The following is a 47,802-nucleotide window of genomic DNA, read 5'->3' on the forward strand; positions in this document are numbered from 1 at the left end:
GCCCTCGGATCGATGCGGGCGGCCTCCATGCCGCGGGGTCGCCGCAGCGCGGACGCCGTCGGCATGCCGATGTCCACCGGGCCCGCACGCGGGCCCGGACGGGTCAGTCTTCCTCGACGACCTTGACCTTCGGCTGGATCACCTGCTTGCCGCGGTAGTAGCCGTCGGCGGTGATGTGGTGGCGCAGGTGGGTCTCGCCCGAGGTCGGGTCGGTGGCGAGCTGCTTCGCCGTCAGCGCGTCGTGGGAACGACGCATGCCACGACGGGACGGGGTGACGCGGGATTTCTGCACAGCCATGGGATTGCTCCAGGAACGATTCGGTTGTTGCGACTGCTCGGGTCCGCCATGACGGCGCGGAACGCTTCGATTGTGTGGTTCAACTCTGCTTCTTTAGCGCCGCCAGCCCCGCGAAGGGATTGGCACGCACCTCTTCTTCCGCGGACACCGGCCAGTCGCGCTCCACCGCTTCGGAGCCCGGTTTCACCGGCACCACCGGGATGGCGAGGATCAACTCGTCCTCCACCAGTTCCAGCGGCCGCAGCACGCCGTCCTGCGGCACCAGCAGCGGCTCGTAGCCGGCCGGCAGCCCGGCCTCGTCCGCCTCGTCGCGGATCAGGCCCAGCCGCTGCACCGACCGCACCGGGAACAGGAACGGCTGCAGGGTGCGCTGGCATTGCAGCGGCAACTCCGCATCGATCCTCAGTTCCAGGTACGGGACCTGCATGGTGTCGCGATCGAACCCGAGCGCGAAGACCACCTCGCCCCCGGTGCCGGACAGCGCGTCGCGCAGCCTCGCCAGCGCGGACAACGCGACCCGGCCTTCGAATTCCCGCCGCGAGGCAACCATTCGCCAGGCGTCCAGGGTCTCGGGCATTTCCGCGGACATAAGCCGCTGAATTTTAAGGATGCCGGCTGGCCCTGTCAAACAGGCCCCGGATCGGCAACTCCCTGAAGCGGCAGGGAATTTGCCGCCGCTGCCGGCCCGGGGCAGACTGCACCCCCGCCCCGGGAGCGTCATTGTGACCCTGTTTGCCCTTTCCCTGCTGCTGGTCGCGGCCATGCTCGCGCTGTCGTTCTGGCTGCGCCGCCGGGGTGGGCGCCGCAACCGGGCGATGGCGCAGCTGCTGGATTCGGCCGATGCGCTGGAGGACCGGCTGCGGGCCGCGCGCTCGGAGATCGAGGCGATCGCCGGCGACGAGCAGAACCCGGTGCGCGAGGCGATGCAGGAAATGCTGCGGCAGCGGCTGTGGCTGCAGTTGCACGGCCGGGAGGCGTCGCTGGAGCAGCTCGATACGGTGCGCGCCTCGATCGATGCGGCCCGCGACAACATCGAGACGCAGCTGCTGCAGATCGAACGCGCACGCGCGTCGTTGCACTGAACGGCGACCCGGACCGGCATGCCAGGGCTCGTCCTCGCCTCCACGTCGCGCTATCGGGCGGAACTGCTGGCGCGCCTGCGCCTGCCGTTCGACACCGCGCGACCCGACGTCGACGAGCGCCCCCTGCCCGGCGAAGCGCCCGGCTCGCTGGCGCTGCGCCTGGCGGGCGCCAAGGCCGAGGCGGTCTCGGCGCGGCGGCCGGATGCGGTGGTGATCGGTTCCGACCAGGTCGCGAGCTGCGACGGCCAGGTGCTCGGCAAGCCCGGGACGCACGAGGCGGCGATCGCGCAACTGCAGGCGATGTCCGGGCGCGAGGCGGTGTTCCTGACCGCGGTGGCGGTCGCGGGCCCCGACGGCGCGACCGGCCATGCGCTGGACACCACCACGGTCCGCTTCCGCCCGCTGGGAGACGACGACATCGCCCGCTACGTCGAATTCGAGCAGCCGCTCGATTGCGCGGGCAGCTTCAAATGCGAGGGGCTCGGGATCGCGCTGTTCGACGCGATCGACACCCGGGACCCGACCGCTCTCGTCGGCCTGCCGCTGATCGCCACCGCGCGGTTGCTGCGCGCCCGCGGTTTCGCCATTCCCTGAGTTCCCCCGAAGCCTCAGTCCGCGGCGTCGACCCGGATCGGGACTTCGCTCCAGTCCTCCACGCTGCCGTCGGCGCCATGCAGGCGCAGCCCCAGCCAGCGGCGTCCCGTCGGGATCGTCCCAGCTTCGAGCTTCGCGCGGAAGCCCACGGCGGGGTGCCGCGGATCGGTGGAAATCTTCCAGTACGTCGCCGTCCCCGGGCTGGCCAGGCCGTACTCGGCCACGGCCGCCGGACGCCCGTCGACCAGCACCTCGACCTTCGCCAGACCGACGCCATCCTTGAACGCCCAGCCGGCCACCTCGAAGTCGCCGGATACGGCGCCGCCGGAGGGCGGGGTGTCGATCCACGCCATCGCCGGGGTGACGCACGCGCGCTCCTCTTCGCCCGCCTTCGGCGCGTGCGGCAACCCCTCCGGCCACGCCAGCAGCAGGAAGCGCTGGCGGCCGTGGTCGACGTTGAGCACGCGTGGCGCAGGCAGCGGGCCGAGCAGCCGGCACAGTGCGTGGTAACGCGCCAGCAGGTCGCGGTAGGGCACGTCGCTCGTGCCGACGACCAGCAGTAACGGCTTCCCGGCCAGCGCTTCGCGCGAAGTGACCTCGAGCCCCCACAACTGCAACTGGGGTGCGCGGCCGTGTGCGCGGTTGAGCGGATGGTCGAGCACCGGAATGTCGGTTTCGCCGAGCGCGAACCCCAGTTCGGCGCCGATCTTGAAGTTGTCGGCCAGCAGCCGGGTGTCGGCGGGCAGCCCGGCGCGGGCGCGACGCACCTCGTCGGCCAGCACGTCCCAGCCCGCGAAATTGGACGGATACCACTTCAGCGCGGCCGCGCGCGCGCGCAGCTCCGGCGTCGACACCGCGACGTGGTAGCCCAGCACCGCCACCAGCCCGACCGCCGCCAGCGACCAAGTCGCGACGCGCACCGCCCTCGGCCAGCCGGCGATCGCCGCCGGCAGCAGCGGCAGCAGCGCGACATAGCCCGGCAGCGGCCAGTGGAAGCTGACCCGCTCGGTGTCGGCGAAGAAGCCGAGCCCGAAGAAGCCGACGATGACGATCGCACCGCTGAGCGCCAGCAACCGCAGCGCCGGATCGTCCGCGCGATGGAACTTCCACGCGGCCCACAGCAATGCCACGAACAGCAGCGGCGTCACCAGCGCGGCCTGGATGCCGAGAAACGCGACGCCATCCGGATGCAGGGCCCAGGGATGGCGGTCCACGAGCTGGAAGCGCAGTCCGGCCTCCGCGTTCTCGATGTTCCAGGCCAGCAGCGGCATCCATGCCGCCGCGCCGAAGGCGATCGCGATGATCAGACGCGGATCGCGCAGCAGCTCGCGTCCCCGCGCGATCAGCAGCAGCGCGACGAAGCCCGCGCCGATCGCGGCGATGAAGCGATAGTGGCTCAGCGCGCCGATCGCCAGGGCGAACGCGAGCTGCACGGCGTTGGCGTGGGTCACGCCGCGGAACATCCTCGTCAGCGCGTCCAGGGCAAGCAGTGTCGCCAGCGCCATCAGCACGTCCGGCAGCGCCATCACTCCGATCATGCCGAACAGCGGCAGCACCAGCGCGGCGCAGCCGGCGGTCCAGGCCTGGCGCTCATCGAACTGGCGTCGGGTGATCGCCACCACCAGCCAGGGCAGCAGCGCCGACACCAGCAGGAACAGCGATCGCGCCGCGAGCACTCCGTCGCCGAACAACGTGCCGCCCAGGCGGATCGTCCAGGCGGTGAGGCCCGGCAGGTCCGAGTAGGCCCACGCCAGGTGGCGACCTTCCTGCCAGTAGAACGCCTCGTCGACGAACAGCGGCAGGCGCGCGGCCACCACCAGCTTGACCAGCACGACCGCCGACCAGAGCGTGATGAACGCCGCACGCATGCCTTCCCGTTCCCGCATTGCTACGCAACCCCGCTACACTCGAATCCGTATCGAAAGGAGTGCGCCGTGCCCGCCGCCATCCACGAACCGGCCATGCTAACCGACCGCGATCAAGACGCGTTGACGGCGGCGCAGGCCCAGGTGAACGGATTCGTGCTCGGCAAGGCGCACGAAGTGCGGCTGGCGTTCGTCGCCCTGCTGTCGGACGGACACCTGCTGATCGAGGACCTGCCGGGACTGGGCAAGACCACGCTCGCGCATGCGCTCGCCGCGACCCTGGGCCTGGGCTTCCAGCGCGTGCAGTTCACCTCGGACCTGCTGCCCTCGGACATCGTCGGCGTGTCGATCTTCGACGCGCAGGCGCGGCGGTTCGAGTTCCACCCCGGCCCGGTGTTCGCCAACGTGCTGCTGGCCGACGAGATCAACCGCGCGCCACCGCGCACCCAGAGCGCGCTGCTCGAGGCGATGGCCGAGCACCAGGTGACGGTCGACGGCACCACCCACCGCCTGCCCGAGCCGTTCTTCGTCATCGCCACCCAGAACCCGGTGGACCTGTCGGGCACCTATCCGTTGCCGGATTCGCAACTCGACCGGTTCCTGCTGCGGCTCACGCTGGGCTATCCCCACGAGGATGCCGAGCGCGCGCTGCTCTCGGGCGAGGACCGGCGCGAGCTGATCGCGCAGGCCATGCCGACGCTCGGCGCCGAGGACGTGCTGCGCCTGCGTCGCGCGGTCGCCGGCGTGCACGCCGGCGAAGCGCTGGTCGCCTATGTGCAGGCGCTGCTGGGCCGCAGTCGCCACGCGGCGGGCGTCCGCGTCGGTCTTTCGCCGCGCGCCGGCATCGCACTGCTGCGGGCGGCGCGCGCGTACGCGATGCTGCAGGGGCGCAACCATGTGCTGCCCGAGGACGTGCAGGCGCTTTTCGCCCCGGTCGCCGCGCATCGGCTGGTGCCCGGAAGCGAGGCCGGCGATGGCGCCGCGCTGGCCGAATCGATCCTGCGCGGCGTGCCGGTGGACTAGGCCGGGGCGATGCCACCGTTCCGAGTCCCTGTGGCCATGCGCGTCGGCCCGGCGCGGTCCGGACGCGAGTCGCGACGCCGTACGATCGTCGCATCGAACTCGCCGATCGCGCCACACGCCGGACGGACCGGCACGCGGCGCGCGACGGCCGCCGCCGTCTTCGGACGCTGATGCCGGCTGGCCTGCGGCAACGCCTGCGCGCGCGCTTCGACGCATGGGTGCGCAGGCGCACGCCGGAATCGCTGCCGGTGCGCTTCGACCGCCACCGGATCTACGTGCTGCCCACGCGATTCGGCGCGTTCTTCGCGATCCTGCTGCTCACGATGGGCGTCGGCGCGCTCAACTACAACAACAATCCTGCGTTGCTGCTGTGCCTGCTGCTCGCCGGGGCCGCCGTGGCCAGCCTGCTGCAGGCGCAGCTCCAGCTCGGCGGGCTGGAGATCCACGCCATCGGCGCCGAACCGGTCGCCGCGGGGACGCCCCTGCAGTTGCGGATCCATGCACGCGCGCCGGCCGGACGCGCGCGGCGCGGGCTGCGGGTCGACTGCGGCGCCCAGTCGGCCGTGCTGTCGCTGGACGACGGTGCAGGCGAAGCGGTGCTGTCGATCCCCACGTCGCGGCGCGGCTGGCTGGCGCCCGGGCGGCTGCGCATCTCCACCACGCGTCCCCTCGGGCTCGCCCGCGCCTGGGCCTACGCCTGGGCCGACAGGCCGCTGCTGGTCTACCCGGCGCCGGAAGCCGGCAGCCCCCCGCTGCCGTATGGGCTTGGGGAAAGCCAGCAGTCGCGCCTGCACCCGGCCGGCGACGACGTGCACCATCTGCGCGACTGGCGCCACGGCGACAGCCGCCGGGCGGTGGCGTGGAAGGCGTCGGCGCGTCGCGATGCGTTGCTCGTGCGCGAGTTCGAGCAGCCGCTGGGCGCCGACGTCGTGCTGGACTGGAACACGCTCTCCACGCTGGCCCGTGAAGACCGGATTCGCCGACTGGCGGGCTGGGTCGACGAGGCGGAACGCGAGATGCGGCGCTACAGCCTCTTGCTGCCCGGCCACACGGCGATCGGTCCGGGTACCGGGCCCGCGCATCGCCACGCCTGCCTGCGTGCGCTCGCGTTGATGCCCGGGGAGACGGATGCCGATGGCGCGCACTGAATCGCCTCCGCTCTCGACCACGGCGCGCGCGTGGGCGCTTGCCGCAGGCGCCGCGTGCCTGATGCCGCTGTTGCCGCAACTGCCCGCGCCGATCGCGATCGGCAGCGTCGCGCTGGGCCTCGCGATGGGTGCGCTGTCCTGGCGGCGACCGTTGCCGGGCTGGCTGCGCATGCTGCTGGCATTGGCGCTGGTGGGCGCCGTGCTGGGCATGTTCCGCTTCGCACTGGGCCGCGACGTCGCCTGCGCGCTGCTTGCGGTGATGCTGGCGCTCAAGCCCGGCGAGCTGGTCACGTTGCGCGACGCGCGCAGCCTGGTGGGGTTCGCGCTGTTCGCGCCGTTTTCCACGTTCCTGCTCGACCAGGGCCCGGTCTCGCTGCTGCTGGGCCTGGCGGGCGTGACGCTCGCGCTGGTCGCGCTGCTGCAGTTGTCCGAAGACGAGTCGGGCGATACTACACCGGTCCGGCCATGGCGGCGCGTCGTGGCGGTATTGCGCCTGGGAGCGATCGGGCTGCCGCTGGCACTGGCGACGTTCTGGTTGTTCCCCCGGATCGGGTCGCCGCTGTGGGGAATACCGGAACGCGCCCTGGCGCGGCCCGGCCTGTCGGAGGAGATGCGACCCGGAGAGTGGGTCGATTTCATGACCGACGATCGCCCGGCGCTGCGCGTGTCCTTTACCGGCCCGACGCCGGCCACCACGCAGATGTACTGGCGCGGCCCGGTGCTGATGGACTACGACGGACGGAGCTGGACGCGTTCGCGCTGGCTTCGCGGCATCCCCGTTCCCGCCACCACCCGCGCGCCTTTGGCCTGGGACTACGAGATGGAGGTCGAACCGACCGAGCGTCGCACGCTGGTCGCGCTGGAGTTGCCGGACGTGGTGCCCACGGGCACCCGCGTCGCGTGGGACCACGTGCTGCAGGTGGACGCGCCACTGTCCCGGGTGACCCGCTGGCGCATGCGCGCGGCGCCGCCGCGCACGTTCGAGCCGCAGTTGCCGGTCTTGATCCGGCAAAGCGCGCTGCGCCTGCCCGAAGGCTACAACCCGCGGACGGTGGCGCTCGCGCGCGAGTGGCGCCGCGAACTGGGTGTCGGCAACGACGCCGCACTGGTCGATCGCGCCATGGACATGATCCGGGCGGAATTCGGCTATACCCTCGACACACCACTCCCGGGCCGCCATGCCGCCGATGAATTCCTGTTCGACTGGAAGCAGGGCTTCTGCGAACACTTCAGTTCGGCGTTCGTGATCCTGATGCGCGCGGCGGGGATTCCCTCGCGGGTGGTGACCGGCTACGTCGGCGGCTACCGCAATCCGATCGGCGGCTACTGGATCGTGCGGCGCCAGGACGCACACGCCTGGGCGGAAGTCTGGCTCGAGGGCCGCGGCTGGGTGCGGGTCGATCCAACCGCAGCGGTCGCGCCCGAACGCATCTACGACACCATCGACGACCGCGCCGACGGCGGCGGTTTCGGCGGGCTGCCGGGCGTCACGCCCATGCTGGACCTGGGCGACTGGCTGCGCCGCGGCTGGAACGATCTCGTGCTCGGCTTCGACGCCACTCGCCAGTTGGCGATCCTGCGTCCGATCGGCCTGGACCGGGCCGGCGCGCGCGGCCTGGTGGGCCTGTTCGGCGCCTGTGCGGTTCTCGCACTGGGCTGGATGCTGTGGCTGACCGCACGCGCCGAGCGCAGCGGCGATCCGGTGCTGCGCTCCTGGCGTCGACTCGGCGCACGCTACGCCCGCCTCGGGTTGGGCCGCGAGGCCCACGAGCCGGCCCAGCAGTGGGCGCGGCGCGTGGCTGCGGCCCGGCCCGCCGACGCCGAGGCCCTGCTCGCACTCAGCGCGCGTTTCGCGAAATGGCGCTACGCTCCACGCATCGATGGGGACGATCCGCGCCCGCTGATCCGCGAGCTGCGCAGATACCGCCCCGCATGAACCGCCCCCCGGAGCCGCCGCCATGACCGTCCGCCTGCTCGTTCCCGCCGTGGCGACCCTGCTGCTGGCCGCCTGCGCCTCCCAGCCCAGGCCTTTGCAGGGCAGTTACAGGGAGGCCACGCCGCACGCACTGATGCAGTCCGACGGCAGCGGCACGCCGGTGCGCTGGGGCGGCCGCATCGTGCAGGTGGAGCCGCGCGCCGACGAAACCTGCTTCGAGATGATCTCCACGCGCCTGACCGCGACCGGGCGGCCGTACTGGGCCAGCGACGACACCAACGGCCGCTTCATCGCCTGCCGCACCGGCTTCTACGACCCGGCGGTGTTCGAGGTCAATCGCGAAGTCACCTTCACCGGCCGGATCAGCGGCTACGAGACCCGTCGCATCGGCGAGTACGACTACCGCTTCCCCAGGGTCGCCGCCGACGTCGTCTACCTGTGGCCCAAGCGCGATGCGGTCAACGTCATCACCCGGCCCGAGCCGTGGCCGTGGTGGGGCTGGTGGTGAGAGGAGCCGTGATCGGAGGATTGGTGATTCGTGATTCGTGAAAAGCGGTCCGCAGGTGCTGTCTCTTCGAATCACGAATCACCAATCACCGCCCTCACGCTCCGAACCGCCCCAGCGGCGCACCCGCCAGCAGGTGCAGGTGGATCTGGAACACGGTCTGGCCGCCGTCGCCATTGCAGTTCATGACGATACGGTAGCCCTCTTGGTCGAAACCCTGGGCCTTGGCATAGCGCGCCGCCGCCAGCGCGAGCCGGCCGACCACCTCGGGCCTGTCCGCCGGAACCTCGTTGAGGGTCGCGAACGTTTCCTTCGGCACGAACAGCACGTGCACCGGCGCCTGCGGCGCGATGTCGCGGAAGGCGATGACGTGCTCGTCCTCGAACACGATATCGGCGGGAATCTCGCGGCGGATGATCTTGTGGAAGAGGGTGGGCATGGCTGGCCGGGAATCGGGAATCGGGAATCGGGAATCGGGAATCGGGAATCGGGAATCGGGAATCGGGAATCGGGAATCGGGAAGAGCATACCCCGCACCTGTATTGTCCAGCCGAAGACCCGTCCGGTTCGATTCGCCTCCGTAGCGGATCCGGAGAATCGCTTTTCCGAATCCCCGATCCCTGATCCCCAATCCCGGCTCTAAACCATCTCGCTGCGCGAGCCGAACGCGTGCGACAGGGTGCCCCGGTCGACGTACTCGAGTTCACCGCCCAGCGGCACGCCATGCGCCAGCCGGCTCGGACGCGCGCCGTGCTGGCGCGAGAGCTGGGCGAGGTAATGCGCGGTGGCCTCGCCTTCCACGGTAGGGTTGGTGGCGATGATCAGTTCCTGCACCTGCCCCTCCTGAAGCCGGTCCGACAGGCGGTCGAGGCCGATCTCGCGCGGGCCGATGCCGTCGAGCGGGCTCAGCCGCCCCTGCAGCACGAAGTAGAGGCCGCGGTACCCCGTGGCCTGCTCGATCGCGAGCCGGTCGGCCGCCGATTCGACCACGCACAGCTGGTGCGCGTCGCGCACGGCACTGGCGCAGGTGGCGCAGACCTCGGTTTCGCTGAAGTCGCGGCAGCGCGCGCAGTGGCCCACGCGTTCAACCGCCTCCGACAGGACCGAGGCCAGCCGCCGCCCGCCCTCGCGCTCGCGCTCGAGCACGTGGTAGGCCATGCGCTGCGCGGTCTTCTGGCCCACGCCGGGCAGGATCCGGAAGGCTTCGATCAGCTGTTCGAGGAGGGAGGACATCGGCAGGCCGTGACTGGTCGATTGGCGATTGGTGATTGGTAACCGCGACGTCGCTTGGCTGATCTTCGAATCACCAATCACCAATCACCAATCGCCGCTCCTCTCAGAACGGCAGTTTCATTCCCGGCGGCAGCGACATGCCGGCGGTCGCGCCGGCCATCTTCTCCTTCGAGGCGGCGTCGATCTTGTTCGAGGCGTCGTTGAAGGCCGCCGCCACCAGGTCTTCGGCCATTTCCGGGTCGGACAGCACGCTCGGGTCGATCCGCACCTTGCGGCACTCCTTGGCGCCGGACAGGGTCACGGTGACCATGCCGCCGCCGGCGCTGCCGGCGACTTCGAGCTCGGCGATCTCCTGCTGCACGCGCTGCATGTTCTCCTGCATCTTCTGCGCCTGCTGCATCAACTGGGCGATGTTTCCACGCATGCTGGTTCTCTAGCCTTCGTCGTAGGGTCGGATGGAATCGGGGACGAGCTTCGCACCCTGCTGCTGCATCAGCCGCTGCACGTTCGGGTCGGACAGGAACGCGCTTTCGGCGGCGGCCTGGCGCGCATCACGCTGGCGCACGTTGCGGGCGTGCAGGGTCTCGCCGGTGGCGGGCGCATCGTCGTCGAAGCGGATCTGCGGCGTCGCTCCGAGCGCGGGAGTCAACGCATTCGCCAGTTGCGAGACCAGGAACGGCGTCTTCAGGTGGTCGTCGCTGGCGGGCAGCGACAGGCGCAGGGTCCCGCCGTCCCAGCCGACGAACGCAGCGTGCGCGGCGAGCTCGCGGACCGGACCGCGCAGGCCAAGGCCGGCGACGAGGTCGAGCCAGCCCGGGGCGTCGAGCGGGCCATGCTTCGCAGCGGCGCCAGCGCCGGGCTCCTCGATCGGAGACGACGGCAGGGCGTCCGCAGGGGTTGCGCGGAAGTGCATGTCCGGTGCCGGGCGCACGATCGTTGCGGGCGGCGCGTCGCGCACCGGTTCGGCGGGCGACGCCGCTACACCAGGGACGCCGGTTCGCGGCGTCGCCGAGGCGCGCTCCGGGTGCGTTGGCGCGAGGCGGTCAGGCGCCTGCCGGGTGGATGCCCGGGTCATGTCCGAGTCCATCGCCGCACGCGCCGCGGCGGCCGCCGACCCCTCGGCGCGTGGCCGCGCCGGCATGGCGGGCGCGGCTGTCGCCTGCGCGTCGGCTTCGACCGGGCGGAACGCCAGCATCCGCAGCAGGCTCATCTCGAATCCGGCGCGCGGGCTCGGCGCCAGCGGCAGGTCGCGTCGGCCGCCCAGGGCCATCTGGTACCAGAGCTGCACCAGTTCCGGCCGCAGCGCCGAGGCCAGCGTTTCCACGTCGAAGCCGTCGCCCTCGGCGGTCGCCGCGGGCACGAGCTGCTTCACCTGGATCCGGTGCAGCGCCCCGGCCAGCGCATCGAGCACGCCGGCCCAGTCGGGCGAGACCTCCGCCAGCGCGGCCACCTCCGCCATGAGCCGCTCGCCGTCCCCCGTCGACAGCGCTTCGAGCAGCGCGCCGATGCGGGTGCGGTCGACAGTGCCCAGCATCTTTCCCACCACCTCGTCCGACAGCGCACCGCCGGAATAGGCGATCGCCTGGTCGAGCAGCGACAGGCCGTCGCGCAGGCTGCCGTCGGCGGCCTTCGCCAGCTGGCGGATCGCGCCCGGTTCGGCGTCGATGCCTTCGGCGCCGAGGATCATCTCGATCTGGCCGCGGATCTGTTCCTCGTCCAGGCGCTTGAGGTTGAACTGCAGGCAGCGCGAGAGCACGGTCACCAGCAGCTTTTCCGGATCCGTGGTCGCGAACAGGAACTTCACGTGGCCCGGCGGTTCCTCCAGCGTCTTGAGCAGCGCGTTGAACGCCGGCTTCGACAGCATGTGGACTTCGTCGATCAGGTAGACCTTGTAGCGGCCGCGCGAGGGCATGTACTGCGCGTTGTCGATCAGGTCGCGGACGTTGTCGACGCCGGTGTTGGAGGCGGCGTCGATCTCGAGGAGGTCGATGTAGCGGCCGGCGTCGATCGCCAGGCAGGTCTCGCATTCGCCGCAGGGATCGGCGCCGGTGCCCTTCTCGCAGTTCAGGCTTTTGGCGAAGATCCTCGCGATCGTGGTCTTGCCGACACCGCGGGTGCCGGTGAACAGGTAGGCGTGGTGGACCCGGCCCGAATCGAGCGCGTTGGAGAGCGCCCGGACCACGTGTTCCTGGCCCACCAGCTCGGCGAACCGCTTGGGACGCCACTTTCGGGCGAGGACGAGGTAGGACATGCGCCCATTGTGCCGCGCCCCGGAAAAATCTGCCTGTCCGGGCACGGAATGCGCTGCCGTGCGGAGGAAACGTCCATTCGCATGATCCGGCGCACTCGACTCCGCGGCATTCCCCGGATGCGGCCTGCGGCCATATCCGGGCGACGCGGCGCGGGCGCACGGCCGTAGCCCGGGTAAGCGCAGCGCACCCGGGGCGCCAGGGCTACGGCCAGCCGTTCTCGCGGGCGAGACGGTCGGCCTCGACGCGGTGGCCGACGCCCAACCTCGTCCGATCCTCCCCGGAGCTGAACTCCTCGCCCCCAAAAAGGGACCTGCGACTCGCTTTAACGCCACGCGGCCGCTAAAATCACCGGTCCGATCGGGGGGCAGGATGGCCGCCCGGGCGGGAACGGAGAGGTGTCCGAGTGGTTGAAGGAGCACGCCTGGAAAGTGTGTAAGCGTCTAAACCGCGCTTCGGGGGTTCGAATCCCCCTCTCTCCGCCAGTTTCAAGTGGTGTGGTGGTTCGGGTCGCGTGGGTTTCGCCGGCGGCTCCGGAGTGGGGGTGAGAACCCCCGCGGGTTCGACAAACCGCGCAGCGGTTTGCACGGCGAAGCCGCCCGAAGGGCGAGGCGCGCAGCGCCGAGTGAATCCCCCTCTCTCCGCCAGATTCATGAAGCGCCCCGGCAGGGGCGTTTCACATGTCCAGTCCTATGGTGGCCCCGTCGGCCCCTCGCGACGCTAGATCGAAAACCCCGCCAGGGCCGGAAGGCAGCAACGGTATCGATCGACGCGGGTGCCGAGGCAAGCTGGCGGGGCCATCGCCATTTCTGGCGCAGCGAACCGCGGCCATTCCCTGCCCCTGCCCGCGGCGACGTCGAGGATGCACGTCAGCAGACGAATTCCCGCCGCGCGGCCATCGCCATCATTTCCCCGACGCCAGCTCCACCTTCGGCTTGCCGTCCTGCTGGCTGAACGCGAACGCGTAGGACAATCGCAGCGCCACCGGCGTCTCCACCGCGTCCGCCTCGGCACAGGCATCCGCCACGGCGCGGCCGTCGGGCGTGCGGCAGACCAGTGCGGGGTCGTAGCGCCACAGGCGCACCGCCTGCGCGACAGCGTCGGCGAAGCGAGTGGCGTGCTGCGGCTCCGCCAGCGCGCGGCAGCTTTCGTCGCTGCGGGGGGACACGTCGGTAACGCTTCCCTCGCTGCCGATATCGACTTCCACGCACAGTTCCACCGGCGGCAGGCGCAGCGCCAGAACGTCCGCTGGATAGGCGGGCATCGGCGACTCCAGCAACTGCGGGAAAACGAACGCCTGGCTGGCATCGAGCTGCATGCGCGCCGCGCCGGCGGGCGGAGGCATCAGCGCCACATCCACATTTGCCACGGGCTCGGGCGGCTCGGCCGGCAACGTCCTGCAGCCGGTGGCGCAGGCCAGGCCGAGGAACATCAGCAGGTGGGCGCGCATTCTGTATCTCCGTCCATGGTGCGAGGTCTCCGTCGCCGCTACGGCACGATTCCCAGGGCGTCGGGCTGGCGCCCGGTCGCCCAGAAGTCGAGCACGCGCCACTCGTCGGCGTCGATGACGGCGATGCGGTCGGCGCCACTGATCGCGACATAGATGCGCGGCCGCGCGGGATCGGCGATCACGCCGATCGGCATCGGACCCTGGCCGAGCATGCTCTGCCCGGTCTCCGCGCCTTCGGGCTGCAGCGCGACCGTGGCCACCAGGCGGTGGTCGGTGGCGTCGAACACGCTCATGCTCCCGGACATGGCGTTGGTCACCAGCGCATGGCGGCCGTCGGGCGTGAACACGACGCGGATCGGAAAGCCCTTGCTCGGGAGCGTCGCGATCGTCTCCAGCGTGTCCGGATCGTGCACGGTCACCGTGTCCTCGGCGCGGTTGGTCACCCAGACCCGGCCGTCGGGCGCGACCTCGATGCCTTCGGCGCCGTCGCCCGCCGGAACCTCATGCGTCTTGCGGCCGGTGGCGAGGTCGATGCGCGCCACCGTACCGGCGGCGATCTTGCTGACGTACGCGGTCTCGCCATCGCCCGCCAGCGCGACCATGTGGCCGACGCCGTCGCCCACCTCGATCGCCTGCGCCACTTCGCCGGCCTCCAGATCCACGCGCAGCAGCGAGCGGCTCTGCTCGGTGGTCACCAGTGCGTGTCCATCGGCCAGCAGGCGGATGCCATGCGGGCGGGCGTGTCGGCCCATGTCGATCGAGCGCAGCACCTTGCCTGCGCCCGGATCGAGCACGGTCAGCGAGTGGCCGGCCTGCTGGTGCCCGTAGTCGGTGACGACGGCGAGGCGGCCATCGGGCGACACGGCGATCTCGTGCGGCCCCTGCCCGCTGGCGATCTCGCCCAGGCGGCGACCGTCCTCCAGCGACAGGCGCCAGACGGTGTCGTCGCTCTTGTTGCCGACCAGCAGCGTGCCCTGGGCAAGCGCCGCCACACACGCCAGGCAGAGCGACAGTCCCAGCAGAAACAATGTGAATCGCTTCATGACAACCTCTGCGTAGCCAACGACATGGAATGGACCGGGGAGCAACGAACTCTGCGGAACGGCTGCCCGCTACCGCTGCCCGTGGCGACGGTGTCAGCCCCCGGAGTCTGTGGGATGAGTTTGGCGCGGATGCAGCCAGTCCGACCTGCCATCGGTATAGCGCTCGTGCTTCCAGATCGGCACCCGGGATTTCACCTCGTCGATGATCCAGCGGCATGTGTCGAAGGCCGCGTCGCGGTGCGCGGCGCTCACGCCGACCCAGACCGCGAGCTCGCCGATCGGCAGGTCGCCCACGCGGTGCACGCAGCACGCATCGAGCGCACCGAATTTTTCCAGCGCCTCGAGCACGATGCGCTCGCCTTCGGCTTCGGCGAGCGCGACATAGGCTTCGTAGCGCAGCCCGTCCACCGGGCGGCCGTCGTTGTGGTTGCGCACCCAGCCTTCGAAGGCGGCGAACGCGCCTGCGCGTTCGTGCAGCAGGCGCGCGCGCAGCGGCGCGATGTCGATCGGTTCGGCGGCGATGCCGAAACGGTTCACCGCCGAGGCTCCGGCAATGCGCGGCGCGGATCCATCATCCCGGCCCGCCCGCACGCGTGCGGCCGACGAGGCGCCCGCAACGCCGGCCCGGGGCTAGCCACCCGACACCGGTGGAATGAAGGCGACCTCGGTCCCGTCGCGAACCGCGTCCGTCCAGGCGGCGAACGCGCCGTCCACCGCGACGCGCAGATGCGCCAACGGCAGCACGAAGCCGTGGCGCAGGCGCGTTTCCTCGTACAGCGCCGCCAGGTCGGGCGCAGCGGACTCCAGCGTTTCCGATGCGGCGCCGGCCGCATCGCGCAGGCTGGCGAAATAGAGTAGCGTGACCCGCGCCATCAGCCCACCTTCCCGACATCGCGCTTGCCGCCGCGCTTGCCGACCAGCTTCGCCGGGCCGATCACGATGGCATGGGAGAGGGCCTTGCACATGTCGTACACCGTCAACGCGGCCACGGTGGCGCCGGTGAGCGCCTCCATCTCCACACCGGTGCGATGGGTGGTCGTGACCAGGCATTCGATCCGCAGTTCGCGCTCGCCGCGCCAGTCGATCGCGATGCGCACGCCTTCGATCGGCAGCGGGTGGCAGAACGGGATCAGTTCGTGGGTGCGCTTGACCGCCATCGTGCCGGCGATCACGGCAGTGTCGACGATCCCGCCCTTGGCGCTGCGCAGGCCGGACGCGTGCAGTTGCGCGGCGACGTCCGCGGGAAAGCGCACGCGGCATTCGGCGAGCGCGCGGCGCGTGGTCACCGGCTTGGCGGACACATCGACCATGGCCGGCCGGCCGTCGGCATCGAGGTGGGTCAACTGCGCTCTCGCTGCCATCGCTGTCTTCACTTCCGGGCGGACTTCGCCAGTGCGGTCGGATCGCCATGCGCGGCGTTCAGCTCGATCGCCGCCGAGACAAGCCGGCGCACCGTCTCCCGGGAAATCTTATCGCCTTCGCACAGCGCCAGGGTCGCCATCTCGTACTTTCCGCCGGGCCTGAGCCGCGATTCGATATCGCGCAGGCGCTGCCCGCGCCAGAAACCGAAGAGCATGCGCGCATCCTCTGCGCGGATCAGGTAAGCAGGCCCGTTCGCCGAGTAGACCAGGTGCCCCCAACGGATGCGTTCCTCGACTTGCGCCGGCTCGAGCGCGATCGCCCGCAAGCGCGATACCAGCGCAAGCCGCCAGCCGTCGAGTGCGGCGACATAGGCGTCGGGACTGGCCGCAGGCAACGCCCTTCTCATCGGCCTCAACCACCCACCAGGAACATTTCCACGTGGCGGCGCGAGGCCTGCGCGCTGCCACGCAGTTCACTGTAACGGTCCGCGCGCGCCGTCCACAAACCCGCGAGGCGCTCGGCCACGGCGAACTCGCCCTGCGCCAGCGTCGGGCGCAGATCGACACCATCGGCCGAGAACAGGCAGGTATGGAGGCGCCCGTCCGCCGAAACCCGGGCGCGGTGGCAGTCGCCACAGAACGGCGCGGTGACCGAACTGACGAAACCGACTTCGCCGCCGCCATCGACGAACGCGTGGCGCTGCGCCACCTCGCCGCGGTAGTTGGCGTCGAGCGCCTGTAGCGGCCAGCGGGCGTGGATTCGGTCGCGCAGCTCCGCCGACGGCACCACCCGTTCGCGTCGCCAGCCGTTGCATGTGCCTACGTCCATGTATTCGATGAAGCGCACGACGTGCCCGCTGCCGCGGAAATATTCGATCAGCGCAAGCGCGGCATCGTCGTTGACGCCGCGCTGCACGACGCAGTTGATCTTGAGCCGACGGAAACCGGCCGTCTCGGCGGCCGCGATCCCGGCCAGCACATCGGCCACCTCGCCACGCCCGCCCGACAACGCGTGGAACAGCGCCGGGTCCAGGGCATCCAGACTGACCGTGATGCGGCGCAGCCCGGCCTCGTGCAGCGCATGGGCGTGGCGCGCGAGCAGCGCGCCGTTGGTGGTCATCGCCAGGTCGTCGATGCCGCCGATGCGCGCCAGCCGCGCCACCAGCGCGGGCAGGCCCTTGCGCAGCAGCGGCTCGCCGCCGGTGATGCGAAGTTTCGTCACTCCCACGCGCGCGGCCCCGCGTGCCAGCGCCTCGATTTCGTCGAACGTCATCCGCCCCGCCGCGTCGAAGCCGTAGTCGTCGGGCACCCGGTCGGCCGGCATGCAGTAGCCGCAGCGGAAGTTGCAGGCCTCGATCACCGACAGCCGCAGGTCGCGCAAGGGCCGGCCCATCCGGTCCAGCGGCGCCGACAGGACTTGCGGCTGCGCGTTCATGCCACGTCGCCGGGTGGCGCAAGCGGCGCTTCGAGCGGGAACGCTTGGCCCATGCGTGCCACGAGGTAACCACGCGCGGCAAGCGCGTCGCCATCGGCCGCGGAGGCGTAGTGGTAGAGCACGCAACGCGCCAGCACGGCAGGCTCGTATTCGCGCTCGAGGTCGGCGATGCCGCTGTGCGAGGGATTGCCGTACAGTCCGCAGTCGTGGGCGATCAGTTCGCCGGCGTCGGCATGCCGACGCAACTGGTCGGGGATCGGACGGGTGTCGCCGCTCCACACCACGCTGCCCGGCAGCCGCAGGCCGAACGCGGTCCCGGGCCAGTGATGGCGCGCCGGGAACACCTCAAGCCGCTGCCCGTCGTGCCAGAACGCGTCGCCCACCGGCACGAGATGGAACGCATCCCAGAAGTTGGCGCCGCCCTCGGCCAGGACGTTCGGATACGCGCCCACCCGCTGGTGCAGCAGCGGCACCACTCCGGCCGGCACGTAGACCGGCATGCGGCCACGGCGGGCGGCGTCGAAGTAGCCGGAGACGAACAGCCGCTCGAACCCGCCGACATGGTCGAGATGGGTGTGGGTGACGAACAGCGCGCGCGGCGGCTCGCCGTACTGCGCCAGGCAGGCGCTGAGGCCTTCGCTGCCGCAATCGATGGTGAGCCACGGCGCGCCGTCGCGCTCGATGGTGGCCATCGGCGAGCCGAGCTCGGTCGCCGAGGCATTGCCCACGCCGTGGAAGCGCAAGGACCACATCAGCACGGCCCTGCCGATGCGGCGGCCGTGGACGCCATTCGATGCGCGTGCGCGATCACGGCTAGTTGCCCTTAGCCCAGCGTGCGTCGTAGGCCTTGCGCAGGCGCGCGAAGCCGGCGTCGACCGCGTCGCGGCGCCCGTCGCCACCCACCTTGTGCAGCGAACGCAGCAGCCGCTGCAGGTTGCGCTCGCGCCAGGCGGTATCGGGGATGTGCATGCGGCTGCGGTCGAAATCGATCATCCAGCCCTTGCCGGCCGGGTCGAAGAGCACGTTGTGCGCGTTCAGGTCGGCGTGGTCGAGGCCTTCGCGATGGAAGCGCGCGACCAGCCGCCCGGTGGTGTCCCACGGCGCGTCCGCGGGCGCGGCCAGCACCAGGTCGGCCAGCGACTGCACGTCCATCAGCCGCTCGACGATGATCCATGCGCGATAGCTGAAACGGCTGCGCAGATAGCACGCGGCGACCGGCTGCGGCACCGGGCACTTGCGCCGCAGCAGTTCGCGCAGCAGCCGGAACTCGGCGAAGCCGCGGGTGCGGTTGGCGCCGCGCCACAGATAGCGGTCGCGGCTGACCTTCGCCGCGAGCCCGCCGCGCAGGTACTGGCGCAGCACGCAGGGGCCGTGGCTGGCCTCGACGAACCAGGCGCCGCCGCGGCCGCTGCCATCCACCTGGCGCGCACGCATGCCCCATTCCTGCGGGTCGAACCAGCGCGGGTCGACTTGCCGCAGTTGCGTCAAGTCGAACAGAATCGCCCCATACTCCCCGCTGCCACGATGATCGTGGAAGGGCGTCAGGCTCTCAGTGGCGTCGAACGCGGCCATCCAGCGAGTCTAACAAGCCGTGACGATCCCCCCCGCAGCCCCCCGCTCGATCTGCCTGCTGCGCCTGTCGGCGCTGGGCGACGTGACCCACGTGCTGCCGCTGGTGCACACGCTGCGGGCCGCCTGGCCCGACGTCGCCCTGACCTGGGTGATCGGCAAGGGCGAGCAGCGCCTGCTGGAGGGGCTGCCCGGGGTCGAGTTCCTCGTCTACGACAAGAAGACCGGGCTGGCCGGCATGCGTGCCCTGCGCCGCTCCCTGCGCGGCCGCCGCTTCGACGCCCTGCTGCAGATGCAGGTGGCGGCGCGGGCGAACCTGCTGTCGGCCTTCGTCCCGGCGCGGCGGCGGATCGGCTACGACCGTGCGCGCTCGAAGGACCTGCACGGGCTGTTCGTGAACGAACGCATTCCCGACCGCCCCGGCATCCACGTGCTCGACGCGATCGGCAGCTTCTGCGAACCGCTGGGCCTGCGCCAGGACGCCGTGCGCTGGGAGATGCCGGTGCCCGACGAGGCCCGCGCCTGGGCCCGCGCGCAGTGGCCGGACGATGGCGCGCCGACCCTGCTGGTCTCGCCCTGCTCCAGCCACGTGCGCCGCAACTGGTTCCCGGACCGGCATGCCGCCCTCGCCGACCACGCCGCGCGCCAGGGCTGGCGGATCGTGCTGTGCGGCGGCCGCAGCGCGCTCGAGCGCGACACGGCCGATGCCATCCTCGCGGCGATGCGCGCGCCGGCGCTGGACCTGGTCGGCAAGGACACGCTCAAGCAGTTGCCCGCCCTGCTTGAGCGCGCGGCGCTGGTGGTCACGCCCGATTCGGGCCCCATGCACATCGCCAATGCCATGGGAACGAAGGTGCTGGGGCTGCATGCGGCCAGCAACCCCGCGCGCAGCGGCCCGTATTCGGACCGTCGCTACTGCGTGGACCGCTACGACGACGCGGCCCGCCGATACCTCGGCAAACCCGCCACGGAACTCGCCTGGGGTACCAAGATCGAGTTCGACGGCGTCATGGACCTGGTCACGGTCGACGACGCGATCGCCGCGTTCGAGCGCTACCGCAGCGACCATCGCTGAGCCGCACGCGGCGCCCCTGCGGGCGTCCTCTCGCCCTCGGCAGTCACCAACGGCAACCGGCTTCACGCCACCATTTCGCGGTATTCGCGACGTGCGACTGCAACTACACGTGCAACGCGATTCTCCGACCCGCCTGTCCGGCACCCGATCCCGGGGGCGAGTCGGCGCCGACCGCCCCCGCAAGCCGGACACTGAAAATAACGCCTGTCTCCGCCCGCGCACCGGCGTAGCCGTTGCCGCGTCGCGACGCGCCGTCCCTCAGGCGCCAGAGCCGGCGCCGTAGTCCTGGTAGGACTTTTCCTCGACGTAGGCCGAGCCCAGCGCCAGGTTGATGTCCTTCTTGATCCGGGCGCGGGTGTCGTTCTCGAAGTACACGCTGCGCGCGAGCCGGACGAACTCCTCGTCGAAGGCCTGGGCCTTCTCCTTCAGGCGGATGTCGTCCTCAATCACCCACAGCCGCTCGTTGACCGCCTTGAGGTCGGCGCGCAGCCGGGCGATGTCGCCGGTGGCGGCCGGGTGCGCCATCCAGGTGTTCTCCAACGCGGCCAGCTCGTTGCGTACGTTCGCCAGCTTGGCCGGGTCCGACATGCGCTCGGACTTGATCTGCAGGATCGCGATCTTGTCGAGCAGTTCGCCGAACGAGACGGGCACGGAAATCTCGGACATGGAGGGGGTTCCGGGGGGAATCGGGCCGACTAGTCTACCCGCCGCGCCTTGTCCACCGGCACCCCGGTCCGTATCATTGCGCCCCCCGGTGTCGAGCACCGGACCGCACGCGACACCAGGTTCCGGAGAGGTGGCAGAGCGGTTGAATGTACCTGACTCGAAATCAGGCAGGCGTTTATAGCGCCTCGGGGGTTCGAATCCCCCCCTCTCCGCCAGATCTCTGAATAAGCCCTTGACCTCCAAGGGCTTTTTCTTTTTTTGGGCAAGTTCTCGACTGGCGGCGACGCAGGTCGGTGTCGCGACGATCACGCCGCGTCGGCACGCTGTGCGACGGCCCGGTCGTCGCGCCGGATCGCGGTCAGGCGCGGCGCTTGCTACGGCGGCGTCGGCGAGGCCCCTGCCGGTTCGGCCGCGGGGCTGTCCCGACCGGCGTCGGCCGGCCCGTTCGAGGCACCGGGCACGACCCGGTGCGGGCCATCGATCCGCGACACCCGCCAGACCGTGTTCGACAGGTCGTCGGCCACGATCAGCGCGCCGCGCGGATCCACGGTCACGCCCACCGGACGGCCGCGGGTGGTGCCGTCGTCGTCGCGGAAGCCGGTGACGAAGTCGACCGGGTCGCCGGCCGGCCGGCCGTTGCGGAACGGCACGAACACCACCTTGTAGCCCACCGGGTCGGAACGGTTCCAGCTGCCGTGCATGCCGACGAACGCGCCGTCGGCGAACTCCGGGCCCATGACCGGACTGGAGAAATCGAGCCCGAGCGCCGCCACGTGCGCGCCGAGGCTGTAGTCCGGCGTGATCGACGCGGCGACCTTGTCCGGATTCCGCGGCCGCACGCGGTCGTCCACGTGCTGGCCCCAGTAGGCCCAGGGCCAGCCGTAGAAGCCGCCTTCGCGCACCGAGGTGAGGTAGTCGGGCACCAGGTCCGGACCGAGTTCGTCGCGCTCGTTCACCACCGCCCACAGCTGGCCGCTGCCGGGCTGGATCGCGAGCGCCGTCGGATTGCGCAGGCCGGTCGCGTAGGGCCGATGCATGCCGGTGGCGGCATCGATTTCCCAGATCATGGCGCGGTCGGCCTCGGCGACCATGCCACGCTCGGTGATGTTGCTGTTGGAGCCGATGCCGACGTACAGCAGGCGACCGTCGGCGCTGGCGGTCATCGCCTTGGTCCAGTGGTGGTTGATCTCCGAGGGCAGCTGCGTGAGCGTCTCGGGCGTGCCGGCGCTGGCCTGGGTCTGGCCGGGCCGGTAGTCGAAGCGCACCACCGCGTCCTGGTTGGCGACGTAGAGATCGTTGCCGACCAGGGCGAGACCGTAGGGCGCGTCGAGATTGTCGGCGAATACCGTCTGCACTTCGTAGGCGCCATCGCCGTCGGCGTCGCGCAGCAGGGTCAGGCGGTCGCCGCTTTCCACCTGCGTGGTCCCGGCCGCCTTGATCGGCCCGGCGATCACGTCCTTGGGCTTCAGGCTCGGCGCATTGCCGCCGCGTCCCTCGGCCACGAGGATGTCGCCGTTGGGCAATACCAGAGTCTGGCGCGGGATCAGCAGGTCGGTGGCGATGGCGCGGATCTCGAAACCTTCCGGCACCGTCGGCAGGCGGTCGCCCCACCCGGCCGGCTCGGCGATGACCATGTCCGGCAGCAGGCCGCGCCGGGGCTCCGGCAGTTCCGGGTTGGGTCCGTACTGCAACGGTGCGGGCTCACGGCCGCAGCCACCCAGCGCGGTCGCCAGCGCAAGCGCAGCGGGCAAGGCCAGGCGGTTCATGGCGTTGCTCCGATGCGTGTGGCCCAGCATCCCAGCCAGGTCGCGAGGCAGGCCAGCACCACGACGATCACCGAAAGCACGAGCCCGCCGGGCATGCTGGCCCAGGCGTCCCGGGCATGCATCAGGGCGTTGAGCAGGCCCGCGAGCCATGTCGCCAGCAGCAGTCCCGCGTGCAGGACCGACTGGCGCGTGCGGCGGGAAGGCAGGAGACCGAAGATCGAACAGGCCAGCGCGACCGCGGACACCACCAGGCCGCCGACGATCAGCCACGACGCGAAATTGTTCCACTGTATTTCGTAGGTCCGCGCATAGGCGACGTCACCCAGCAAAGCGCCGAGGAACAGCGTCACCGCACCGCCGAGCAGCAGGGCGTGGAACGGATGGAACGGATGGAATGCAGGAACATGGGGACGGGCGACGTTCGAGGACATTGCGCGGTTCTCCAGGGCGGGCCACTCGCTGCCGGAGTGCGGGATCGGCCTCGAGACTAGACGAAACCACTTGACGGGGATGTGCACGGCGGCGGATGCGGCGCCACAAGGATGCCGGCGCTCGCCTTCCGCAGACGGAACGCGTCGGCCGGGCCCGTGCGCAGGTGAGCCCGATGCCCGTCCGCTCCCGCCGCGATCGCGCACCTCCAGGCGCGCCGATGCGGCGCGAGACCATGGCCGGGCCGCGACGACCTGGCGGGCGGAAGCGGAAATGCGCGCGTGCGCCCGGCATGCCGCAGGCGGAAGACGCGGCGGCCCGGACGCGGACCCGGGCGTGGCCCGGTCAGGTCGCCCGCGACCGTCGGGACCGGCCAGCACGTCCAACAGTGACGCGTCACCCCGCGGGAAACTGCCGGGTTCGGTCACTTTCCGGCAACGGATTCGCGCACTGCGTTCCGCTTTGGGCGGGCACGGTTCCTGCTATCTATCTGCTGCGACCCGCGGGGAAGGCGGGACGGACACGGCGACAGACGATGATGCGCGTACCCGATTTGCGATTCCGAAAGCTCGGCGAGCAGGCCGGCATCGTGCTGCTGCGGGCGGCGCTGGTGCTGGCGGTGGTCTTCGCGCTGGCGAACTCCTTTCCGGGTTGAGGCCCGGCCCCCACGCGCTCGCTGGCCTGGCGTTGCGGGGCGCACCAGGATCCGGGCGGTCGAAAGATCCCTCGCTGCGCTCGGGATGACAGGTGTCTGATGAGGCGGTCGGGAGGACATCCGGGCCGACCACCCGCAGCCCCGCCCCGGACGGGCACGGGAGATCAATCCCGCAGGGCACGCAGGCCGAAGGGGCCCTGCCATGCCCGGAGTTTCCTCGCAGACGATCGACCCGATGGGTCAGCGTTCGCGGCGATGACAGCGCGCGGGGGCGCTTGGTCGACCGGGCCTTGCGCGAGACCGCCTACTGCGTGGACAGCAGGTCCTGCGCCGCATGCACCAGGTAGATGTAGCTGGCGCCCATGTTGATGACGTACTCGTTCTGTCCCCACAGGAACGGCCAGTCTTCCTTGTTCTCGGGGAAGTCGGGCTTGAGCACCAGCACGCCGGGCACGATGCCGCCGGCGATGAAGCTGAAGTCCGCGCGGTTCATGCCGTAGGCCACCTGCTTGGATTTCGCGCCGACCGCGGAGACGAACGAGATGTTCGAATCCGGATGGGTGCCGTAGAGGTAGTTCAGGCCCTGCAGGGTCGGCTCGATGTCGAACAGGTCCGGGAACGCCTTGTGCAGCCGGTAGTTGGTGGTGGCCATGCCCATCACCGCGCCATTGCCGGCCCAGCCGCCGCGGGTGATCAGCACGCCATAGGGGTTCTCCGCCACCATCTGCGCGCGCTCGGCCTTGAATGCCTCGGCGCGTGCGCGCAGCTTCGCCCGGAAGGCCTCGCCCATGTTCGGCAGCGCCGCGACCGCATACGCGGCGTTGAAGCCGAAGCGCGCGTCGATCGCCGGCCACAGCGCCTCGATGCGTTCGGCGTACTTCGCCTCCCCCGTGCTGAGCAGCAGTTGCACCGCGGCGCGCAGTTCCTCGTCCTCGGGGTCGCCACCGGTGGTGTTGCCGACCCGGAACAGGTTCGGCTCGCGCGAACGCTCGAACTCCCACACCTTCTTCGCCGTGGCCAGGCATTCCTCGGCCAGCGCGTCGTCGTAGCCGCGCAGCGCGCGCCCGGCGGCCGCCAGTGCGGCGGCGGATCCGAAGTTGAGCGCGGTGGTGTTGGTGGTGAACGCGAGCCGGTCGTCGTTCGGCGAATCCGGATCATTCGGATCGTCGACCTTGCCGTCGGTCTTGGTCACCGCGTCGCCGAGATGGGTGTACTGGCCCAGGTCGGGCTCGACGATGCCCGGGATCGCGTGGCCGAACACCCGGTGCTGCGCGATCAGCGCCAGGGTGCCGTGTTCGATCTGCTGCAGCAGGTCCGGCACGCCGTCGGGGCGGTGGATCTCGGCGTGCTGCCTGTCCTGGTCGATGGTGGTCTCGTCGCGCTCCGGGCGGAACTGCTCCCAGGTATCGACCAGCGACATCACGGTGGCGTAGTGGGTCTGGGTGCGGATGTCGTAGTCGCCAGCGTCGTACCAGCCGCCGTAGTTGAGCCCCGGGATGTGCTCGCCTGGCTGGAACGGCGAATCGAGGTCGGGTCCCTGCCCGAACAGGTCGAAGTGTTCCTTGTTCGGCTCCACCTGCCGCGCATCGTCCATGTGCGAGCGGCCATGCCACACCCGGTAGGCCTCGTTGACGAACATGTGGTCCATCTGCACCGGGAAGAACACGTCCAGGGTGGGGTGCCACGCGGTGGCGTAGGCGTCGGCGGCGATCCGGAACGCGTTGCTGCGCTGGCCCGCGGCCTCGATCACGTAGACACCGGGCTCGCGCACGTCGGAGAAGTCGAAGGTGTAGTACTCGTAACGCAGGTACGGGCCCCAGTGCTTCGCCTCCGCGGCATGGGCCTGGTGCTCGCGGCCGTCGGCGTCGATGCGCAGCAGGCGCGCGCGGCCGGGGGCGGCGCCGTTGCGGTCGTTCTCCAGGACCGCGACCTTGCGCTGCGCGGGGTGGTAGCCCACCTGCGAGTGGCCGATCACGGTCTCGCGCGTCCAGCCGGGGACGGTGTTGCCTTCGAGGGTCCATTCGAGCACCACGCCGGTCCTGCCGGCCGGCAGCTCGCCGCGCACCACGTACCAGCCGTTCTGCGCCTGGTTGCGGCCATCGTAGATGCCGAGTTCGCCATCGCGGGAGCGGATGGTGACGCGCCGCTGCGGATCTTCCGGTGCCAGCGTCAGCGTGCGGCCGCTCGCCATCGGCAGGCGCCGCGGCTCGCCTTCGGCATCGCGGCCGGTCGGGCCGGACGGGTACAGCGGCAGTTGCCCGCTGCCGCGGTCGCTCAGCCAGCTCTTGCCCCAGTAGGCCGAGGGCAGGAACTCGAGGTTGAAGCCGGCGCGGCCTTCGAGCGCTGCCGGCAGCGGCTGGTCGAACACCACCTGCAGCCGGACGCCCTCGCCCGCCGGCGCCACGCGGATGCTGTACTCGAACGACTCGGCCGCATAGCCCAGCCGGGTGGTGACCGTGCCGCTGGCGCGGTCGACCTGGCGGTCGACCATCAACGCCACCGGGTCCCACTGCTCGGGGGTCGGGCTCAGGCGCACGTCGCCGTTGGTCGCGGTGCGCACGCCGTGGTGCACCAGCTCCACGCCCGCATGCTTGGAATCGCTGAACAGCCCGTCGTAGTAGTTGTTGAACACCAGCACGTCGAGACCGCGCTTGTGGAAGTACTCGAGTTCGTTGAGCACCGGCGCCTCGGCCGAGGCGGTCACGGGCCAGGCGAGCGCGAGGGCCAGGACGGAGGCGAGCGCGCGGCGTGGGCCGGGCTGCGGACGACGGCTGTACGAACGGATCATGGCATTTCCCCGGGACGGAATGTTAACGCTAACATCGCGCCTCCCGGGCGACTTGACGCAGCGCAGCAACCAACCGCCGCGCGGCCCGGGACGACCGGTGTACGCCGTGTTTCGAAGCGTGCGACCGGCCGCGATCCGCCAGAGCCGGCGTCATCCTGCGCGCGGTGGCGAAGCGGCATCCCCTGGGCTCGCTCCGCGCGGCCGTCCTCAACCGCGCGGGTGATGCGTGGCGTGCAACTGCCGCAGCTTCTCGCGAGCCACCAGCGTGTAGATCTGCGTGGTCGATAGCGAACTGTGGCCCAGCAGCATCTGCAACGCGCGCAGGTCGGCACCATGGTTGAGCAGGTGGGTGGCGAAGCTGTGGCGCAGCCCGTGCGGGCTGACCTCGGCCGGATCGACGCCCGCGACGGCGGCCGACTTCTTCACCATCGTCCAGAACTGCTGTCGGCTCGGCGGCTCCCCGGATGTGGTCAGGAACAACGTCGGCAGCGCGCGCTTGCCGGCGAACCGCGGCCGCGCCTGCGCGAGGTAGCGCTCGAGCCAGTGCTGCGCCTCCTCGCCCAACGGCACCAGCCGTTCGCGGCCGCCTTTGCCGGTCACCCGCAGCACGCCCTGGCGCAGGTTGACCGCGGTGGCCGGCAGGTTGACCAGCTCGCTCACGCGCAACCCGCAGGCGTACATCAGTTCCAGCATCGCCCGGTCGCGCAGCCCTTCCGGGTTGTCGATATCGGGCGCGGCCAGCAGCGCCTCGACCTGCGCCTCGCCCAGCGCCTTGGGCAACGAACGCGGCAGCCGCGGCGGATCGATCAGCGCGACCGGATCGTCGTCGCGCACGCCGCGGCGACGCAGGTGGGCGAAGAACGCGCGCAGCGCGGTCAGCAGCCTGGCGTTGCTGCGTGCCGAATAGCCATCGCGGGTTCGGTCGGCGAGATACTCGAACAGGCCCGCGCGGTCGAGCGCGGACAGCCCGCCGGCGCGCCCGTCGCGCCAGCGCGCGAGGCCCTCGAGGTCGCGGCGATAGCCGTCCAGCGTCTGCCGCGCCGCGCCGCTTTCGGCCCACAGCGCATCGAGGAAGGCGGCGATCGCGTCGTCATCCGCCTCGCGCAACGGCGGCAGGCGCTGCGCACGCTGGCGTCGTTCGGCGGGCGTGGTACTGGGCATCGGCACAGCTTAGCCGACACGTCGAACCGCTATCCTGTGCGGATGCAGCCAGGCACCGCCGCCGACATCCGAACGCGCCCTCCCGCCGCCCTCGTCGGTCGCCGTCTGCTGGCGCTGCTCTACGACCTGCTGCCCGCCATGGCGCTGTGGTTCCTGTTGTCGGCGCTGTTCACCGTCAGCCACACGTACCTCGGCCACCACGACCCGCAGGAGAACATCGCGCCCTTCAGCGCGCTGCAGTGGCTGCTGTGGGTGGCGTGCTGGTTCGTCACCGGCCTGTACGCCACCGCGAGCTGGCGCCGCGGCGGACAGACCCTCGGCATGCGGCCCTGGCGGATCCGGGTCGAGGGGATCGACGGCAGCCTCCCCACGCGCGCTGCCCTGTGGCGTCGCTATGCGATCGCGACGCTCTCGCTGCTGGCAGCCGGCCTGGGATTCTGGTGGGCGTGGATCGATCGCGACCGGCTGACGTGGCACGACCGCGCCAGCCGGACGCGGGTCGTGCGGACGGCACCGCAACGTTGACGCTGCACGCGGGCGCCGGCGGCCCGCACACCGTGTCGACGCCGCGATCGGCAATGCAAACGCCGAGGCGAAGAAGCATCGCCCGTCCGGCGCCGTCACCACCTGCAGACGGCGCCTTCGACGCGCGCCCCAGTGCGCGGGACTGCACCGCGGCCGCACAGCGCGACCGCCTGCGGGAATTGCCCGTCGTCCACGCATCCGCCACACTGGATTCCCATCGCGTACCCCCGCCGCGGCCTCGATGCACCATGACACCGACCTGATCAACATCGTCGCAGTCGGCCTCGTCGTCGCCTTCGTGCTCGGCGCGCTGGCCAACCGGCTGCGCATGTCCCCGCTGGTCGGTTACCTCGTCGCCGGCATCATCGTCGGTCCGTTCACGCCCGGCTTCGTCGCCGACCAGGACCTGGCCAACCAGCTCGCCGAGCTCGGGGTGATGCTGCTGATGTTCGGCGTCGGCCTGCACTTCTCGCTCAAGGACCTGCTCGAGGTCAAGGCGATCGCGATCCCCGGCGCGATCGTGCAGATCGCCGTGGCTACCCTGCTCGGCTGGTTGCTGGCCTGGGGCATGGGCTGGTCCCCGATCAACGGCTTCGTGTTCGGCCTGGCGCTGTCGGTGGCGAGCACGGTGGTGTTGCTGCGGGCAATGGAGGAGCGCCGCCTGCTCGACACCCGCCGCGGCCGCATCGCGGTGGGCTGGCTGATCGTCGAGGACCTGGCGATGGTGCTGGCGCTGGTGCTGCTGCCGGCGCTGGCCGGGGTGATCGCCGACAGCGAGGCGCTTGCCGAAGGCGCCAGCCTGCGCAGCATGGCCGGCACGATCGCGGTGGCGCTGTTCAAGACGCTGGTCCAGGTCTCGTTGTTCGTCGCGGTGATGCTGGTGGTCGGCCGCCGCGTGATCCCCTGGACGCTGGAGAAGATCGCCGGCACCGGGTCGCGCGAGCTGTTCACCCTCGCGGTGCTGGCGATCGCGCTGGGCGTCGCCTTCGGCTCGGCGATGCTGTTCGGCGTGTCGTTCGCGCTGGGGGCGTTCTTCGCCGGGATGCTGCTCAACGAGTCGGAGCTCAGCCACAAGGCGGCCAACGATTCGCTGCCGCTGCGCGATGCGTTCGCGGTGCTGTTCTTCGTCTCGGTGGGCATGCTGTTCGATCCGATGATCCTGATCGAGCATCCCTGGCAGGTGCTGGCGACGTTCCTGATCATCGTGGTCGGCAAGTCGCTCGCGGCCTACGGCATCGTGCGCCTGTTCCGCCATCCCAAGGGCACCGCGCTGACGATCTCGGTGAGCCTGGCGCAGATCGGCGAGTTCTCCTTCATCCTGGCCAGCCTCGGCGTCGCCCTCGACCTGTTGCCGTCGACCGGACGCGACCTGATCCTCGCCGGCGCGCTGCTGTCGATCGTGGTCAACCCGCTGCTGTTCGCCTGGCTATCGGGCCGTGAAGCGCGGCTGGCCGCGGATGCCGCGGCCCTGGAAGCCGCCGAGGTCCACGAACCGGACGCGCCGGCGGTGCCCGACCATGTCTCCGGACACGCGATCCTCGTCGGCTACGGACGCGTCGGCAGCCAGCTTGCCGAGCTGCTGCACCAGCGCGGCGTGCCGCTGGTGGTGATCGAGGACGATGCCGACCTGGTCGCGCGCGCGCGCGCCGCCGGCCTGTACGCGGTCCGCGGCAACGCCGCTTCCGAAGCGGTGATGCTGGAGGCCGCGCCGGGCCGCGCCGGGATGGCGATCTTCGCCATTCCCCAGGCGCTGGAGGCGGGCGAGACGATCGAACGCATGAAGACGCTCAATCCGTCGATCACCGTGCTCGCCCGCGCGCACAGCGACGCCGAGGTGCGCCACCTGCTCGAACACGGCGCGGACGGCGCAGTCCTGGCCGAGCGCGAACTCGCGTTCTCGCTCGCCGAGATGGTGATGTCCACGCCGCCGTACAGGCCGGCGCGCCAACCCGGCGGCGAAGGTTCCACGCCCGCCGCGGCGTGACGTCGGCACCGGCGCCATGCGCATCGCCTTCCTCACCGGCGCCGGCATGTCCGCCGAGAGCGGCGTCCCCACGTTCCGCGACGCGCTGACCGGGCTGTGGTCGCGCTACGACGCCATGACGCTGGCGACCGAAGACGCGTTCCGCCGCGATCCCGCCCTGGTCTGGGGCTGGTACCGCTGGCGCGCGGCCATGGTGCGTCGGGCGCGGCCGAACGCAGGACACTTCGGCATCGCGGAGTTCGTCCGCAGCGGACACGCCGTGGAGGTGGTCACCCAGAACGTCGACGACCTGCACGAGCGCGGCGGCATGCGCGAGGCGATCCACCTGCACGGCCGCCTGTTCGCATCGCGTTGCCTGGACTGCGGCGCGACGCGCGAGCCCGATCCCATCGTCGATGGCCTCGACGCGATCGTCGACGGCGTGCGCGAGACGCCCCCCGCCTGCGACGCCTGCGGCGGCCCGTTCCGGCCCGGCGTGGTCTGGTTCGGCGAGGCGCTGCCGGAGGATGCCTGGGCCAGCGCGGTCGCCGTGCTCGGACGCTGCGAGCTGCTGGTCGTCGTCGGCACGTCCGGGCTGGTGCATCCGGCCGCGTCGCTGCCACGGCTCGCGAGCACTCGCGGCACGCGGGTCATCGAGATCAATCCCGTGGACAGCGCGGTCTCGCCGCTCGCGCACGAGTGCCTGCGGATGCCGGCGGGCGCCGGCATCCGGATCCTGCTCGAGCGCTACGCGTGACTCCGGTCAGGCCTGTGCCAGGGCCTGCCCGAGGTCGGCAAGCAGATCGTCGAGATGCTCGATGCCGATGCACAGGCGCACCGTGTCCTCGCCGACCCCGGCCTGCGCCAGTTCCTCCGGCGAGAGCTGGCGGTGCGTGGTCGAGGCCGGGTGCGTGGCCAGCGAGCGCGTGTCGCCGATGTTCACCAGCCGCGTGAACAGCTGCAGCGCATCGAGGAAGCGTGCACCGGACTCGCGCCCGCCCGGGAGGCCGAAGGTGAACAGGCCCGATGCCCCTTCGCCGCGCAGGTACTTCCTGGCCAGCGCGTGCTCCGGATGGTCCGGCAGGCCGGCGTAGTTCACCCACGCCACCTTCGGATGCCGGGCGAGGTGCTGCGCGACCGCCATCGTGTTGGCATTGATCCGGTCCATGCGCAGCGGCAGGGTCTCGATGCCCTGCAGGATCAGGAACGCATTGAACGGCGACAGCGCCGCGCCGGTGTTGCGCAACGGCACCACGCGCGCGCGGCCGATGAAGGCCGCCGGGCCCAGCGCTTCGGTGTAGACCACGCCGTGGTAGCTCACGTCGGGTTCGTTGAGGCGGCGGAAGCGCGTCTTGTGCTCGGCCCAGGGGAAGCGGCCGGAATCGACGATCGCGCCGCCGATGCTGTTGCCGTGCCCGCCGAGGTACTTGGTGAGCGAATGCACGACGATGTCGGCGCCGAAGTCGATCGGCCGCAACAGGTAGGGCGTCGCCACGGTGTTGTCCACGATCAGCGGCACACCGTGCGCGTGCGCGACCTTCGCCACCGCCTCGATGTCGGTGATGTTGCCCAGCGGGTTGCCGATCGATTCGACGAACACCGCCTTGGTGCGCCCGTCGATGAGCTTGCCGAAGGAGTCCGGGTCGCGATGGTCGGCGAAGCGGGTCTCGATGCCGAACTGCGGCAGGGTGTGCGCGAACAGATTGTAGGTGCCGCCGTACAGCGCCGCGGACGAGACGATGTTGTCGCCGGCCTCGGCGATGGTCTGGATCGCGTAGGTGATCGCCGCCTGGCCCGAGGCCAGCGCCAGGCCGGCGATGCCGCCTTCCAGGGCCGCGACGCGCTGTTCGAGCACGTCGGTGGTCGGATTCATGATCCGGGTGTAGATGTTGCCGGGCACCTTGAGGTCGAACAGGTCGGCCGCGTGCTGCGCGCTGTCGAAGGCGTAGGCGACGGTCTGGTAGATCGGCACGGCCACCGCGCGCGTGGTCGGATCGGGCGAATAGCCGCCGTGGACGGCGATGGTTTCGGGCTTCCAGCTCTGCTCGCTCATGGGCCTCACTGCGTCGGTTCCGCGGCAGACCAAGATAGCCCGGCGCGTGGCCGGGTGGTGGCTCGGTTTCAGCGACAACCATCGCCACGCGGCATGGGTGCATGCGCGGGCCGGCGGATCAGGAGGCGCCCGGGGCCAGCGGCAGGAGGATGTCGGCGCGCAGTAGGGATTCGGGCACCACCTCGGGATCGTCCTGGAAGGCATAGCGGATCGGCACATCGCGCAGCGCGTGGCCACTGTCGGGCCACCAGTGCGCCAGTACCCTGTCGATGAGGTCTTCCAGCCCGTCGTAGGCTCCGACGTGGCGGACGCGGGCGAACGTCCCGCCGTCGAGGACCATGCGTTGCAGCGGCGGCGACGGATCGGCCCGCACCGCCAGTTCGATCGCGCAGTCGAACTCCAGCGTCTCCGGCGGCACCTCGCGGTGGTCGGCATGCGGCACGCCATGCAGGCCGACGATCGAGTCGACGACCCCGGCTTCGGCCGCCCAGCCGAACAGCCGCCCGAACGCGGCGTCGAGGTCGGCGAATGCGCCCCGGTTGCGCAGCGCGACCACCTCGAACGGCGCCAGCGACACCACTTCCACCTGCAGTGCAGGATCCTGGCCGGACGGTACGGTCGGTGCGCCGAGCCGCGCCACCGCGGCGTCGATCCGCTCCGGCCGGCCACGCACCTCGCCCGGGCTGGCGTCGAGCGCGTCGCGGAACGCCCGCGCGAAAGCCTGCGCGGTGTCGTAGCCGGCGGCCTGGGCGACCGTGGTGATGTTCACGTCGGCATCGCGCAGCAGCTCCAGCGCGCGCAGCAGCCGCAACCGCGACACCGTGCGCCCCACCGGCTCGCCGGTGAGGGCGCGCCAGACACGATGGAAATGGAACGGCGAGAAATGCGCGATCCGCGCCAGATCGGCCAGATCGGGCAGCGGTTCGTCACGCGCCATTGTGGCCTGCAGGTGCGCGACCACGGCGTCGATACGCCTGGCGCAGGCGATGCGGGTATCGGTTTTCATCGGGTCTCCTGGAAGCGAGGGACACGCCACCAGCATGCCCCGCCCCCAGGCGATCCGCGTTCCCGATCTTGCGCAATCGCCGCCCGCCCGCGTAGCCCGGATAAGGTCGAAGACCGCATCCGGGTCCGCGCGTCGCCGATCGATTCCGGCCCGGATGCGCTTCGCTTATCCGGGCTACGGTGCGTCGGGTTCAGGCGGCGACGAGGACCGGGTGCCCGCCGTCCGCATCCACGTGGAGAGTGTCGGCGTTACCGGACGCGTCCGACCGCCCGCGTAGCCCGGATAAGGTCGAAGACCGCATCCGGGTCTGCGCGTCGCCGATCGATTCCGACCCGGATGCGCTTCGCTTATCCGGGCTACGGTGCGTCGGGGTTCAGGCGGCGACGAACACGAGGTGCCCGCCTTCGGCGTCGACGCGGACCGTGTCGCCGTTGCCGAACGCGCCCGACAGGATCTTCTGCGCGAGCGGGTTCTCCAGCTGGTGCTGGATCGCACGCTTGAGCGGCCGCGCGCCGTACACCGGGTCGAAGCCGACGTTGCCCAGCAGATCGAACGCCTTGTCCGACACTTCGATGCGGATGCCGCGCTCGGCCAGCCGCTTCTCCAGCCCGCGCAGCTGGATGCGCGCGATCGACTTGATCTGCGCCTTGTCCAGCGGATGGAACACGACGATATCGTCGAGCCGGTTGATGAACTCCGGCCGGAAGTGCGCCTGCACCACGCCCATCACCGCCGCCTTCATCTGGGTGTAGCTCTCGGGCGTGTCGCCGGACAGCTCCTGGATCATCTGGCTGCCGAGGTTGGAGGTCATCACGATCACCGTGTTGCGGAAATCCACCGTGCGCCCCTGGCCGTCCGTCAGGCGGCCGTCGTCGAGCACCTGGAGCAGGATGTTGAACACGTCCGGATGCGCCTTCTCGACCTCGTCGAGCAGGATCACGCTGTACGGGCGGCGCCGCACCGCTTCGGTGAGATAGCCGCCTTCCTCGTAGCCCACGTAGCCCGGGGGCGCGCCGACCAGCCGCGACACCGCGTGCTTCTCCATGAACTCGCTCATGTCGATGCGCACCATCGCATCGTTGCTGTCGAACAGGAACTCGGCCAGCGCCTTGCACAGCTCGGTCTTGCCGACGCCGGTGGGGCCGAGGAACAGGAACGAACCACTCGGGCGGTCGGGATCGCTGAGCCCGGCGCGCGAACGGCGCACGGCATCGGAGACCACCTTGATCGCCTCGTCCTGCCCGACCACGCGGCCATGCAGCGCGTCTTCCATCTTCAGCAGCTTCTCGCGCTCGCCCTCGAGCATCTTGCTGACCGGGATGCCGGTCCAGCGCGCGACGACCTCGGCGATCTCCTCGGCCGTGACGCGATCCTGCAACAGCTTGAAGTCCTTGGTATCGACCTGCTGCGCGGCGGCCAGCTGCTTCTCCAGTTCCGGCAGGGTCCCGTACTGGATCTCGCTCATCTTCGCGTAGTCCTGCGCACGCTGCGCCGATTCGAGCTGCAGCTTGGCGGCCTCGATCTGTTCCTTGATCTTCGTGGCGCCTTGCACCGCCGCCTTCTCGGCCTTCCAGATTTCCTCGAGGTCGTTGTACTCGCGTTCCAACGCGCCGATCTCGGTTTCGAGGTCGGCCAGGCGCTGCTTCGATTCCGCGTCCTTCTCCTTCTTCAGCGCCTCTCGCTGGATCTTGAGCTGGATCAGGCGGCGTTCCTTGCGGTCGAGTTCCTCGGGCTTGGAGTCGATCTCCATGCGGATCCGCGAGGCGGCCTCGTCCATCAGGTCGATGGCCTTGTCCGGCAACTGGCGGTCGGCGATGTAGCGGTGCGAGAGCGTGGCCGCGGCGACGATCGCCGGGTCGGTGATCTCCACCCCGTGGTGCACGGCGTAGCGCTCCTTCAGCCCGCGCAGGATCGCGATGGTGTCCTCGACGCTCGGTTCGCCCACGAATACCTTCTGGAAACGGCGCTCGAGCGCGGCGTCCTTCTCGACGTACTTGCGGTACTCGTCGAGCGTGGTCGCGCCGATGCAGTGCAGCTCGCCGCGCGCAAGCGCCGGTTTGAGCATGTTGCCGGCATCCATCGAGCCTTCGGCCTTGCCCGCGCCGACCATCGTGTGCAGCTCGTCGATGAACAGGATGACGTTGCCTTCCTGCTTGGCCAGGTCGCCCAGCACCGCCTTCAGCCGTTCCTCGAACTCGCCGCGGAACTTCGCGCCCGCGATCAGCGCGCCCATGTCGAGCGACAGCACGCGACGGCTCTTCAGGCCCTCGGGCACTTCGCCGTTGACGATGCGCTGCGCCAGGCCCTCGACGATCGCGGTCTTGCCCACGCCGGGCTCGCCGATCAGCACCGGGTTGTTCTTGGTGCGCCGCTGCAGCACCTGGATCGTGCGGCGGATCTCCTCGTCGCGGCCGATCACCGGATCGAGCTTGCCGCCCTCGGCGCGCGCAGTCAGGTCGATGGTGTACTTCTCCAGCGCCTGGCGCGATTCCTCGGCGTTCTCGTCCTTGACGCTTTCGCCGCCGCGCACCTTGTCGATCGCGGCCTCGAGCTTCTGTTTCGTAGCGCCCGCGGCCTTGAGCGCCTTGCCGGCGTCGCCACCGTCCTCGAGCGTCGCGAGCAGGAACAGCTCGCTGGCGATGAACGCATCGCCGCGCTGCTGCGCCAGCTTGTCGGTGACGTTGAACAGGCGGCCGAGATCGTTGCCGACCGACAGCTGCCCGGCCTGCCCGGTCACCTTCGGCAGCGCTTCCAGCGCCTCGCCGAGCCGCTCGCGCAGCAGCGGCACGTTGACCCCGGCCTGGGACAGCAGCGGGCGCGTGCCGCCGCCCTGCTGGTCGAGCAGCGCCACCAGCAGGTGCACCGGTTCGATCATGTTGTGGTCGCGGCCCACGGCCAGCGACTGCGCGTCCGCCAGCGCCTGCTGGAAACGCGAGGTGAGCTTGTCCATCCGCATGGGGATTCCTCGCAATCAGGGGCCGGCATGCCCGGCCATGCTCCCCAGATGCGGGCCGGCGGCGGGGGATGCAAGACCCCGGGAAGGAAAGCGGGCGGGTGGATCGCCCGACGGGCGGACTGGCGCGGGCGACGATTCCACCAGGACCCGGTGCGCCTGCGCCGGGTCGGGCAGGGAAGGCATCGCGGCGCCCGAACCAGCGGTAGCGCTGCCGCGCAGCCGGCTGGCTCACACCGGCTCGAGCCAGCCCTGGTAGCGGATGACCCGGCCGGCCACCGGCAGCACGGCGTCGACCTCGAACCGGTAGCGGCCGTTGTCTTCGTACTCGCGGCAACGCACGTCGTCGAACAGCGATGCGGGCAGCGGCACGATGCCGAACAGCCGGACGCCGGCCACGGTCCACCAGATCGCGCCATCGTTGCCGTGCAGCGCGTAGCGGAACTGCAGCGGGCCCAGCCGTTCGCGCAACAGTCCGTCGTCGAAAGTCAGCCGCGAGACCATCTTCTGCCCCCCGAAATCGCGTTTCCAGGTCTCGCCCTCCTCGTCCACGGAAAACTCCACGCTGGTGGCGACCTCGCGGGCGGTCTTCGGCAGCCCGGCGATCCATGCGCACATCCGCGCCAGCGGATTGCGTCCGCGCTCGATCTCCCCGACCCCGCTCCAGCGCTCGCGCCCACGCTGTCCGTGCAACCGCCGCAGGCTCTCCGGCAGGCGGAAGTAGGATGCGCCGAGCGCCTGCTGGAACAACGTGGGTTTCATGCGGCTGGTCGATGCGATACGGGCGCAAAGCATAGCCGCGCCCGAAGGCGGTGCAAGGCGTCGCGACTCACTCCGTGACCGACGGCACCTGTCGTTGCAGCGACAGCAGGCCCAGTACCACGGCCAACGCCACGTAGGCGCCGGCGAACTGGAAGCAGATCGCCTGTCGCAGGCCCCCGAGGGACCACGGCAGGTAGACGCCGCCGCGGGGATCGACCGAGTGGATCACGCCGAACAGGGTCAACGCGGCCGCCACCAGCAGCACGCCTGCCGCGCCGCGCACGCGCCCGTCGACGAGGAATACCACGGCCGTGGCCCACAGCATCGCGGTGATGATGAAGCCGTTGCCGAGCGTGACGATCGCGGCGAGATCCGGCAGGCCATGGCTGCCGATGTCGGCGTAGAGTTCGGCGAAGCGCTCGGGCGCGATCCATGCCGGATTGCCGGCCTTGATCGTCAGCAGGTAGGCCAGCGACGGCAGGAACGCCAGCGCCACCGCGGCGGCATGCCGGCGCGGCGTTTCGTGGAAGGCCTGCAGGGTGATGTCGATGCCGACGTAGACGATGATCGGCGCCAGCACCGCCAGCGGCAGCCATTGCACCAGGCCGGCGAGGATCCCCAGCGCGCCGCCGATGCCGACGAATAGGCCGGTCAGCAGCGTGTAGCCGGTGCGCGCGCCCATGTGCTTGTAGGCGGGCTGGCCGATGTAGGGCGTGGTCTGCGCCACGCCGCCGCAGATCCCGGCGACCAGCGTGGCGAGCGCCTCGACCAGCAGCACGTCGCGGGTGCGATAATCGTCGCCGGCCGCGCGCGCGCTTTCGCTGACGTTGATCCCGCCGACGATCATCAGCAGGCCGAACGGCAGCAGCAGCGGCAGGTAGGGCACGGTGTCCGCCAGCCCGGCCAGGAACCCGAGGTTCGGCCACGGCAGCGACGGCGCCAGCGGCACCGCCTCCGGCAACGCGAAGCCGGGCACGCCGAGCCCGGCCAGGCCGAGGCCGTAATACAGCGCGACCCCGACCAGGAACGCGAACAGCACGCCGGGGATGCGCAGCGGCAACCGGCCCTTCCCCACCAGCAGGTACAGCAGCAGGCCCAGCGTCACCAGCCCGACCACGGGGTTGCGCAGGGTCTCCACCAGCGGCAGGAAACCGAGCAACGCCAGCGCCGCGCCGCCGATCGACCCCAGCAACGCCGCCCGCGGCAGCACCCGCGTCACCCAGTCGCCGGCGAACGACAACGCCGTCTTGAACAGGCCCATCACCACCAGCGCGGCCATGCCGAGTTGCCACGTGGCGATGCCCGCCGCGCGTTCGTCCAGGCCATCGGCCCTGAACGCGAGGAATGCCGGGCCCAGCACCAGCAGGGCCATGCCGATGCTGGTCGGCGCGTCCAGCCCCAGCGGCATCGCGGTGACGTCGTCGCGCCCGGTCCTCGCCGCCAGCCTTCGCCCCATCCAGGAGTAGGCCAGGTTGCCGAGCAGCACCCCCAGCGCGGTCCCGGGGAACATGCGCTGGAACACCACGTCCGCGGGAACGCCGAAGATCCCGATGAGCGCCATCGCGATGAAGCCCAGGATCGACAGGTTGTCGATGACCAGGCCGAAGAAGCCGTTGACGTCGCCGGCGACGAACCAGCGCGGTGGGTTGCGGGTCGGGGGTTGGCTCATGGGTGCTGCCTCGAGGAGATGCGCGTTCCGCGCAGTCGATCGCCCCTGCGGAGCGTGGATCACGGGAACGCGAGGGTCATCCTTCCGCCTTGCCCGATCGCGACCAGACGCGCGGGGCGGCCGCAAGGGAACGTCTGACCAACTGTCATTTCGAGCGCAGCGGGAAGCGCTTCACAGCAGCTGGTCAATCTACGCGCTGACTTCTCGAGATTCCTCACTGCGTTCGGAATGACATATCGCTTTGTCCAGACCTTCGAAAGGGCGCCCTCCACCACTTCGCTTCGCATCGACCGGCGCAGTGCGGTGCCACATCCCTTTGCGTCACGCCGGGCTGCACCTTGCGCTGGCTCAGGCGCGGCGGAGCGCTGGCCGTAGCCCCGGCTCAGAACCGCGCCGTGAACTCCACGCCGAGCGTGCGCGGCTCGTTGATGAAGCCGGTGAGGTTGTTGAAGTCGATGCCGCCGACGATGCGCTCCTGGTCGGTGATGTTGCGGCCATAGGTCGCGAGCTCGTAGTCGCCGTCGTTCCACAGGTAGCCCGCGCGCAGGCCGCCCTCGAGCAGCGACTTGCCGGTGAACTCGATCGACTCGTACAGGAAGAAGTTCACCTCGCTGCGATAGACCCAGTCGGTGAACACGAAGAACTCGCCGCTGCCCACCGGCACGCCCCAGCGCGCGGTGAGGTTGTGGGTCCACTTCGGGGCCTGCGGCAACGGGTTGCCGTCGATCGCCGCCAGCGCACCGACCCGCGAGTCGGTCACCGTGCACGCGGCGCAGACCGCCACGGCGAGGTCGTCGTCCTCGATTTCGGTGTCGTTGTAGCCGCTGCCCAGCGTCACCAGCAACGAGTCGCCCAGCCACGCCTCGAGGTCGAACTCGAAGCCGCGCCCGGTCGACTTCTCGGCGTTGAGCAGGATGTTGGCATTGGCCGCGCCCCCGACCGCGGTGAGCTGCTGGTCCTCGACCTCGTAGTAGAAGACGCCGGCGCTGAGCCGCGCGCGCCGGTCGAACAGGTCGGCCTTGACCCCGAACTCCGCCGCGGTCGACGTCTCCGGCCCGGCCACGGACTTGCCGTTGAACGCGCCCGCGCTCTGGATGCTGCTGCCGCGGAAGCCGGTGGCGACCCGGCCGTACAGGTTCACGTCCTCGTTGAGCTCGAACGTCGCCGACAGGTCCCAGTTGAGCTTCTTGTCCTCGGGCGATGCGGACAGGTCGCCGTCCGGTTCCAGCGCCGCCAGTTGTTCCAGCGTGCACTTGCCGGCCAGCACGCAGGCCGCGAAGCCGGTGTTCCAGTACTCCTCCACCGTCAGCTGCTTCTCGTCGACGGTGTAGCGCAGGCCCGCGCGCAGTTCGAGCGCGTCGGTCGCCTGCCAGGTCAGCGCGCCGAACACCGCCCAGGCGTCGTTGGTCTGGCGGATGCGCTGGTAACCGTCCTGCGCGCTGCCGTTGAGCGAGTCGTAGCTGACGCTGTCGACCCGGTAGTCCTCCTTGAACCAGAACACGCCCGCCTGCCAGTCCAGCGCGCCGCCGTAGTCGGACTCGATGCGCAGTTCCTGGCTCCATTGCGAATGGTCGGGAATGCCGTCCGCGGTCTCGGAGGCGAACGGGATCACGCCCGGGCCGGAGTCGGGCAGGAACACCGCGCCGTAGCCGCCGTCGATGTCGCCGCGGTTGAAGGTCTCGAGCGACTCGTAACCGGTGATCGAATGCAGGGTGTAGTCGCCCAGCTCCCAGCGCAGGCGCGCGCTCGCGCCGTGGCTGTCGAGCTCGGAGGAGTTCAGCCCGTCCTGGGTCACCACCTCGCGGTCGAAGCCGGCGACGAAGTCGTTGGTTCCCGGTTCGATGATGTTGGCGCGGAACAGGCGCGCGCTGCCGTTGAGGTGGCGCGCGTGCACGTTCAGCAGGGCCTCGAAGCCGTCGCCTTCGTACAGCAGCTGCGCGCGCGCGGCGGATTCGTCGTAGCCCTCGAAGCCGTCGTTGGGGCCGTCATATTCGTTGCGCACCCAGTCGTCGCGGCGCTGGTAGAGCGTCGACACGCGCGCCGACCAGCGCTCGCCGAGCGCGCCGCCGACCGCGCCCTCGAAGTTCCACATGTCGTCGCTGCCGTAGCCCAGCTGCGCGTAGCCGCCGAACTCCTGCGACGGCCGCACCGAGTCGAACTTGACCACGCCGGCCGGGGTGTTGCGCCCGAACAGCGAACCCTGCGGGCCGCGCAGCACCTCGATGCGTTCGAGGTCGAACACCGGGAAGCCCTTCAGGATCGGGTTCTCCTGCACCACGTCGTCGTAGACCAGCGACACCGGCTGCGAGGTGTTGAGCCGGAAATCGGTATTGCCGTAGCCGCGGATGTAGAAGCGCGGGAAGGCGCGGCCGAACGAGGACTCGATATTGAGGCTGGGGACCCGGCCCGACAGGAAGCGCACGTCGGTGCCGCCGGAGCCGAGTACGTCGAGCTTCTCGCCCGACAGCACGCTGATCGACACCGGCACGTCCTGGATGTTCTCGACCCGACGCTGGGCGGTGACCTCGAGCGCATCGAGGGTGACCGCATCGGCGGGATCGGCCTGGGGGCTTTCCTGCGCCTGTACGGCGACGGGCAGGGACAGCGCCAGCGCGAGCGCGGACAGGCGCAGGGCTGGGAACCGGCGAAGCGGGGCCTTCGTCATGGGGAGGGTCCTGGCGTGGGGTGGGAGGAGCCCTGTCAGATTAATGTAAAGCGCGGCGCGGGGAAGGTCCGGGAGGAGGATGCGTGCGGGGGTCCGCCGGCTGCCGCCGCAATGCGTCGGCCGCAGCGGTCGGTGGACGGCGCCGGTCCTCGCGATGCGATGTGGGATCCGTTGCCCGGGGTGGTCGGGCACGGTGCGCTTTTCCGCACGCCCTGCTTCGCGCGCGGTGCCCGTCGCGCCTGAAGGCGCTCCTACGGGGGGGAGACCCAGGCGATCGTCGCGATCCGGCCGCTGCGGCCGTCGCGGCGGTGGGAGAAGAAGCGGCCGGGGTCCTCGATCGTGCACAGGTCGCCGCCATGGACGTCGCCGGCGGCCATGCCCGCGGCCACGAGCCTGCGGCGCGCCAGCGCGGGGAGGTCGGCGAGCCAGTGGCCCGGGCGCGTGGGCGAGAACGCGGCGGCCGCGCCCGCATCCTGGGCGACGAACGCCTCGAACACGTCGCGGCCCACCTCGTAGCGTCGCGGACCGGCGCAGGGGCCGATCCATGCCACCACGTCGCCGGGGCGCGTCCGCATCGCGGCCAGCGTGGCTTCGAGCATTCCCTTCGACAGACCCGGCCAGCCGGCATGGGCTGCCGCGATCTCGCTGCCGTCCCTGGCCGCGAACACCACCGGCAGGCAATCGGCGGTGAGGATGACAAGCACGACACCGGGCATGGAGGTGACCGCCGCGTCGGCTTCGGGCTCGGGCCAGCCTTCCGGCCCGGCCGGCGCATCGAACCGCACCACGTGGGTGCCGTGCACCTGTTTCAGCCAGTGCGGCGACGCAGGCAGTCCGAAGCGCGCCACCAGTTCCGCCCGGTTGCGCGCCACCACGGCCGGATCGTCGCCGTCGTCTGTGCGGAAATTGCCCAGGTTGAACCGGTCGAACGGCGGTGCCGAGGCCCCTGCGCCGTGCCGCACCGTGGTGAACGCACGCACGTTGCCGGCAAACGGCGCCGTCGCGTCGACCCGGGCGCTCACCGGTGCCTGCGCTCCGCGTCCGCATACGCGGCCGTGTCCTCGCGCAACGCCGCCATCAGCGCCAGCATGTCGTCGGGGACCGGCGCGCTGCAGCGCACCGGCGCGCCAGTGGTCGGGTGCGCGAATTCCAGCGTCTCGGCATGCAGCGCCTGGCGCCGGAAACCGCGCAACGCCGCGACCAGCGCGTCGGACGCGCCCTTGGGCAGCTTGAGCGGCCCGCCGTACAGCGGATCGCCGATGATCGGGTGCTTGAGGTGCGCCATGTGCACGCGGATCTGGTGGGTGCGGCCGGTTTCGAGCCGGCATTCGAGCGCGGTGTGGGCGCGGAAGCGCTCGCGCAGGCGGTAGTGGGTCACCGCGTCGCGGCCGTCCTCGCGCACCGCCATGCGGATCCGGTCGCGCGGATGCCGGTCGATGCCTGCGTCCACGGTGCCGCCGGCGACCAGCGCGCCCGCCACCACCGCGAGGTACTGGCGATGCACGCCGCGCGCGGACAGCTGCGCCACCAGTGCGGTCTGCGCCTGCAGCGTGCGCGCCACCACCATCACCCCGGAGGTGTCCTTGTCGAGCCGATGCACCACGCCGGCACGCGGCAACGACCCCAGCACCGGATCCCGGTGCAGCAATGCGTTGACCAAAGTGCCGTCGGCGTTGCCAGCGCCCGGATGCACCACCAGGCCCGCGGGCTTGTCGATCACGAAGACATCCGCGTCCTCGTGCAGGATCCGCAGCGGGATGTCCTGCGCGACCGCCTGCGTCTCCACCGCCAGGCGCACGCGCAGGCGCACCTGCTCGCCGCCGCGGACCGGATCGCGCGGACGCACCTGGCGGCCATCGAGCTGCGCGTCGCCGGCACGGATCCACTCGGCCAGGCGCGAGCGGGAGAACTCGGGAAACAGCTCGGCCAGCACCGCATCGAACCGGCGCCCGGCGGCGGACCCGGGCACGAGCGCCTCGCGTTGTTCGATGGAGTCGGGAGCGGGAGGGGACATGGACGGCTGTGGTTCAGGCGGCGCGCCCGGGCGGCCGGGACGGGCTGGTATTATCCCCGCTTCGTGCCTTGCCTGCCCCGGTGCCCATGATCGTCCGACCCTCCCCGTTCCGTCGCGCCGTGCTGCTGCTGCTCGTGATCGTCCTGACGACGTCCGGGTGCGCGCGGATCAAGGGCGTCTTCAAGGACGAGGACGAGAACGAGGGGGTGCCCGTCGAGGAGCTCTACGACAAGGGCCAGGGACAGATGCACAACGGCAACTGGAGCGGCGCGGTGGTCACCTACCGTCGCCTGCTCGCCCAGTACCCCTACGGCCCCTATACCGAACAGGCGCTGATGGAGACCGCGTTCGCCCAGTTCAAGATGGGCAACAACGAGGAGGCGATCTCGACCATCGACCGCTTCCTGCGGACCTATCCCACGCACAAGAACACTCCCTACATGTACTACCTGCGCGGCCTGGTGAACTCCAACCGCGACACGGTGTTCCTGCAGCGCGTGTGGAAGCTCGACGCCAGCCGGCGCGACCTGGCCACGCCCAATCAGGCGTTCTCCGACTTCAACACGTTGACCGAGCGCTACCCGAACAGCCGCTACGCCGCCGACGCGCGCCAGCGCATGGTCGCGCTGCGCAACATGTTCGCGCGCCACGAGATCGAGGTCGCGCTGTACTACCTGCGCCGCGACGCCTGGGTCGCCGCCGCCGACCGCGCCACCTACCTGCTCGAGACCTACCCGCAGAGCGAGTTCCAGAACGACGCGGTGGCGGTACTCGTCGCCGCCTATACCGAACTGGGCAACGAGACCTTGGCAGCGGATGCGCGCCGGGTGCTGCAGCAGAACGAACCGGACCACCCGTTCCTGGCCGGCGACTGGCCTAATTACCCGTGGAACATCCGCAAGCTCAATCCGTTCGCAGGCGAGAAGTCGGCGATCGACAACGACGACCGCGACTGACCGGTTCGTCCTCCGTCTCGTTCGAAACGCCGCCTCCAGGCGGCGTTTTCGCATGCGGCGCCTGGATGACCGCAGCGCGACGACCCCACGATCCCCGCCGGCGAGCAAAGCGCACGGCTCCCGTAGGAGCGCCTTCAGGCGCGACCCTGGACACCGCGCCTGAGGGCGGCTTCTATCGGCACCCCGGGTCGCGCCTGAAGGCGCTCCTGTGGGGCGGGGTGGTACCCCTGTAGGAGCGGCTTCAGCCGCGATGCGTTTGGTCGGGTAAGCCGATGCGATCGCCAATCGCGCCTGAAGGCGCTCCTACGGGCATCCCGTGCGCCTGCGGGCGTGCCTACGGCGTCGCGGCTTCGTTCCAGTCGAACCCGCTGATCCGCGCCAGGCGCTCGGGCTCGATCACCTCGACGTGGTGCTGCCCGTCGATGATCCAGGTCGGATAGCCGCCGATCCGCGCGCTGATGCAGTCGAACGCGACCCCGCCGCCGCGACCTTCGGGCGAACACTCCACATACGGCAGCCGCTTCGCCGCCGCACCGAACAGTCGCTTCTGTCGCGTGCACTCGGGGCACCAGGAGGCACCGTAGAACTTCGCCTCCGACTGCGCCAGGTGCTCGGCCAGCGCGCGCAGGCGCGGGTCCTCGCGCCGTTCCAGCAGGCCCATCGCGGACATCTGCAGCGCGGCCAGCAGGCCGAGCGCGAGCAGGCCGTTGCCGAGCATCCAGGTCGTCCACGGCGCGCCGGGTGCGCTGTCGGGCCGGGTCGCGTGCACGACCAGGAAGATGGCGAGCATCACCGCCAGCGACAGCAGGCACCAGGCGCAGACGGCCTGCAGTGCGACCAGGCCGGCGACGGTGAGATAGACGCTGATCGCCAGTCCCAGGAACGAGAGCCGCCACAGGCGGCGCCAGCGCGCCAGCCGCAGCGTCGGCCGTGTCGCCGGCCGCCAGGCGGTCCACGCGAGCGCGGCGTACAGCAGCGCGCCCCAGGCCGCGATCGGCAGGCCTAGGAAGCGCGACCAGGGGCTGCCCTGCACCACCTCGCAGCCGGAGCCCTCGGTGCAGAACGCGGCGCCGGTGTCCTGCCATGCGACGAACGAAAGGTAGCCGGTGAGCAGCAGTCCGGTCACCGCGAGCACGCGCAGCGCGATATCGGCCTTGCCCGTCGCTGCCCGGACCGGTCCACCCTGCGCGCCCGTAGCGGGCCCCGCCCCTGCGCGCTGCGGCCTGTCGCGCCGCGCCTTCGATTTCCTGCCCATGCCTGGTCGCGCTCGTTTCGTTGCGATCCACACACATTAGCGCGAACCCGCGCCGCCACGATGCATCCACCCTGTCGGCGGTACCGCTGACGCGTTCGATGCCCGCTGCCCTATGGGCCCGGTCGCGCAGGCCGGGTCGCGCCTGAAGGCGCTCCTACGGGGGCACGGGATTCATGCCATGCCGGGCCCTTCGCAACGCCGCCGCAGCGGACATCGACGCCCGCACGCGTTTCCAGCAAGCCGGATCGACCTCGGTAGACCGGTCGCGGCCGCGTCCGGCCCCTGTCGCCGGCGTCGCCGGTCAGGCGGGATAGCGGTTGCTGATCGGATAGCGCCGCTCGCGGCCGAACGCCCGTCGCGACACCTTGGGCCCGGGCGCCGCCTGGTGGCGCTTCCACTCGCTGGTGCGCACCAGGCGCAACACGCGGTCCACGGTGCCGGCATCGAAGCCCGCGCCGACGATGTCGTCGCGCGACTGCTCCAGGTCCACGTAGCGGCGCAGGATCGCGTCGAGCACGTCGTAGGGCGGCAGCGAATCCTGGTCGACCTGGTTCTCGCGCAGTTCCGCCGAGGGCGCCCGTGCGATCACGCCCGGCGGGATCACCGGCGCGCCGCCCACCGTGTTGCGCCACTTCGCCAGGCCGTAGACCTCGGTCTTGTACAGGTCCTTGATCGGCGCGTAGCCGCCGCACATGTCGCCGTAGATGGTGGCGTAGCCGACCGCGTACTCGCTCTTGTTGCCGGTGGTCAGCAGCAGCCCGCCGAACTTGTTCGACAGCGCCATCAGCAGCGCGCCGCGGGTGCGCGACTGCAGGTTCTCCTCCGCGGTGTCGGGTTCGCGGCCTTCGAACGTGGTGGCCAGCGCGTCGAGGAAGCCCTGGAACGGCTTCTCGATCGGCAGCGACAGCAGCGTCACCCCTAGCGCGTCGCACTGCTCCTGCGCGAGATCGTTGGACAGCCCCGCGGTGTAGCGCGAGGGCATGCGCACCGCGGTGACATTGCCGGCGCCGAGCGCATCGACCGCCAGCGCCAGCACGATCGACGAATCGATCCCGCCCGACAGGCCCAGCCATGCCTTGGCGAATCCGTTCTTTCCGCAGTAGTCGCGGATCCCGCGCACGATCGCGCGCCAGGCCAGCGCGTCCATGCTCTCGTCGCCGTCGTCCTGCCACACGACCGGCGCGAACTTGCGCGTGGCCACGTCGTAGTCCACCACCAGCCACAGGTCGGCGAACGCGGACGCGGCCGGATGCACGGTGCCGTCGGCGTCGGCCACCACCGAGGAACCGTCGAAGACCAGCGCGTCCTGCCCACCGACCACATTGACGTAGGCCAGGGCCGCGCCGCTCTCGCGGGTGCGCTCGGACAGCAGCGCGTCGCGCTGGGCGTGCTTGCCGCGCTCGAACGGCGATGCGTTCGGCACCAGCACCAGTTGCGCCCCGCTGGCGGCCGTGTCGGCCAGCGGTTCGGCGAACCACAGGTCCTCGCAGATCACCAGGCCCACCGGCACGCCCTTGACCTCGAACACGCAGCTGCCGCCGTCGGGGTCGACGTGGAAGTAGCGGCGTTCGTCGAACACGTTGTAGTTCGGCAATTCGCGCTTGCGGTACGTCGCCTCGACCTTGCCGGCGCGCAGCACGCTGGCCGAGTTGTAGAGGATGCTGCCGGCCGACTCCGGCCAGCCCAGGACCGCGACGATGCCGGTGGCCGCCCCCGCGATTTCGCGCAGCGCGGCCTCGCACTCGGCCAGGAAGGAGGGCCGCATCAGCAGGTCCTCCGGCGGATAGCCGCTGATCGCCAGTTCCGGGAACAGCACGATGTCGGCGCCGTACTCGTCGCGCGCCTCGGCGATCATCGCCACCATGCGGTCGGTGTTGCCGCGCACGTCGCCCACCGGGAAGTCGAACTGGGCCATGGCGATGCGGAGGGTGTCGGTCATGTCAGATTCCGTGCGTCAGCATGTCGACCGCGGCCAGGATGGCCTGGCGCTCGTGGGAAAGGTCGGCGACCTGTTTGCCGAGCATGCGCACCGGGATGCCCATGATCTGCGGGGTATCCATCACCACCTGTCGCTCGCCCACGGCCAGGCAGGGCATCAGGGTGTCGATCACGCCGCCGACGTGCTCGATCGCCACCAGCGGCACGACCACGCGCGATCCGACCGTCTCGATCAGGTCGCTCTGCACGTCCAGCAGGTACGGCATCAACCGCTTCGACGCACCGTCGGCATTGGCATAGGCGACGAACTGGCTCACTCGCCGGACCCGGCCACGAACGCGCGGACGTGGTCGCTCAGCATGCCGTCGCGCTCGATCCGCCGGTTGTACGCGGCGATCGCCTCGCGATTGTCCTCGAGCCACCGGCTGCGCTTGCGCGCGCGCACCTCCGCCGCCAGCGCCTTCTCCAGCGTTGCGGACAGGTTGATGTCCAGTGCCTTGGCCTCTTCCAGCAGGCCCTGGTTGATGCTGACATTGGCCGCGCGTTTGCCGTAGCCGGCGTAGTCTTCACGGATGCGCATGACCGACCTCCAGATGATGCGCATGAATTATGCGCATCGTACGGCGGGCGTCAACGTGGCCCGTGCGCGATGGCGCGCGAACGCATCGCGTGCCGGCGCGGGGCTGGTGGCTCGTCGCTGGAGCGGTCGCGG

44 protein-coding genes, 2 tRNA genes and 2 other RNA genes are annotated in these 47,802 nt (G+C 70.5%); 15 read left to right on the top strand and 33 right to left on the bottom strand.

Annotated elements, in window-relative coordinates; genetic code table 11:
• Positions 1–103: 103 nt before the first annotated feature.
• Positions 104–298, bottom strand: coding sequence for a 50S ribosomal protein L32 (gene rpmF, locus JMO03_RS02670; protein ID WP_149102163.1), 195 nt, complete (start codon positions 296–298; stop codon positions 104–106).
• A gap of 79 nt (positions 299–377) precedes the next feature.
• Positions 378–887 carry a YceD family protein gene (locus tag JMO03_RS02675; protein WP_202839967.1) on the bottom strand — a complete coding sequence of 170 codons (510 nt, stop codon included), beginning with the start codon at positions 885–887 and terminating at the stop codon, positions 378–380.
• A gap of 133 nt (positions 888–1,020) precedes the next feature.
• Between JMO03_RS02675 and JMO03_RS02680 the strand changes: the two genes are divergently transcribed.
• Positions 1,021–1,380 (top strand): hypothetical protein, encoded by a 360-nt coding sequence (locus tag JMO03_RS02680; protein ID WP_202839969.1) that lies wholly within the window; start codon positions 1,021–1,023, stop codon positions 1,378–1,380.
• 18 nt (positions 1,381–1,398) lie between these two features.
• Positions 1,399–1,974, top strand: coding sequence for a Maf family protein (locus JMO03_RS02685; RefSeq protein ID WP_202839971.1), 576 nt, complete (start codon positions 1,399–1,401; stop codon positions 1,972–1,974).
• 14 nt (positions 1,975–1,988) lie between these two features.
• Here JMO03_RS02685 and JMO03_RS02690 read toward each other — a convergent pair whose 3' ends face one another.
• Positions 1,989–3,860: an ArnT family glycosyltransferase gene (locus JMO03_RS02690; protein WP_202839974.1), complete on the bottom strand. Its 1,872-nt coding sequence runs from the start codon at positions 3,858–3,860 to the stop codon at positions 1,989–1,991.
• A gap of 48 nt (positions 3,861–3,908) precedes the next feature.
• On the opposite strand from JMO03_RS02690, the gene JMO03_RS02695 reads away from it, so the two are divergent.
• The 4 genes from JMO03_RS02695 (at position 3,909) to JMO03_RS02710 (ending at position 8,454) form a co-directional block, all read left to right on the top strand.
• On the top strand, positions 3,909–4,862 hold the full coding sequence (locus JMO03_RS02695; RefSeq protein WP_425491763.1) for an AAA family ATPase: 954 nt from the start codon (positions 3,909–3,911) through the stop codon (positions 4,860–4,862).
• Positions 4,863–5,032: 170 nt separating this feature from the next.
• Positions 5,033–6,010, top strand: a complete 978-nt coding sequence (locus JMO03_RS02700; protein WP_202839976.1) for a DUF58 domain-containing protein — start codon at positions 5,033–5,035, stop codon at positions 6,008–6,010.
• Positions 5,997–7,946 (top strand): transglutaminase TgpA family protein, encoded by a 1,950-nt coding sequence (locus JMO03_RS02705; protein ID WP_202839978.1) that lies wholly within the window; start codon positions 5,997–5,999, stop codon positions 7,944–7,946. The genes JMO03_RS02700 and JMO03_RS02705 overlap by 14 nt, the downstream gene beginning before the upstream one ends.
• 22 nt (positions 7,947–7,968) lie before the next feature.
• Positions 7,969–8,454 (top strand): Slp family lipoprotein, encoded by a 486-nt coding sequence (locus JMO03_RS02710; protein WP_202839980.1) that lies wholly within the window; start codon positions 7,969–7,971, stop codon positions 8,452–8,454.
• 94 nt (positions 8,455–8,548) lie between these two features.
• Here JMO03_RS02710 and JMO03_RS02715 read toward each other — a convergent pair whose 3' ends face one another.
• The 4 genes from JMO03_RS02715 to dnaX form a co-directional block, all read right to left on the bottom strand.
• The gene (locus JMO03_RS02715) at positions 8,549–8,890 is read right to left on the bottom strand and encodes a histidine triad nucleotide-binding protein (protein ID WP_202839982.1); all 342 of its coding nucleotides are present in this window, start codon (positions 8,888–8,890) and stop codon (positions 8,549–8,551) included.
• Between the two features lie 200 nt (positions 8,891–9,090).
• Positions 9,091–9,684 (bottom strand): recombination mediator RecR, encoded by a 594-nt coding sequence (recR, locus tag JMO03_RS02720; RefSeq protein WP_202839983.1) that lies wholly within the window; start codon positions 9,682–9,684, stop codon positions 9,091–9,093.
• Positions 9,685–9,787: 103 nt separating this feature from the next.
• Entirely contained in the window at positions 9,788–10,108 is a 321-nt protein-coding gene (locus JMO03_RS02725; protein ID WP_202839985.1) for a YbaB/EbfC family nucleoid-associated protein, read from the bottom strand.
• Between the two features lie 9 nt (positions 10,109–10,117).
• Positions 10,118–11,935: a DNA polymerase III subunit gamma/tau gene (gene dnaX, locus JMO03_RS02730; RefSeq protein ID WP_202839987.1), complete on the bottom strand. Its 1,818-nt coding sequence runs from the start codon at positions 11,933–11,935 to the stop codon at positions 10,118–10,120.
• Between the two features lie 390 nt (positions 11,936–12,325).
• Between dnaX and JMO03_RS02735 the strand changes: the two genes are divergently transcribed.
• The 3 genes from JMO03_RS02735 (at position 12,326) to ffs (ending at position 12,731) form a co-directional block, all read left to right on the top strand.
• Positions 12,326–12,418 (top strand) — tRNA-Ser (locus JMO03_RS02735).
• Positions 12,419–12,457: 39 nt separating this feature from the next.
• A non-coding RNA gene (locus JMO03_RS02740) (RtT sRNA) lies at positions 12,458–12,580 on the top strand.
• 54 nt (positions 12,581–12,634) lie between these two features.
• Positions 12,635–12,731, top strand: an RNA gene (gene ffs / locus JMO03_RS02745) — signal recognition particle sRNA small type.
• A 106-nt stretch (positions 12,732–12,837) separates the two neighbouring features.
• On the opposite strand, the gene JMO03_RS02750 is transcribed toward ffs, so the two are convergent.
• From JMO03_RS02750 to JMO03_RS02790, 9 genes are all read right to left on the bottom strand, one after another.
• Positions 12,838–13,383, bottom strand: coding sequence for an energy transducer TonB (locus tag JMO03_RS02750; protein ID WP_202839989.1), 546 nt, complete (start codon positions 13,381–13,383; stop codon positions 12,838–12,840).
• 38 nt (positions 13,384–13,421) lie between these two features.
• Positions 13,422–14,426: a Vgb family protein gene (locus JMO03_RS02755; RefSeq protein ID WP_202839991.1), complete on the bottom strand. Its 1,005-nt coding sequence runs from the start codon at positions 14,424–14,426 to the stop codon at positions 13,422–13,424.
• 93 nt (positions 14,427–14,519) lie between these two features.
• The gene (locus tag JMO03_RS02760) at positions 14,520–14,963 is read right to left on the bottom strand and encodes a molybdenum cofactor biosynthesis protein MoaE (RefSeq protein ID WP_202839993.1); all 444 of its coding nucleotides are present in this window, start codon (positions 14,961–14,963) and stop codon (positions 14,520–14,522) included.
• Positions 14,964–15,056: 93 nt separating this feature from the next.
• A complete protein-coding gene (locus tag JMO03_RS02765; RefSeq protein ID WP_202840096.1) occupies positions 15,057–15,302 on the bottom strand; it encodes a MoaD/ThiS family protein in 246 nt (81 codons plus the stop codon).
• Entirely contained in the window at positions 15,299–15,787 is a 489-nt protein-coding gene (moaC, locus tag JMO03_RS02770) for a cyclic pyranopterin monophosphate synthase MoaC (protein ID WP_202839995.1), read from the bottom strand. Before moaC ends, JMO03_RS02765 begins: the two co-directional genes overlap by 4 nt.
• A gap of 8 nt (positions 15,788–15,795) precedes the next feature.
• Positions 15,796–16,182, bottom strand: coding sequence for a DUF1801 domain-containing protein (locus JMO03_RS02775; RefSeq protein ID WP_202839997.1), 387 nt, complete (start codon positions 16,180–16,182; stop codon positions 15,796–15,798).
• A 17-nt stretch (positions 16,183–16,199) separates the two neighbouring features.
• Positions 16,200–17,222 carry a GTP 3',8-cyclase MoaA gene (gene moaA / locus JMO03_RS02780; RefSeq protein WP_202839999.1) on the bottom strand — a complete coding sequence of 341 codons (1,023 nt, stop codon included), beginning with the start codon at positions 17,220–17,222 and terminating at the stop codon, positions 16,200–16,202.
• Positions 17,219–17,974 (bottom strand): MBL fold metallo-hydrolase, encoded by a 756-nt coding sequence (locus JMO03_RS02785; RefSeq protein WP_425491764.1) that lies wholly within the window; start codon positions 17,972–17,974, stop codon positions 17,219–17,221. The genes moaA and JMO03_RS02785 overlap by 4 nt, the downstream gene beginning before the upstream one ends.
• Before the next feature lie 61 nt (positions 17,975–18,035).
• The gene (locus JMO03_RS02790; RefSeq protein WP_202840001.1) at positions 18,036–18,794 is read right to left on the bottom strand and encodes a 3-deoxy-D-manno-octulosonic acid kinase; all 759 of its coding nucleotides are present in this window, start codon (positions 18,792–18,794) and stop codon (positions 18,036–18,038) included.
• Positions 18,795–18,819: 25 nt separating this feature from the next.
• On the opposite strand from JMO03_RS02790, the gene JMO03_RS02795 reads away from it, so the two are divergent.
• Entirely contained in the window at positions 18,820–19,866 is a 1,047-nt protein-coding gene (locus JMO03_RS02795) for a glycosyltransferase family 9 protein (RefSeq protein ID WP_202840100.1), read from the top strand.
• A gap of 258 nt (positions 19,867–20,124) precedes the next feature.
• On the opposite strand, the gene JMO03_RS02800 is transcribed toward JMO03_RS02795, so the two are convergent.
• Positions 20,125–20,532 carry a DUF6165 family protein gene (locus JMO03_RS02800; RefSeq protein ID WP_202840003.1) on the bottom strand — a complete coding sequence of 136 codons (408 nt, stop codon included), beginning with the start codon at positions 20,530–20,532 and terminating at the stop codon, positions 20,125–20,127.
• Between the two features lie 124 nt (positions 20,533–20,656).
• On the opposite strand from JMO03_RS02800, the gene JMO03_RS02805 reads away from it, so the two are divergent.
• A tRNA-Ser gene (locus JMO03_RS02805) sits at positions 20,657–20,747 on the top strand.
• Between the two features lie 159 nt (positions 20,748–20,906).
• Here the strand turns inward: JMO03_RS02805 and JMO03_RS02810 are convergent.
• The 4 genes from JMO03_RS02810 to xerD all read right to left on the bottom strand — a co-directional run bounded on the left by JMO03_RS02810 (position 20,907) and on the right by xerD (position 27,331).
• Positions 20,907–22,298, bottom strand: a complete 1,392-nt coding sequence (locus tag JMO03_RS02810) for a PQQ-dependent sugar dehydrogenase (protein ID WP_202840005.1) — start codon at positions 22,296–22,298, stop codon at positions 20,907–20,909.
• Entirely contained in the window at positions 22,295–22,729 is a 435-nt protein-coding gene (locus JMO03_RS02815) for a DUF2231 domain-containing protein (protein ID WP_202840007.1), read from the bottom strand. The genes JMO03_RS02810 and JMO03_RS02815 overlap by 4 nt, the downstream gene beginning before the upstream one ends.
• A 957-nt stretch (positions 22,730–23,686) precedes the next feature.
• On the bottom strand, positions 23,687–26,170 hold the full coding sequence (locus tag JMO03_RS02820; RefSeq protein WP_202840009.1) for a glycoside hydrolase family 9 protein: 2,484 nt from the start codon (positions 26,168–26,170) through the stop codon (positions 23,687–23,689).
• A gap of 207 nt (positions 26,171–26,377) precedes the next feature.
• Positions 26,378–27,331: a site-specific tyrosine recombinase XerD gene (xerD, locus tag JMO03_RS02825; protein WP_202840011.1), complete on the bottom strand. Its 954-nt coding sequence runs from the start codon at positions 27,329–27,331 to the stop codon at positions 26,378–26,380.
• A gap of 42 nt (positions 27,332–27,373) precedes the next feature.
• Between xerD and JMO03_RS02830 the strand changes: the two genes are divergently transcribed.
• The 3 genes from JMO03_RS02830 (at position 27,374) to JMO03_RS02840 (ending at position 30,576) form a co-directional block, all read left to right on the top strand.
• Entirely contained in the window at positions 27,374–27,856 is a 483-nt protein-coding gene (locus JMO03_RS02830) for an RDD family protein (RefSeq protein WP_202840013.1), read from the top strand.
• A gap of 241 nt (positions 27,857–28,097) precedes the next feature.
• On the top strand, positions 28,098–29,840 hold the full coding sequence (ybaL, locus tag JMO03_RS02835) for a YbaL family putative K(+) efflux transporter (protein WP_202840015.1): 1,743 nt from the start codon (positions 28,098–28,100) through the stop codon (positions 29,838–29,840).
• A 16-nt stretch (positions 29,841–29,856) separates the two neighbouring features.
• Positions 29,857–30,576, top strand: coding sequence for an SIR2 family NAD-dependent protein deacylase (locus JMO03_RS02840; protein ID WP_202840017.1), 720 nt, complete (start codon positions 29,857–29,859; stop codon positions 30,574–30,576).
• A gap of 6 nt (positions 30,577–30,582) precedes the next feature.
• On the opposite strand, the gene JMO03_RS02845 is transcribed toward JMO03_RS02840, so the two are convergent.
• From JMO03_RS02845 to rluD, 8 genes are all read right to left on the bottom strand, one after another.
• Positions 30,583–31,872 (bottom strand): O-acetylhomoserine aminocarboxypropyltransferase/cysteine synthase family protein, encoded by a 1,290-nt coding sequence (locus JMO03_RS02845; protein ID WP_202840019.1) that lies wholly within the window; start codon positions 31,870–31,872, stop codon positions 30,583–30,585.
• 118 nt (positions 31,873–31,990) lie between these two features.
• Positions 31,991–32,878: an AraC family transcriptional regulator gene (locus tag JMO03_RS02850; protein WP_202840022.1), complete on the bottom strand. Its 888-nt coding sequence runs from the start codon at positions 32,876–32,878 to the stop codon at positions 31,991–31,993.
• A 373-nt stretch (positions 32,879–33,251) separates the two neighbouring features.
• Positions 33,252–35,834: an ATP-dependent chaperone ClpB gene (gene clpB, locus JMO03_RS02855; protein WP_202840024.1), complete on the bottom strand. Its 2,583-nt coding sequence runs from the start codon at positions 35,832–35,834 to the stop codon at positions 33,252–33,254.
• 228 nt (positions 35,835–36,062) lie between these two features.
• Positions 36,063–36,593 carry a DUF4166 domain-containing protein gene (locus JMO03_RS02860; protein ID WP_238345840.1) on the bottom strand — a complete coding sequence of 177 codons (531 nt, stop codon included), beginning with the start codon at positions 36,591–36,593 and terminating at the stop codon, positions 36,063–36,065.
• A 67-nt stretch (positions 36,594–36,660) separates the two neighbouring features.
• On the bottom strand, positions 36,661–38,262 hold the full coding sequence (locus JMO03_RS02865) for a SulP family inorganic anion transporter (protein WP_202840028.1): 1,602 nt from the start codon (positions 38,260–38,262) through the stop codon (positions 36,661–36,663).
• A 382-nt stretch (positions 38,263–38,644) separates the two neighbouring features.
• On the bottom strand, positions 38,645–40,927 hold the full coding sequence (locus JMO03_RS02870) for a TonB-dependent receptor (protein WP_202840029.1): 2,283 nt from the start codon (positions 40,925–40,927) through the stop codon (positions 38,645–38,647).
• Positions 40,928–41,178: 251 nt separating this feature from the next.
• Positions 41,179–41,949, bottom strand: coding sequence for a peptidoglycan editing factor PgeF (pgeF, locus tag JMO03_RS02875; RefSeq protein WP_202840030.1), 771 nt, complete (start codon positions 41,947–41,949; stop codon positions 41,179–41,181).
• Entirely contained in the window at positions 41,946–42,941 is a 996-nt protein-coding gene (gene rluD, locus JMO03_RS02880) for a 23S rRNA pseudouridine(1911/1915/1917) synthase RluD (RefSeq protein WP_202840031.1), read from the bottom strand. Before rluD ends, pgeF begins: the two co-directional genes overlap by 4 nt.
• 89 nt (positions 42,942–43,030) lie before the next feature.
• Here rluD and JMO03_RS02885 point away from each other — a divergent pair, with 89 nt between their 5' ends.
• Entirely contained in the window at positions 43,031–43,897 is an 867-nt protein-coding gene (locus tag JMO03_RS02885; RefSeq protein ID WP_425491765.1) for an outer membrane protein assembly factor BamD, read from the top strand.
• Positions 43,898–44,231: 334 nt separating this feature from the next.
• On the opposite strand, the gene JMO03_RS02890 is transcribed toward JMO03_RS02885, so the two are convergent.
• From JMO03_RS02890 to JMO03_RS02905, 4 genes are all read right to left on the bottom strand, one after another.
• Positions 44,232–45,152: a vitamin K epoxide reductase family protein gene (locus JMO03_RS02890; protein ID WP_202840033.1), complete on the bottom strand. Its 921-nt coding sequence runs from the start codon at positions 45,150–45,152 to the stop codon at positions 44,232–44,234.
• A gap of 301 nt (positions 45,153–45,453) precedes the next feature.
• Positions 45,454–47,091, bottom strand: coding sequence for an NAD+ synthase (locus JMO03_RS02895; protein WP_202840035.1), 1,638 nt, complete (start codon positions 47,089–47,091; stop codon positions 45,454–45,456).
• Between the two features lies 1 nt (position 47,092).
• Positions 47,093–47,407 carry a CcdB family protein gene (locus JMO03_RS02900; protein ID WP_202840037.1) on the bottom strand — a complete coding sequence of 105 codons (315 nt, stop codon included), beginning with the start codon at positions 47,405–47,407 and terminating at the stop codon, positions 47,093–47,095.
• Positions 47,404–47,670 (bottom strand): type II toxin-antitoxin system CcdA family antitoxin, encoded by a 267-nt coding sequence (locus JMO03_RS02905; RefSeq protein ID WP_202840039.1) that lies wholly within the window; start codon positions 47,668–47,670, stop codon positions 47,404–47,406. Before JMO03_RS02905 ends, JMO03_RS02900 begins: the two co-directional genes overlap by 4 nt.
• Between the last annotated feature and the right edge of the window lie 132 nt (positions 47,671–47,802).

It is taken from the genome of Luteimonas saliphila, from assembly GCF_016774335.1.
Lineage (GTDB): Bacteria > Pseudomonadota > Gammaproteobacteria > Xanthomonadales > Xanthomonadaceae > Luteimonas > Luteimonas saliphila.

Bases quoted from the DNA above. Each gene is read 5' to 3' on its own strand.
- rpmF (WP_149102163.1), bottom strand. From the start codon at position 298: ATGGCTGTGCAGAAATCCCGCGTCACCCCGTCCCGTCGTGGCATGCGT.
- JMO03_RS02675 (WP_202839967.1), bottom strand. From the start codon at position 887: ATGTCCGCGGAAATGCCCGAGACCCTGGACGCCTGGCGAATGGTTGCC.
- JMO03_RS02685 (WP_202839971.1), top strand. From the start codon at position 1,399: ATGCCAGGGCTCGTCCTCGCCTCCACGTCGCGCTATCGGGCGGAACTG.
- JMO03_RS02690 (WP_202839974.1), bottom strand. From the start codon at position 3,860: ATGCGGGAACGGGAAGGCATGCGTGCGGCGTTCATCACGCTCTGGTCG.
- JMO03_RS02700 (WP_202839976.1), top strand. From the start codon at position 5,033: ATGCCGGCTGGCCTGCGGCAACGCCTGCGCGCGCGCTTCGACGCATGG.
- JMO03_RS02705 (WP_202839978.1), top strand. From the start codon at position 5,997: ATGGCGCGCACTGAATCGCCTCCGCTCTCGACCACGGCGCGCGCGTGG.
- JMO03_RS02710 (WP_202839980.1), top strand. From the start codon at position 7,969: ATGACCGTCCGCCTGCTCGTTCCCGCCGTGGCGACCCTGCTGCTGGCC.
- JMO03_RS02715 (WP_202839982.1), bottom strand. From the start codon at position 8,890: ATGCCCACCCTCTTCCACAAGATCATCCGCCGCGAGATTCCCGCCGAT.
- recR (WP_202839983.1), bottom strand. From the start codon at position 9,684: ATGTCCTCCCTCCTCGAACAGCTGATCGAAGCCTTCCGGATCCTGCCC.
- JMO03_RS02725 (WP_202839985.1), bottom strand. From the start codon at position 10,108: ATGCGTGGAAACATCGCCCAGTTGATGCAGCAGGCGCAGAAGATGCAG.
- dnaX (WP_202839987.1), bottom strand. From the start codon at position 11,935: ATGTCCTACCTCGTCCTCGCCCGAAAGTGGCGTCCCAAGCGGTTCGCC.
- JMO03_RS02750 (WP_202839989.1), bottom strand. From the start codon at position 13,383: ATGCGCGCCCACCTGCTGATGTTCCTCGGCCTGGCCTGCGCCACCGGC.
- JMO03_RS02755 (WP_202839991.1), bottom strand. From the start codon at position 14,426: ATGAAGCGATTCACATTGTTTCTGCTGGGACTGTCGCTCTGCCTGGCG.
- moaC (WP_202839995.1), bottom strand. From the start codon at position 15,787: ATGGCAGCGAGAGCGCAGTTGACCCACCTCGATGCCGACGGCCGGCCG.
- moaA (WP_202839999.1), bottom strand. From the start codon at position 17,222: ATGAACGCGCAGCCGCAAGTCCTGTCGGCGCCGCTGGACCGGATGGGC.
- JMO03_RS02785 (WP_425491764.1), bottom strand. From the start codon at position 17,974: ATGTGGTCCTTGCGCTTCCACGGCGTGGGCAATGCCTCGGCGACCGAG.
- JMO03_RS02790 (WP_202840001.1), bottom strand. From the start codon at position 18,794: ATGGCCGCGTTCGACGCCACTGAGAGCCTGACGCCCTTCCACGATCAT.
- JMO03_RS02800 (WP_202840003.1), bottom strand. From the start codon at position 20,532: ATGTCCGAGATTTCCGTGCCCGTCTCGTTCGGCGAACTGCTCGACAAG.
- JMO03_RS02810 (WP_202840005.1), bottom strand. From the start codon at position 22,298: ATGAACCGCCTGGCCTTGCCCGCTGCGCTTGCGCTGGCGACCGCGCTG.
- JMO03_RS02815 (WP_202840007.1), bottom strand. From the start codon at position 22,729: ATGTCCTCGAACGTCGCCCGTCCCCATGTTCCTGCATTCCATCCGTTC.
- JMO03_RS02820 (WP_202840009.1), bottom strand. From the start codon at position 26,170: ATGATCCGTTCGTACAGCCGTCGTCCGCAGCCCGGCCCACGCCGCGCG.
- xerD (WP_202840011.1), bottom strand. From the start codon at position 27,331: ATGCCCAGTACCACGCCCGCCGAACGACGCCAGCGTGCGCAGCGCCTG.
- JMO03_RS02830 (WP_202840013.1), top strand. From the start codon at position 27,374: ATGCAGCCAGGCACCGCCGCCGACATCCGAACGCGCCCTCCCGCCGCC.
- ybaL (WP_202840015.1), top strand. From the start codon at position 28,098: ATGCACCATGACACCGACCTGATCAACATCGTCGCAGTCGGCCTCGTC.
- JMO03_RS02840 (WP_202840017.1), top strand. From the start codon at position 29,857: ATGCGCATCGCCTTCCTCACCGGCGCCGGCATGTCCGCCGAGAGCGGC.
- JMO03_RS02845 (WP_202840019.1), bottom strand. From the start codon at position 31,872: ATGAGCGAGCAGAGCTGGAAGCCCGAAACCATCGCCGTCCACGGCGGC.
- JMO03_RS02850 (WP_202840022.1), bottom strand. From the start codon at position 32,878: ATGAAAACCGATACCCGCATCGCCTGCGCCAGGCGTATCGACGCCGTG.
- clpB (WP_202840024.1), bottom strand. From the start codon at position 35,834: ATGCGGATGGACAAGCTCACCTCGCGTTTCCAGCAGGCGCTGGCGGAC.
- JMO03_RS02860 (WP_238345840.1), bottom strand. From the start codon at position 36,593: ATGAAACCCACGTTGTTCCAGCAGGCGCTCGGCGCATCCTACTTCCGC.
- JMO03_RS02865 (WP_202840028.1), bottom strand. From the start codon at position 38,262: ATGAGCCAACCCCCGACCCGCAACCCACCGCGCTGGTTCGTCGCCGGC.
- JMO03_RS02870 (WP_202840029.1), bottom strand. From the start codon at position 40,927: ATGACGAAGGCCCCGCTTCGCCGGTTCCCAGCCCTGCGCCTGTCCGCG.
- rluD (WP_202840031.1), bottom strand. From the start codon at position 42,941: ATGTCCCCTCCCGCTCCCGACTCCATCGAACAACGCGAGGCGCTCGTG.
- JMO03_RS02890 (WP_202840033.1), bottom strand. From the start codon at position 45,152: ATGGGCAGGAAATCGAAGGCGCGGCGCGACAGGCCGCAGCGCGCAGGG.
- JMO03_RS02895 (WP_202840035.1), bottom strand. From the start codon at position 47,091: ATGACCGACACCCTCCGCATCGCCATGGCCCAGTTCGACTTCCCGGTG.
- JMO03_RS02905 (WP_202840039.1), bottom strand. From the start codon at position 47,670: ATGCGCATCCGTGAAGACTACGCCGGCTACGGCAAACGCGCGGCCAAT.